The organism is Rhodoplanes sp. SY1 (genome assembly GCF_046000175.1).
Lineage (GTDB): Bacteria > Pseudomonadota > Alphaproteobacteria > Rhizobiales > Xanthobacteraceae > Rhodoplanes.
The window spans coordinates 1-55,111 of sequence record NZ_JBEOMB010000033.1 but is presented as its reverse complement, the minus strand read 5'-3'; the positions used below and the strand labels follow the sequence as shown (position 1 = coordinate 55,111).

55 protein-coding genes (1 of these 55 cut by a window edge) are annotated in these 55,111 nt (G+C 70.5%); 25 read left to right on the top strand and 30 right to left on the bottom strand.

Features of this window, described 5'->3' with window-relative positions:
- Positions 1–826 carry the 5' portion of a LysR substrate-binding domain-containing protein gene (locus ABTU92_RS10160; RefSeq protein WP_408090178.1) on the bottom strand. 32 nt of this gene lie to the left of the window's left edge, so only the first 826 of its 858 coding nucleotides appear in the window; it begins with the start codon at positions 824–826; its stop codon lies beyond the left edge, outside the window.
- A gap of 131 nt (positions 827–957) precedes the next feature.
- On the opposite strand from ABTU92_RS10160, the gene ABTU92_RS10155 reads away from it, so the two are divergent.
- Positions 958–1,938, top strand: a complete 981-nt coding sequence (locus ABTU92_RS10155; protein ID WP_408090176.1) for a sodium-dependent bicarbonate transport family permease — start codon at positions 958–960, stop codon at positions 1,936–1,938.
- A gap of 29 nt (positions 1,939–1,967) precedes the next feature.
- Complete coding sequence (locus ABTU92_RS10150) at positions 1,968–2,279, top strand: DUF190 domain-containing protein (protein ID WP_408090174.1); 312 nt, start codon at positions 1,968–1,970, stop codon at positions 2,277–2,279.
- 155 nt (positions 2,280–2,434) lie between these two features.
- On the opposite strand, the gene ABTU92_RS10145 is transcribed toward ABTU92_RS10150, so the two are convergent.
- From ABTU92_RS10145 to ABTU92_RS10135, 3 genes are all read right to left on the bottom strand, one after another.
- The gene (locus tag ABTU92_RS10145; RefSeq protein WP_408090193.1) at positions 2,435–3,151 is read right to left on the bottom strand and encodes a PhoH family protein; all 717 of its coding nucleotides are present in this window, start codon (positions 3,149–3,151) and stop codon (positions 2,435–2,437) included.
- Positions 3,152–3,867: 716 nt separating this feature from the next.
- Positions 3,868–4,713: a polyphosphate kinase 2 gene (ppk2, locus tag ABTU92_RS10140; protein ID WP_408090191.1), complete on the bottom strand. Its 846-nt coding sequence runs from the start codon at positions 4,711–4,713 to the stop codon at positions 3,868–3,870.
- Between the two features lie 253 nt (positions 4,714–4,966).
- Positions 4,967–5,908, bottom strand: a complete 942-nt coding sequence (locus ABTU92_RS10135) for a LysR family transcriptional regulator (RefSeq protein WP_408090172.1) — start codon at positions 5,906–5,908, stop codon at positions 4,967–4,969.
- Between the two features lie 406 nt (positions 5,909–6,314).
- Here ABTU92_RS10135 and ABTU92_RS10130 point away from each other — a divergent pair, with 406 nt between their 5' ends.
- The 3 genes from ABTU92_RS10130 to ABTU92_RS10120 all read left to right on the top strand — a co-directional run bounded on the left by ABTU92_RS10130 (position 6,315) and on the right by ABTU92_RS10120 (position 9,310).
- Positions 6,315–7,571, top strand: coding sequence for an MFS transporter (locus ABTU92_RS10130; RefSeq protein ID WP_408090170.1), 1,257 nt, complete (start codon positions 6,315–6,317; stop codon positions 7,569–7,571).
- 100 nt (positions 7,572–7,671) lie between these two features.
- Complete coding sequence (locus tag ABTU92_RS10125; RefSeq protein ID WP_408090168.1) at positions 7,672–8,658, top strand: MDR family oxidoreductase; 987 nt, start codon at positions 7,672–7,674, stop codon at positions 8,656–8,658.
- A gap of 112 nt (positions 8,659–8,770) precedes the next feature.
- On the top strand, positions 8,771–9,310 hold the full coding sequence (locus ABTU92_RS10120; RefSeq protein ID WP_408090166.1) for a hypothetical protein: 540 nt from the start codon (positions 8,771–8,773) through the stop codon (positions 9,308–9,310).
- A gap of 220 nt (positions 9,311–9,530) precedes the next feature.
- Here the strand turns inward: ABTU92_RS10120 and ABTU92_RS10115 are convergent, their stop codons facing one another.
- From ABTU92_RS10115 to ABTU92_RS10080, 8 genes are all read right to left on the bottom strand, one after another.
- The gene (locus ABTU92_RS10115; protein WP_408090164.1) at positions 9,531–10,037 is read right to left on the bottom strand and encodes a tyrosine phosphatase family protein; all 507 of its coding nucleotides are present in this window, start codon (positions 10,035–10,037) and stop codon (positions 9,531–9,533) included.
- A 206-nt stretch (positions 10,038–10,243) separates the two neighbouring features.
- Positions 10,244–10,885, bottom strand: coding sequence for a YfbR-like 5'-deoxynucleotidase (locus ABTU92_RS10110; protein ID WP_408090162.1), 642 nt, complete (start codon positions 10,883–10,885; stop codon positions 10,244–10,246).
- Between the two features lie 2 nt (positions 10,886–10,887).
- On the bottom strand, positions 10,888–11,556 hold the full coding sequence (locus ABTU92_RS10105; protein WP_408090160.1) for a DNA-3-methyladenine glycosylase I: 669 nt from the start codon (positions 11,554–11,556) through the stop codon (positions 10,888–10,890).
- Between the two features lie 28 nt (positions 11,557–11,584).
- Positions 11,585–12,487, bottom strand: coding sequence for a YgfZ/GcvT domain-containing protein (locus tag ABTU92_RS10100; RefSeq protein WP_408090158.1), 903 nt, complete (start codon positions 12,485–12,487; stop codon positions 11,585–11,587).
- 154 nt (positions 12,488–12,641) lie between these two features.
- Entirely contained in the window at positions 12,642–12,902 is a 261-nt protein-coding gene (locus ABTU92_RS10095) for a hypothetical protein (RefSeq protein ID WP_408090156.1), read from the bottom strand.
- Between the two features lie 265 nt (positions 12,903–13,167).
- Positions 13,168–13,554 carry a TIGR02301 family protein gene (locus ABTU92_RS10090; RefSeq protein ID WP_408090154.1) on the bottom strand — a complete coding sequence of 129 codons (387 nt, stop codon included), beginning with the start codon at positions 13,552–13,554 and terminating at the stop codon, positions 13,168–13,170.
- A gap of 66 nt (positions 13,555–13,620) precedes the next feature.
- A complete protein-coding gene (locus ABTU92_RS10085) occupies positions 13,621–14,061 on the bottom strand; it encodes an NUDIX hydrolase (RefSeq protein WP_408090152.1) in 441 nt (146 codons plus the stop codon).
- Positions 14,062–14,073: 12 nt separating this feature from the next.
- Positions 14,074–14,604, bottom strand: coding sequence for a hypothetical protein (locus ABTU92_RS10080; RefSeq protein WP_408090150.1), 531 nt, complete (start codon positions 14,602–14,604; stop codon positions 14,074–14,076).
- Positions 14,605–14,706: 102 nt separating this feature from the next.
- Between ABTU92_RS10080 and ABTU92_RS10075 the strand changes: the two genes are divergently transcribed.
- The 4 genes from ABTU92_RS10075 to ABTU92_RS10060 all read left to right on the top strand — a co-directional run bounded on the left by ABTU92_RS10075 (position 14,707) and on the right by ABTU92_RS10060 (position 18,387).
- Entirely contained in the window at positions 14,707–15,510 is an 804-nt protein-coding gene (locus ABTU92_RS10075; protein ID WP_408090148.1) for an SOS response-associated peptidase, read from the top strand.
- Positions 15,511–15,609: 99 nt separating this feature from the next.
- Positions 15,610–16,944, top strand: coding sequence for an Hsp70 family protein (locus tag ABTU92_RS10070; protein ID WP_408090146.1), 1,335 nt, complete (start codon positions 15,610–15,612; stop codon positions 16,942–16,944).
- Between the two features lie 160 nt (positions 16,945–17,104).
- Positions 17,105–17,479: a YbaN family protein gene (locus ABTU92_RS10065; protein ID WP_408090144.1), complete on the top strand. Its 375-nt coding sequence runs from the start codon at positions 17,105–17,107 to the stop codon at positions 17,477–17,479.
- 128 nt (positions 17,480–17,607) lie between these two features.
- Positions 17,608–18,387, top strand: coding sequence for a DUF4336 domain-containing protein (locus ABTU92_RS10060; protein WP_408090189.1), 780 nt, complete (start codon positions 17,608–17,610; stop codon positions 18,385–18,387).
- Between the two features lie 38 nt (positions 18,388–18,425).
- On the opposite strand, the gene ABTU92_RS10055 is transcribed toward ABTU92_RS10060, so the two are convergent.
- Complete coding sequence (locus ABTU92_RS10055) at positions 18,426–18,821, bottom strand: rhodanese-like domain-containing protein (protein WP_408090142.1); 396 nt, start codon at positions 18,819–18,821, stop codon at positions 18,426–18,428.
- Positions 18,822–19,007: 186 nt separating this feature from the next.
- On the opposite strand from ABTU92_RS10055, the gene ABTU92_RS10050 reads away from it, so the two are divergent.
- Positions 19,008–19,223, top strand: a complete 216-nt coding sequence (locus tag ABTU92_RS10050; protein WP_408090140.1) for a hypothetical protein — start codon at positions 19,008–19,010, stop codon at positions 19,221–19,223.
- Between the two features lie 173 nt (positions 19,224–19,396).
- Entirely contained in the window at positions 19,397–19,570 is a 174-nt protein-coding gene (locus ABTU92_RS10045) for a hypothetical protein (protein WP_408090138.1), read from the top strand.
- 32 nt (positions 19,571–19,602) lie between these two features.
- Here ABTU92_RS10045 and ABTU92_RS10040 read toward each other — a convergent pair whose 3' ends face one another.
- Together ABTU92_RS10040 and ABTU92_RS10035 are read right to left on the bottom strand one after the other, a co-directional pair.
- Entirely contained in the window at positions 19,603–20,721 is a 1,119-nt protein-coding gene (locus ABTU92_RS10040; RefSeq protein ID WP_408090136.1) for a pyridoxal phosphate-dependent aminotransferase, read from the bottom strand.
- Between the two features lie 79 nt (positions 20,722–20,800).
- A complete protein-coding gene (locus tag ABTU92_RS10035) occupies positions 20,801–21,718 on the bottom strand; it encodes a LysR family transcriptional regulator (protein ID WP_408090134.1) in 918 nt (305 codons plus the stop codon).
- 432 nt (positions 21,719–22,150) lie between these two features.
- Between ABTU92_RS10035 and ABTU92_RS10030 the strand changes: the two genes are divergently transcribed.
- The 5 genes from ABTU92_RS10030 to ABTU92_RS10010 all read left to right on the top strand — a co-directional run bounded on the left by ABTU92_RS10030 (position 22,151) and on the right by ABTU92_RS10010 (position 28,829).
- Positions 22,151–23,554, top strand: coding sequence for a sodium:solute symporter (locus ABTU92_RS10030; protein ID WP_408090132.1), 1,404 nt, complete (start codon positions 22,151–22,153; stop codon positions 23,552–23,554).
- Between the two features lie 402 nt (positions 23,555–23,956).
- Positions 23,957–25,105: an ABC transporter substrate-binding protein gene (locus tag ABTU92_RS10025; protein ID WP_408090187.1), complete on the top strand. Its 1,149-nt coding sequence runs from the start codon at positions 23,957–23,959 to the stop codon at positions 25,103–25,105.
- Between the two features lie 288 nt (positions 25,106–25,393).
- Entirely contained in the window at positions 25,394–27,304 is a 1,911-nt protein-coding gene (locus ABTU92_RS10020; protein WP_408090130.1) for an ABC transporter permease, read from the top strand.
- The gene (locus ABTU92_RS10015) at positions 27,301–28,104 is read left to right on the top strand and encodes an ABC transporter ATP-binding protein (RefSeq protein ID WP_408090128.1); all 804 of its coding nucleotides are present in this window, start codon (positions 27,301–27,303) and stop codon (positions 28,102–28,104) included. Before ABTU92_RS10020 ends, ABTU92_RS10015 begins: the two co-directional genes overlap by 4 nt.
- A complete protein-coding gene (locus ABTU92_RS10010) occupies positions 28,104–28,829 on the top strand; it encodes an ABC transporter ATP-binding protein (protein WP_111358932.1) in 726 nt (241 codons plus the stop codon). The genes ABTU92_RS10015 and ABTU92_RS10010 overlap by 1 nt, the downstream gene beginning before the upstream one ends.
- 304 nt (positions 28,830–29,133) lie before the next feature.
- Here ABTU92_RS10010 and ABTU92_RS10005 read toward each other — a convergent pair whose 3' ends face one another.
- Positions 29,134–29,907 carry a ferredoxin--NADP reductase gene (locus ABTU92_RS10005; RefSeq protein ID WP_408090126.1) on the bottom strand — a complete coding sequence of 258 codons (774 nt, stop codon included), beginning with the start codon at positions 29,905–29,907 and terminating at the stop codon, positions 29,134–29,136.
- A 172-nt stretch (positions 29,908–30,079) separates the two neighbouring features.
- Here ABTU92_RS10005 and ABTU92_RS10000 point away from each other — a divergent pair, with 172 nt between their 5' ends.
- Complete coding sequence (locus ABTU92_RS10000; protein ID WP_408090124.1) at positions 30,080–31,273, top strand: amidohydrolase family protein; 1,194 nt, start codon at positions 30,080–30,082, stop codon at positions 31,271–31,273.
- Positions 31,274–31,477: 204 nt separating this feature from the next.
- Here ABTU92_RS10000 and ABTU92_RS09995 read toward each other — a convergent pair whose 3' ends face one another.
- The 7 genes from ABTU92_RS09995 to ABTU92_RS09965 all read right to left on the bottom strand — a co-directional run bounded on the left by ABTU92_RS09995 (position 31,478) and on the right by ABTU92_RS09965 (position 40,249).
- A complete protein-coding gene (locus ABTU92_RS09995) occupies positions 31,478–31,921 on the bottom strand; it encodes a MarR family winged helix-turn-helix transcriptional regulator (RefSeq protein WP_408090122.1) in 444 nt (147 codons plus the stop codon).
- A 171-nt stretch (positions 31,922–32,092) separates the two neighbouring features.
- Positions 32,093–32,677 carry an amino acid synthesis family protein gene (locus ABTU92_RS09990; RefSeq protein ID WP_408090120.1) on the bottom strand — a complete coding sequence of 195 codons (585 nt, stop codon included), beginning with the start codon at positions 32,675–32,677 and terminating at the stop codon, positions 32,093–32,095.
- On the bottom strand, positions 32,674–33,258 hold the full coding sequence (locus tag ABTU92_RS09985) for an amino acid synthesis family protein (RefSeq protein ID WP_408090118.1): 585 nt from the start codon (positions 33,256–33,258) through the stop codon (positions 32,674–32,676). Before ABTU92_RS09985 ends, ABTU92_RS09990 begins: the two co-directional genes overlap by 4 nt.
- Before the next feature lie 14 nt (positions 33,259–33,272).
- Positions 33,273–34,265, bottom strand: coding sequence for a UPF0280 family protein (locus ABTU92_RS09980; protein WP_408090117.1), 993 nt, complete (start codon positions 34,263–34,265; stop codon positions 33,273–33,275).
- Positions 34,262–35,761 (bottom strand): 6-hydroxynicotinate reductase, encoded by a 1,500-nt coding sequence (locus tag ABTU92_RS09975; protein WP_408090186.1) that lies wholly within the window; start codon positions 35,759–35,761, stop codon positions 34,262–34,264. Before ABTU92_RS09975 ends, ABTU92_RS09980 begins: the two co-directional genes overlap by 4 nt.
- Before the next feature lie 322 nt (positions 35,762–36,083).
- Complete coding sequence (locus ABTU92_RS09970) at positions 36,084–39,740, bottom strand: molybdopterin cofactor-binding domain-containing protein (protein WP_408090115.1); 3,657 nt, start codon at positions 39,738–39,740, stop codon at positions 36,084–36,086.
- Complete coding sequence (locus ABTU92_RS09965) at positions 39,740–40,249, bottom strand: (2Fe-2S)-binding protein (RefSeq protein ID WP_408090113.1); 510 nt, start codon at positions 40,247–40,249, stop codon at positions 39,740–39,742. Before ABTU92_RS09965 ends, ABTU92_RS09970 begins: the two co-directional genes overlap by 1 nt.
- Positions 40,250–40,634: 385 nt before the next feature.
- Here ABTU92_RS09965 and ABTU92_RS09960 point away from each other — a divergent pair, with 385 nt between their 5' ends.
- Complete coding sequence (locus ABTU92_RS09960; protein ID WP_408090111.1) at positions 40,635–41,567, top strand: aldo/keto reductase; 933 nt, start codon at positions 40,635–40,637, stop codon at positions 41,565–41,567.
- Positions 41,567–42,247 carry a DUF6064 family protein gene (locus ABTU92_RS09955; protein WP_408090109.1) on the top strand — a complete coding sequence of 227 codons (681 nt, stop codon included), beginning with the start codon at positions 41,567–41,569 and terminating at the stop codon, positions 42,245–42,247. Before ABTU92_RS09960 ends, ABTU92_RS09955 begins: the two co-directional genes overlap by 1 nt.
- On the opposite strand, the gene phnN is transcribed toward ABTU92_RS09955, so the two are convergent.
- The 6 genes from phnN to ABTU92_RS09925 all read right to left on the bottom strand — a co-directional run bounded on the left by phnN (position 42,210) and on the right by ABTU92_RS09925 (position 48,757).
- A complete protein-coding gene (phnN, locus tag ABTU92_RS09950; protein ID WP_408090107.1) occupies positions 42,210–44,267 on the bottom strand; it encodes a phosphonate metabolism protein/1,5-bisphosphokinase (PRPP-forming) PhnN in 2,058 nt (685 codons plus the stop codon). The two genes, ABTU92_RS09955 and phnN, sit on opposite strands and share 38 nt — an antisense overlap.
- A gap of 231 nt (positions 44,268–44,498) precedes the next feature.
- Positions 44,499–45,332, bottom strand: a complete 834-nt coding sequence (gene nadC, locus ABTU92_RS09945) for a carboxylating nicotinate-nucleotide diphosphorylase (protein WP_408090105.1) — start codon at positions 45,330–45,332, stop codon at positions 44,499–44,501.
- A 100-nt stretch (positions 45,333–45,432) separates the two neighbouring features.
- Positions 45,433–46,161, bottom strand: coding sequence for an ABC transporter permease (locus tag ABTU92_RS09940; protein ID WP_408090103.1), 729 nt, complete (start codon positions 46,159–46,161; stop codon positions 45,433–45,435).
- 16 nt (positions 46,162–46,177) lie between these two features.
- Positions 46,178–46,927 (bottom strand): ABC transporter permease, encoded by a 750-nt coding sequence (locus ABTU92_RS09935; protein WP_408090101.1) that lies wholly within the window; start codon positions 46,925–46,927, stop codon positions 46,178–46,180.
- A 4-nt stretch (positions 46,928–46,931) separates the two neighbouring features.
- On the bottom strand, positions 46,932–47,765 hold the full coding sequence (locus ABTU92_RS09930) for an ABC transporter ATP-binding protein (RefSeq protein WP_408090099.1): 834 nt from the start codon (positions 47,763–47,765) through the stop codon (positions 46,932–46,934).
- Positions 47,762–48,757, bottom strand: coding sequence for an ABC transporter substrate-binding protein (locus ABTU92_RS09925; protein ID WP_408090097.1), 996 nt, complete (start codon positions 48,755–48,757; stop codon positions 47,762–47,764). Before ABTU92_RS09925 ends, ABTU92_RS09930 begins: the two co-directional genes overlap by 4 nt.
- Positions 48,758–49,123: 366 nt before the next feature.
- Here ABTU92_RS09925 and ABTU92_RS09920 point away from each other — a divergent pair, with 366 nt between their 5' ends.
- The 6 genes from ABTU92_RS09920 to ABTU92_RS09895 all read left to right on the top strand — a co-directional run bounded on the left by ABTU92_RS09920 (position 49,124) and on the right by ABTU92_RS09895 (position 54,106).
- Complete coding sequence (locus tag ABTU92_RS09920) at positions 49,124–49,702, top strand: MarR family winged helix-turn-helix transcriptional regulator (protein WP_408090095.1); 579 nt, start codon at positions 49,124–49,126, stop codon at positions 49,700–49,702.
- Between the two features lie 143 nt (positions 49,703–49,845).
- Positions 49,846–50,589: a phosphonate metabolism transcriptional regulator PhnF gene (gene phnF, locus ABTU92_RS09915; RefSeq protein WP_408090093.1), complete on the top strand. Its 744-nt coding sequence runs from the start codon at positions 49,846–49,848 to the stop codon at positions 50,587–50,589.
- A 144-nt stretch (positions 50,590–50,733) separates the two neighbouring features.
- Entirely contained in the window at positions 50,734–51,600 is an 867-nt protein-coding gene (phnD, locus tag ABTU92_RS09910) for a phosphate/phosphite/phosphonate ABC transporter substrate-binding protein (RefSeq protein WP_408090091.1), read from the top strand.
- Positions 51,601–51,828: 228 nt separating this feature from the next.
- Positions 51,829–52,650 carry a phosphonate ABC transporter, permease protein PhnE gene (gene phnE / locus ABTU92_RS09905; RefSeq protein WP_408090089.1) on the top strand — a complete coding sequence of 274 codons (822 nt, stop codon included), beginning with the start codon at positions 51,829–51,831 and terminating at the stop codon, positions 52,648–52,650.
- An 8-nt stretch (positions 52,651–52,658) separates the two neighbouring features.
- Positions 52,659–53,519, top strand: a complete 861-nt coding sequence (gene phnC / locus ABTU92_RS09900) for a phosphonate ABC transporter ATP-binding protein (RefSeq protein WP_408090087.1) — start codon at positions 52,659–52,661, stop codon at positions 53,517–53,519.
- A 101-nt stretch (positions 53,520–53,620) separates the two neighbouring features.
- On the top strand, positions 53,621–54,106 hold the full coding sequence (locus ABTU92_RS09895) for an MEKHLA domain-containing protein (protein WP_408090085.1): 486 nt from the start codon (positions 53,621–53,623) through the stop codon (positions 54,104–54,106).
- A 270-nt stretch (positions 54,107–54,376) separates the two neighbouring features.
- Here the strand turns inward: ABTU92_RS09895 and ABTU92_RS09890 are convergent, their stop codons facing one another.
- A complete protein-coding gene (locus ABTU92_RS09890; RefSeq protein ID WP_408090184.1) occupies positions 54,377–55,078 on the bottom strand; it encodes an ABC transporter ATP-binding protein in 702 nt (233 codons plus the stop codon).
- Positions 55,079–55,111: the final 33 nt, after the last annotated feature.

Below are 55,111 nucleotides of genomic sequence, written 5' to 3'. Positions count from 1 at the left end.
GCCGCTGCGCCGGCAACGACAGGCGCTCGCGCTGGAGAAGCGCGATCTCGGTGTCCTTCAGGTTGGGCAGCGGACCGCCGTCGATCACGTGCAGATCGTGCGGCACCATGTCCTTGGGCAGCACCGTGACGCCGAGGCCGGCCCGTACGGCGGCGAGCGAGCCGGCGAGCGAGCCGCACGTGTAGGCGACGCGCCACGGTCGGCGCGCCTTGTCGAGCGCCTCGGTGGCGCGCTTGCGGTAGACGCAGGGACTCGGCGAGACCACGAGCGGCAGGGGCGCGTCGCGCTCCTGCGGCGCCGGCTCGCCCGCGACCCACACCAAGGGCTCGCGCCAGACCCGGATGCCGGCGGCCTCGCCGACCCGCTCCCGCTTGATCAGCGCGAGATCGAAGCCGCCGCGCCGGAACCGATCGATCAGATGCAGCGTGAGATCGCAGGTCACCTCCAGGGCCACGGCCGGATAGGCGCGGGCGAAGCGCGACAGCACCTCGGGCAGATGGCGGGAGGCGAAGTCCTCCGGCGTGCCGAGCCGCACGACCCCGTGCAGGGCCGGCTCGGTGACGCGCGCGACCAGCTCGTCGTTGACGTCGAGCAGGCGGCGCGCATGCACGAGAAACACCTCGCCGTCCGGCGTGAGCCGCACGCTGCGCGGATTGCGCTCCAGCAGCCGGCGGCCGATCGCGTCCTCGAGCCGCTGGAGCTGCAGCGACACGGTCGACTGCTGCCGCCGCAGGCTCTCGGCGGCGCGGGTGAAATTGCCGAGCGACGCGATGGCGACGAAGGTGCGAACCAGGTCGAGATCGAGATTGAGCAGCGAGCGGGGCACGGCGACACCATCAATTTCTGCAATGATAGAACTTTCTATAATCAATTTCTGCCATGCTGCAACCGCGTCTAGGGTCGCGCCCCGCTCGCCTGCCGCATCACGCCGCGGGCCATTTTCAGGACCGACCGACCATGCTCGAGCTGGCGCTGCAGAACCTTCTCTCGCCCATGGTGCTGTTCTTCGTGCTCGGCCTCGCGGCGGCGCTGGCGCGTTCAGACCTCTCGGTGCCCGATCAGGTGGCGAAGCTGCTCGCCCTCTATCTCCTGATGTCGATCGGCTTTCGCGGCGGCGTCGAGGTGGCGCATCAGGGCATCGACGCGACCATGCTGGCGACCATCGCGGCCGGGATCGCGCTCTCCTTCGCGACACCGTTCCTAGCCTATCTGATCCTGCGCGTCGCCTCGCGGCTCGACCCGGTGAACGCGGCTTCCGTGGCCGCCCATTACGGCTCGATCTCGGCCGTCACCTTCGTCGCCGTCACCGGCATGCTGGGCCAGCTCGGCATCGCCTGGGACGGCTGGATGGTCGCGGTCGCGGCCGCCATGGAGACGCCGGCGATCGTCGCGGCGCTGCTGATCGTCCGCGGCCGGACCAAGGACACCGACGGGACTGCCGGCGAGAGCCGCGCGGCGCTGCTGCGCGAGGTGGCGTTCAACGGCTCCATCGTCATCCTGATCGGCGCCTTCGCGATCGGCGCGGCGACGGGCGAGCGCGGGGCCACGCTCCTCAAGCCGTTCCTGGTCGACGCCTTCCCGGGCGCGCTGTGCCTGTTCCTGCTCGACATGGGGCTGGTCGCCGGGCGCGGCCTCGCGCAAGGGCGGCGGCACCTTTCGCTCCCGGTCGGCGCCTTCGCCATCGTCATGCCGCTGATCGGCGGCACGGTCGCCGGCGCGCTCGCCTATGCGATCGGCCTGTCGCTCGGCAGCACCGCGGTGCTGATCACGCTCGCGGCCTCGGCCTCCTACATCGCCGTGCCGGCGGCGATGCGGCTCGCCCTGCCGCAGGCCAATCCGGCCGTGGCGCTGACGCTCTCGCTCGGCATCACGTTCCCGTTCAACCTGCTCGTGGGCATCCCGCTCTACATCGCGCTCGCCGGCCGCATCGCGGCGTGACGGCACCAACCCGCCCCGGAGGCCTCGCCATGCAGACCTTTCCGAAGAAGCGCATCGAGATCGTCGTCGAGGCGCCGCTGCTGCGGCGGATCATGACACGGCTGGAGGAGACCGGCGTCGGCGGCTGGTCGGTGGTGCCGGTTCTGTCCGGGCACGGCGGCCACGGCGACTGGACGGCCGAGGGCCAGGTCGGCTCGGCGACCCAGATGGTGATGCTGATCACGATCGTCGACGAGAGCCGGCTCGACGCGGTGCTGTCCGGCGTCTTCGCCCTGGTGTCGCACCAGATCGGCTTCGTCGCCGTGTCCGACGTCGCCGTGGTGCGGCCCGAGCGGTTCTGAGCCGCCCTCAGAACCCGTCATCCCGGGGCGCGAACCGCAGGTTCGCGAGCCCGGGATCTATACGCCCGGTGCAGGTGGCTCACGACAGACAGGGGTTATGGGTCCCGGGCTCGGCGCTCACGCGCCGCCCCGGGACGACGGAGCAATCATCGCCGTCACGTCCGCGGCTGCGCCTCCAGCGTCTCGAAGGCCTCGACCCACATGGCGCAGAGGCCGGAGCGGACGATGTCCTCGCGGCGGAACTCGATCACCGGCACGGGCAGGTCGCGCGTCCTGATCAGATCGATCGCCGTCCCGAGGCCGGATTCGGCCGGCAGGTCGCACTGGCTGACGTCGCCGTCGACCACGGTGAGGCAGTTCTCGCCGACCCGCGTGAGGAACGTCTTCATCTCGGCCGGCGTGGTGTTCTGCGCCTCGTCGAGCAGCACGAAGGCGTCCTTCCAGGAGCGACCCCGCATCACCTCGAACGGCACCATCTCGATGTCGCCGTTCTTGAGCGCGATGTCGAACGCCGCTTTGCCGATGCGCTCCTTGATGGCCTCGATCACGGGCGCGGCCCAGGGCGCGAACTTCTCGTTGAGCGAGCCGGGGAAGAAGCCGAGCGAACGGCCGCACGGCACGTTCGGCCGCGACAGCACGATGCGCGCGATTTTCCGCGTGCGGTACAGATCCGCCGCATAAGTCGCGGCGATCCAGGTCTTGCCGGTACCGGCGGGGCCGACGACGATCACCTGCGGGCTCGACCGCAGCGCCGCCAGATACGCAGCCTGCGCCGCCGTGAGCGGCTCGATCGGCGGGAGCGCCCGGGCGGCCGAGAACTTGTCGGCGGAGAACTTGTCCCCGGCGAATTTGGCGCCCGAGAAGGCGATGATCTCGGCCGTGTCGACCGACCGCTCGCCGCGACGCTTCTTCTTGCTGGACTGCTTGCCCAAGGACTGACTCCTTTCGCCGAATCGACGGGACGACGCCGGCGCCTTCGCGCCGCGTCTCGCGACAGGTTCTGGTGAGGACGGGAGGTCGAAGAAAAAAGAGTCGAAGGCGTGCGGGTCGCCGCCCGGAGCGGCGACGGCCGAGAGGGGCCGCGTGCCGGCAATGTCGGCAGACGCGGATTCGGGGGAGAGGGGATCGGCAGCGGCGATGTCGACGGAGGCGGCGCGACGACGATCCGGGCGTGTCGGCGTCGTCCTCTTGCTCATCGATCGAACCATCCACGAGCTGCCATGCGATCAAAGCTACGTGATTCGTATGACGGTTTCACGGAGCAAAATGCGGCAGGTCGTGATCACGACGCAGGCAGACGCGAGCCGCAGGCTCAGGTCCGCCACAATGCTTACGGAAGTCTGAATGCACCCAGCCGTCGTCGCCCGGCCCGCACCTTCTGACGCCAAGTCGAGCGTGGGCTTACAGCCTCTCGACCGTCGTCCTTCGCGCAGGCGGAGGACCCAGTATCCGCTGACTCGACTTCGTTCGGTCGAATGGCCGCGGCGCACTGGGTGCTCCGTCTCCGCGGAGCACGGCGAAGGAGACGCTTCGGTGCTTCGTCAGCACTCGGATCGGCGCGCATGACGATCGCGCGGCAGGACGAGCCTCAGTACACCGCCGGCACGAAGCGCTGGCTCGACTTCTTCGGTCGCTTGTAGCCGTCGTCGGCCTGGCGCGGCGGCAGCTCGACCACGGCCGGCTGCACGTGGCCGTAGGGGATCTGCTTCAGGAAATGGGCGATGCAGTTGAGCCGCGCCTGCTTCTTGTTGTCGGCGTCGACCACGTTCCACGGGCTCTTCTTGGTGTCGGTGTGGGCGAACATCTCGTCCTTGGCCTTCGAGTAGTCGACCCAGCGGGCGCGCGACTCGAGATCCATGGGCGACAGCTTCCAGCGCTTGAACGGGTTGCGGGCGCGCTCGACGAAGCGCTTCTCCTGCTCCTCGTCGCTGACCGAGAACCAGTACTTGATCAGGATCAGGCCGGAGCGGATCAGCATGTCCTCGAACGCCGGGCAGGCGTGAAGGAACTCGCGATACTCGCGCTCGCTGCAGAAGCCCATCACCCGCTCGACCCCGGCGCGGTTGTACCAGGAGCGATCGAACAGCACGATCTCGCCGGCGGCCGGCAGCTCGGCCACGTAACGCTGGAAGTACCACTGGCCGCGCTCGCGCTCGGTCGGCGTGCCGAGCGCGACGACCCGGCAGATGCGCGGGTTGAGCGGCTCCATGATGCGCTTGATCACGCCGCCCTTGCCGGCGGCGTCGCGGCCCTCGAACAGCACGGCGACGCGCAGGCCGCGGGTGCGCACCCACTCCTGCAGCTTGATCAGCTCGTACTGGAGGCGCGCCAGCTCCTCGACGTACTTGTAGTTCCTCGGCGGCTTGCGGGCGCCGTTGCGCGCCACCTTCGGCCACAGCGTCTCGATCGCCGCCTTCTCCAGGGCGTTGCGCATCACCTCGCCCTGCAGCGGCGAGGCGGCGTGGCCGTTGCGCTTCGGAGCGGCCGGGGCGCCGGGCTTTCGCGATTGTTTCGTCACCGCGCGCTTGGTCGCCTCGCGCTTGGTCGCCGCAGCCCTCGCCGGGCGAGCGGGCTTCGCTGCGGGCACAGGCTTGCGTCGGGCACCCCGCTTGCTCATCGCGTCCCTCCCCGAATCCGGCGTCGTGACGCCAGCCTAGCGGAATCCTACGACGAGACGATTTCGGGATTCAATCGTGGCTCACGGGCGCCCTCGCGGTCCGGCGCGACCGCTCCGGCTCGCGCGGCTCCTCCTCCAGAAATCCCCGCACCGTGGCGGCGATCGCCTCGATGGCGGCGTCGAACGGGCCGAGCGGGCCGGCCGTCACCATCCAGGCGGTGAGCGCCGGGGCGAAGTCGTCGACCGTCACGGCCCGCACCTGTTCGCGCCAGGGCGACTCGGCGAGCAGCCGCTCCGGGATCAGGCCGATGCCGATGCCCCGCGCGATCAGGGCGAGCTGCAGGCCGGCCCCCCAGGTCTCGGCGACGACCTCGACGGGCGCGCCGCGGTCGGCGAGGGCGCGATCGAGCTGGGCCCGGAAGCCGCAGCCGTCCGGGTTGATCACCCAGTGCTGGCCGGCGAGATCGGCGACCTTCACGCGCTCCGGCAACGGGCTGCCGGCCGGCACCACCACCAGCACCCGCTCGGTGCCGAGCGGCGTCGCGTGGCCGGGATCGAGCGGCCGCTCGGGCTTCTCGGCGACGACAGCGGCGTCGAGCTGGCCGTCGGCGATCTGCCGGCGCAGCACGGAGGACCGGTCGGCGACGAGGCGCAGCGACACGCCCGGGCACAGCGCCCGCACCGCCTCGATGGCGGGCGCCAGCACGGCCTCGGAGAGCGCGAGCGTGAGCCCGACCCGCAGCGGCCCGGCCGCGATGGTCGAGCGGCTGTCGCGGGCGAGCGCCTCGGCGGCGCGCAGCACCGCGACGCAGCGCCGATAGGCCGACTCGCCGGCCCGAGTGGCGCGGGCGGGCTTGGAGTCGCGGTCGAGCAGCGTGACGCCGAGCGTCTCCTCCAGCCGCTGCACCCGCCGCGAGATCGCCGGCTGGGTGAGGTTGAGGCACAGCGCCGCCTTGCCGACCGACCCGGTGTCGACCACGGCCACGAAGGCCCGGATGTCGTCGAGGTTCATCGCGGAATGTCCGGTCGCGCCATGAACCGGAAGCGCGGCGCGCGCGGCTCACCCCCCTCCCCGCCCCTCCCCCACAAGGGGGGAGGGAGCGCTTGAGGCGATGCGCTGCCCGTTTGAGCGATCTGAATGGCTGTAGCGCCGCAGCCCGCCGAAACGCCCGCGACGGTGCCGCAGCCGGCTCCCTCCCCCCTTGTGGGGGAGGGCTGGGGAGGGGGGTAGCCCCGGGCACCGTGCGCTCGGCTCATGCCGACCAACCGGCCGCGTAGAGAACCAACCGCGACATCATTCCGATTGATCATGTTCATCATCAAGATGTTTCATTTTCATCATGATATCGGACCTGCTATGAGGGTGCAATCGCGCCGGTGGCCACAACCGGCGCGTTGTCGTCTCCGAGGAGCCCCCGATGTCCGCACCCGCCCCTGCCGTCGCTCCGGGCCGCAAGCCGGTCGGCTGGCGCACGCCGCTGATCATCGTGATCGCCGGCTGCGGTGTCGGCCTCCTCGCCTTCGGGCCGCGCTCGGCGCTCGGCTTCTTCCTCACGCCGATGTCGCAGGAGAACGGCTGGGGGCGCGACGTGTTCGGCCTGGCGCTCGCCATCCAGAACCTGCTGTGGGGCATCGGCCAGCCCTTTGCAGGCGCACTCGCCGACCGCTTCGGCACCATCCGGGTGATGGCGATCGGCGCCCTCCTCTATGCCGGCGGCCTCGCCTTGATGGCGTATTCGAGCACGCCGCTGGCGCTCGACCTGACGGCCGGCGTGATGATCGGCTTCGGGCTCGCCGGCTCGTCGTTCAACCTCGTCATCGCCGCCTTCGGCAAGCTGTTGCCGGTCGAATGGCGCTCGCTGTCGTTCGGCGCCGGCACGGCGGCCGGCTCGTTCGGCCAGTTCCTGTTCTCGCCGCTCGCCGTCGGCCTGAACCAGGCGGTCGGCTGGCAGACGACGCTGATCATCTTCGGCGCCGCCATGCTGATGATCCTGCCGCTGTCGCTCGCGCTGGCGACGCCGCCGGCCGCGACGCAGCCCGCGGCCGCCGGCGCGGCGGAGCCGCAATCGCTGCGCCAGGCGCTCGTCGAGGCGCTCGGCCACCGCTCCTACGTGCTCCTGGTGCTCGGTTTCTTCACCTGCGGGTTCCAGCTCGCCTTCATCACCGTGCACATGCCGGCCTATCTGGTCGACCGCGGCCTGTCGGCGGCGGTCGGCGGCTGGACGCTCGCCATCATCGGCCTGTTCAACATCGTCGGCTCGCTCGCCTCGGGCTGGCTCGGCAACCGCTGGCCGAAGCGCTACCTGCTCGCGGCCAACTATTTCAGCCGGGCCGTGGCGATCGCGATCTTCATCTCGCTTCCCGCGAGCCCGGCGGCGACGCTCGTGTTCGGCGCCGTGATGGGCCTCCTGTGGCTCTCCACCGTGCCGCCGACCTCGGGGCTGGTTCTCCTGATGTTCGGCACCCGCTGGTTCGCGATGCTGTCCGGCTTCGTGTTCTTCAGCCACCAGGTCGGCGGCTTCCTCGGCGTCCTGATCGGCGGCATCGCGTTCGAGCGCACCGGCTCCTACGACCTCGTGTGGTGGCTGGCGATCCTGTTCGGCGTGCTCTCCGCGGTCATCAACCTGCCGATCGTCGAGAAGCCGGTCGCCCGCCTCGCCGCCGCGCGGGCATGACCGGATCGCCCGGCCGGCCCTTGTCCGGCCCGGTGTCGCCCGCTTACTGTCCCCGAGCCGCGGCCGCCGGCCGGCCGCGCTGAAAAACCGGGGGCGTCAGGTGTCGAGCTTCAAGGCGATCGTCATCCGCAAGGGCGAGGCGGGGCAGACCGTCGGCCTGTCCGATTTCGACGACAGCGAGCTGATGGAGGGCGACGTCACCCTCCGGGTCGAGTGGTCGACCGTCAACTACAAGGACGGGCTGGCCGTCACCGGCAAGGCGCCGGTGGTGCGGCGCTTCCCGATGATCGCCGGCATCGACGCGGTCGGCACGGTGGAGACCTCCGAGCACCCCGACTGGACGCCGGGCGACCGCGTGGTCGTGAACGGCTGGGGCTGCGGCGAGACGCATCTCGGCTTCTATGGCGAGAAGGCGCGCGTGAAGGGCGACTGGCTGGTGCCGCTGCCGGCCGGCATCGAACCGCGCGACGCCATGGCGATCGGCACGGCCGGCTACACGGCGATGCTCGCCGTGCTGGCACTGGAGCGCCACGGCCTGACCCCGGACCGCGGTCCCGTGGTCGTCACCGGCGCGGCCGGCGGCGTCGGCTCTGTCGCGGTGGCGATCCTGGCGAAGCTCGGCTGGCAGGTGATCGCCTCCACGGGCCGGCCCGAGGAGGCCGACTACCTGAAGGAGCTCGGCGCCGCCGAGATCGTCGCCCGCCAGGACCTCTCCGGGCCGGCGAAGCCGCTCGCCAAGGAGCGCTGGGCCGCGGGCGTCGATTCGGTCGGCTCGACCACGCTCGCCAACGTGCTGTCGATGACCCGTTACCATGGTGCCGTCGCGGCATGCGGACTGGCCGGCGGCATGGACCTGCCGACCAGCGTCGCCCCGTTCATCCTGCGCGGGGTGTCGCTCCTGGGGGTCGATTCTGTGATGTGTCCGCAACACCTGCGGCGAGAAGCGTGGCGGCGCCTGGACACCGATCTCGATCGGCGCAAATTGGCCCAAATGACCGAAGAAATCGGTCTGGAGGGCGTTCTCGACGCCGGCCGGCGCATCGTCGAAGGTCGGGTGCGGGGCCGAATCGTGGTCAAGATCGGGTAAACGCGTTCAGACTTTATCGACGAACTGGCGCCATCATCGCGACCGGGCATTAACCCTAAGCCCGCGTAACGACGTTGTTCCAGGTCACTGCCGTACGGGGTCCGACATGCGCTTGCGCCACCTTCTCGTCCTGCCGGCCGCGTTTCTCGTAGCCGGCCAGACCCCGGTCGCGGCCGGCACGCTCAAGCCCGACGAAGCCCGCCGCTTCGTCGCCGGCAAGCTGTTCGCCTACACGTGCTTCGAGGGCACCCGCGGCATGGGCCGCATCCATCCGGACGGCTCGGTGGTCGGCACCCTGCAGATCAGGGGCCGCGAGCCGCGCTTCGTCGCGCTGCCGGCCGGCACCATCAAGGTCTCGTCGTCGTCGATCTGCGCCTCGGTGAAGGGGCTGATGTTCCAGCCCTGCTTCGAGGTCGACCAGACCAGTGCCCAGAGCTTCCGCGGCTCGATCTCGGGTCTCGGCTTCGCCTATTGCGACTTCGTCCGGCAGAACCCGCGCACCCGCCTCACCGGCTCGGGCGGCACGGTCCCGGAGACGACCGGCGCGGTGCGCCCGCTGCGGCCGCGCCCGCTCAACTTGCGCCCGACCACGATCAGCGGCACGACGAACCCGCCGCCCGTCCAGTCGGCCGTGATGAAGGCGGCGAACTGATTTTTCCCGACGTCCCGACGGGGTTGCGACGACATCGTCCAGGACCCGCCGCTCGTGTCCCGGGCGCGGCGCAACGCGCCGCGAACCGGGACCCAGGGCGATCAGGCGAGGCGGATGCCATACCGCCCCTGGACCCCGGCTCTGCGGCGCATCGGGCCTGTGGCCCGACGCGCCTTGTCCGGGGCACCCCGAACGATACGGCCGCTCATCGCACACTCACTCACGCCAGCGTCAGGCAGAAGGGCTGCGCCGAGAGGCACGGCGCGTGCGGCGCGATCGCGTCGACGGCGGCGATCATTCGGCCGTCGCGGCCGAGCAGCCGGTCGGCGAGCGAGACGATCAGCTTGTTCGGGCACGCCGTCGCCGACGCGGTGCGCAGCGCCTGCGCGATGGCGCGCTCGTCGCGGTCGGGATGGATCGTGCAGGCCGCCGTGAAGGCCGCCGCGGTCGACCGGCTGATGCCGGCGTAGCAGTGGACGACCAGCGGCGTCTCCTGATCCCAGGCCCGCACGAAGCCGATCAGCTTCTCGACGTGATGCTCCTGCGGATGGATGCAGCCGTCGAGCGGCAGGCAGATGTCGTGGATCTCGAGATGCAGGTGGTGCTCGACCCGGATGCCGGCCGGGCGCGTCACCGGCGTGCCGATGTCGATCAGGGTGACGACATGGCGGGCGCCGGTCGCCTCCACGGTCGCGGCGAGCCGGTCGAGCGAGCAGACATGGATCATGGGTCTCGGACCTCGTTCTTCGGCGGTGGTCTACCGCCGGGATGTGGCGGCTTCGTGCAAGGCGTCGTCCCCGGTTCGAGCCCCTGAGCCGTCATGGCCGGGCTCGTCCCGGCCATCCACGACCGTACGGACGCGCGGCATCGAAGACGTGGATGCCCGGCACGAGGCCGGGCATGACGAGGCGGAGCGCGACGACCCTACCGACCCTACCCGACCTCGATCTTCGAGAACCGCTCGAGGAACCGGCGCTCCGCCACGCCGGCCGGCCACGGGTGCAGAAAATCCTGCTCGATCCGGACCGGCAGGTCCGGCGGCGTGCCGAAGAACTTTTTGGCCTCCGCCACCGCGAAGCCGGCGAGGCGGGTGGCCTCCAGGAACGCCGCGCCGCGATCGGCGTCCTTGACGATCCTCACGGTCTCGTCGGGCAGCGTCGGCGGCAGGCCGAAGCGCAGATGGATGGCGGCGAGCAGCCGGTGCTCGACGGTCTTGTAGGCGCCGCCCATCACGGCCTTGAACGGCGAGATCATGTCGCCGATCACGTATTCGGGGGCGTCGTGCAGCAGGAGCGCGAGGCCGAGCCGGCGATCGACCGCGCCGCAGCGCCGGCGCGCGATCTCCTCCACCAGGAGCGTGTGCTGGGCGACCGAGAAGATGTGGTCGCCCGCGGTCTGGCCGTTCCAGCGCGCGACCCGGGCGAGCCCGTGGGCGATGTCCTCGATCTCGACGTCGAGCGGCGAGGGATCGAGCAGGTCGAGCCGCCGGCCCGACAGCATGCGCTGCCAGGCGCGGGGCGCCTCGGCGTCCGTCGGCGGAACCGGCTTCGGGGCGGGCTTGGTCTTGGCCGGCATGATCAGATCTTTGTCCGCGCCGCCGGCGCGGCCTTCACGGCTTTGGTCTTCACGGCCTTGGTTTTCGGCGAGCGCGGCGCGCCGCCGGCGAGCGCGGCGTGACGGTGGCAGGTCACGAGATGGTCGTTGACCATGCCGACCGCCTGCATGAAGGCGTAGACGATGGTCGGCCCGCAGAACTTGAAGCCCCGTGCGGAGAGTTCCTTCGACATCGCGCGAGAAATCGGCGTCTCGGCCGGCACCTCGGCGCTGGTGCGGAAGCGGTTGACGATCGGGGCGCCGTCGACGAAGCCCCACAGCAGCGTCGCGAAGCCCGGCCCCTTCTCCATCGCCTCGATGTAGGCGCGCGCCGAGAGCGTCGCGCCTTCGATCTTGGCGCGGTTGCGCACGATGCCGGCGTCCTGCATCAGCGCCGCCTGCTTGGCCGCATCGTAGCGGGCGATCTTCTCCGGATCGAAGCCGTCGAAGGCGGCGCGAAAATTCTCGCGCTTGCGCAGGATCGTGATCCAGGAGAGCCCGGCCTGGAAGCCGTCCAGCACCAGCTTCTCGAAGAGGGCGCGATCGTCCCATTCGGGCACGCCCCATTCGGTGTCGTGATAGGCGAGATAGAGCGGATCCTGGCCCGGCCAAGTGCAGCGCTTGCGCCCATCGGCATGCACGATCGCGCTCACGACACACGCCCTGTCACGACGTGGCTCGTCACGACGGCACCGTCTCGCCCGGCCACGCGAAGCTCGCCCAGGCGGGCTTCACCGGGGCGAGCGCGATGCCGCCGGCGACGATCGGCGTGCCGGCGGCAAGCGCATCGCCGACGCGGTCGAGCCGCAGCAGCGCGAGCCCGCGGCCCTCGACGCCCGAGCCCATGGTGCCGACTGCGATGTCGCCGGCCGTCACGGGCGCGCCGGGCGGCGGCGCGAAGCCCTCGACCGTGACCGGGACCACGCGGGTGCGCGCGGTGCCGCGATGCTGCATGCGCGACACCACCTCCTGGCCGACATAGCAGCCCTTCTTGAAGTCGACGCCGGCGAGCTGGTCCATGTCGGTCTCGTGCGGGAAGGCGTCGCCATAGGCGAAGTCGACGCCGCCGCGCGGCACCCCCAGCGCGATTCGATGCGCCTCGTAAGCCGCCGCATCGACCATCGTCGCGCCGAGCCGGACGGCCGTCGCCGCCGCCATACCGACCGGCACGATGGCGCGCAGGCCCAGCTCCGGCAGCCGCGGGTCGCGCAGCACGAGGCCGTCGACGGCCGCCGTGTCGCGCGAATCGATGCCGTCGCCCCACAGCGCCACGACGGCGAGCGCGGCCGAACGGTCCTCGACCGTCACCTTGGCGCGCAGCTTGTACATCTTGAGCTTGGCGAGCAGCCCGTCGACCAGCGCGGCCGGCGCATCGAGCAGGAACCCGCCGCCGTCGGCGGCCGCGATCTCGGCGACGATGAAGTCGGCGACGATCTTGCCTTGCGGGGTGAGCAGCGCGGCAAAACGCGACTGCGCCGGCGACATGGTCGCGACGTTCGCGGTCACCAGGCCGTTGAGGAAATGGCGGGCGTCGTCGCCGGAGACGAGGATGATCCCGCGATCGGAAAGGGGCGCAGCCTGCATGATTCGGTTCGGACCAGGGTCGATCCGAAAGGTAGGGCGGCAGGCGCGGCGGCTCAAGGCCGGAATCCAGGCAGATGGCCGGCCGTGTCTCCCGGCCGGCACGGCGCCTCCTGGCGTGGCGCCTTTCGGCGTGGCGCCTTACTGGCGCGGCGCCTTACTGGCGCGACAGCACGATGGAAAACTCGCCCGACGCGATGCGCTTCGGCAGCCCCTCGGCGAAACGGGCCGTCGCGTCCTCCCCATAGGTCGCGACCAGCTCGGTCAGGGCGCAGAACAGCGAGGCCTGCGCCAGGCAGTCGCCGTCGATGCCGTCCGCCCAGGCTTCCGCCCAGGCCTCCTTGATATGGCCGAGCGCCGCCCGCTTCTGCTCCTGATCCGAATAGTGATCAGAAGCCTCTTCTATGCCCATCGACATTCTCGACCACCCGGTCCCCGGCCCCAGCCGTCAACGTTTCTTAAGGATGTCTTACCAGATGGCCGGCGCCCGGCCAGCTGATCCTTTACGAAAGGTTAACGGGTAGGGGAGCCGCTGCCGCAGCGGGTCGCGCGACATTCGGTGGCGCCTTCGCCGCACTCGAACGGCTGCGGTGGAAAACGTTCTCACCGAACCAGTGAGGGAGAGCGGGCGCCGATTCGGATCGCCCGACGTCGCACGCCGGGCGGCGGTCGGCGATGCCGCGTCAGTTGGCGTAGCGGGCCGTCACCTCGCGGGCGATCTTGGTGCCCTCCTGGAGGTACTTTCGAATCGCCGTGTCGGCGGCCGGCGTGCAGGTGCGGTAGCTCTGTTGGTAGAGCCGGTAGCCGCGGTTGAAGCTGGCGATCATCTGGGCCCGGCGGGCGCCGGTCGGCGCCTCGGCGTCGACGAGCTGCTGCATCTCGTTGCGCCATTTCTGGCCCTCGGCGGCGCCGCAGACCTCCCGCAGGTAATGGAGGGCGCCGAGGATTTCCGACAGGCGCCGCAGGTCGCCATCGAACGGAATCGTCTGCTGGGCCACGGCCGGCGCGGCCGGCAGGAGCGACAGGGCGACGAGGAGAACCTGGACGAAACGGAAGTAAGTGCGGCTCATCGGGGTGTTCGCGGGGCTCGACGCCCCTATCTGCGACGCAATCGCGTCGACGGCAAGGCGCGTCCCCTACCCGGCCCGGAGAATCGCTTGCGCCGCCGCGACGATCTCGGCGAGGCCCTCGGTCGTTTGCAGGCCCGCGACCGCGGCCGGATCGTGCCAGGCGAAGGCGGCGAGCTCGGCGTCGAGCACCGGCTCGCCGGCGATCCAGCGGGCCGCGAAGGACAGAACGACGAAGTGCCGCTCGGTCCGCCCCTCGGCGTCGTGGACGATCACCTCGCGGTGACCGGCCAGGGCGACCGGCGCGATCTCCAGCGCGGTCTCCTCGCGCAACTCACGCACCACCGCCGTGTGAAGCGTCTCGCCGGCCTCGACGACGCCGCCCGGCAGCGTCCAGGGGCCCGCCGAGGGCGGCTGGGCGCGCCGCACCAGCAGCACCTGCCCGGCGCGGAACACCGCGGCGCTGACGGCCAGGAACGGGCGGGTGGGGTAGCGCCGGTCGTCGGTCACGGGCGCTCCCGCTCAGGCGCCGCGCTGGAACACGGCGTCGACCATGTCCTGGCGCGCCGTCTCGTCCGACATGGCGGCCGGCATGATGTGCTCGCCGTTGATCACCGAGCCGGCGCGGGCGACCAGCGGCTTGAGCCAGCCGGACGATTCCGTGCCGAGCCGGGCCACCGCGACGGGCGACAGGTTCTGGCGCAGCGCGTCCAGCGTCGCCGCCAGGATCGCGTCCATGTGGTCGATCATGCCTTCGAGCTCGCGCCGCGAGTTCGGCTCGGCGATCTCGTAGGCGACGCGGGCGAGGTCCTTGTCCTTGAAGTGCGACCGCTCGAAATAGGCGTCGTAGCCGCGCGGCTCCCAACCGAGGATGTCCGAGGCGAACTCCGGACACGACTCGAGCATCTCGAGCAGCATGATGACTTCGTTGTAGTGATTGAGATAATCGGTCGCGAGGCGGGTGAGCGGATTGATGTTCGCCTTCGCCAGCACCGCGGGGTTCTGGGCCTGCGCGCGCAGCTCGTCCAGGGATAGCTTGGGTTGTGCACTCATGGACCGGAAGGCGTGCGCTCTTTTTTGAAAACTGTCGGGGTGCCGGGTTAAAGGCGCATTAAAGGTTGCACGTCGGGGCGCAATCGGAGAGGCAATCCGCGCATGTGTGGTCGCTACGCCATCACCTCCTCGCCCGAAGCGGTTAGGGCCCTCTTCCGTTACGGTGATGTGCCGAACTTCCCGCCCCGCTACAACGTCGCCCCCACCCAGCCGGTGCCGGTGGTGCGGCTCGACGAAGGCGCCCGCCGCTTCGCCCTGCTGCGCTGGGGCCTGATCCCCTCCTGGGTGAAGGATCCGCGAACCTTCTCGCTGCTGATCAACGCCCGGGGCGAATCGGTCGGCGACAAGCCGGCCTTCCGCAACGCCATGAAGCGGCGGCGCTGCCTGCTGCCGGCCGACGGCTTCTTCGAATGGCAGGCCGGCCGCGGGCCGAAGCAGCCGTTCTACATCGCCCGCCGCGGCGGCGGCCCGATCGCCTTCGCGGGCCTGTGGGAGGCCTGGATGGGCCCGAACGGCGAGGAGCTGGAGACGGTGTGCATCGTCACCACCACGGCGAACCGCACGCTCGCCCCCATCCACGACCGCATGCCGGTGATCGTCGCGCCGGAGGCGTTCGACCTGTGGCTCGATCCGGCCGTCGACGCACAGACCGCCGCCGCCCTGATCGCGCCGGCCCCGGACGGCCTGCTCGAAGCCTGGCCGGTGTCGACGGCGGTCAACCGCACGGCGAACGATTCGCCCGACCTGATCGCGCCGCTCGCCGCGGCGCCCGCCGCACCGACTGTCGCGGCCGCCGAGGCCCCGGCCCGGACCGCGCCGAAGCCGGCGGGACGGCGCGCGGCCGCCGGCGCGCCGCGCCGCACCGCCAAGCCGGCGCCCGACAGCGGCCAGGGCTCGCTCTTCTGAGACGCCCGGCCGGCGAGCCGCCCGGCGGCGCCACGGGTTGATGCCGGGCCGCACATCGACTATCCAACCCGGCCCTTCAGCGCCCGGGTCTCCTGTCTCATGTCGCCATCGCACTCGCGCCCTCGGGCGTCGCGTCCTTCCGCGCCGCGTTCTTCCGCGCCACTTCCGGCGGCGCCGAACGGTCGGGCCTGCGGGCTCGACTTCGGCACCTCGAACTCGACCCTGGGTCTCGCGACCAGCGGCGCGCCGTCGCTGCTGACCCTGGACCACGGCAGCACCACGGTGCCGAGCGCCGTGTTCTTCGGGCTCGACCACGCCCACCACACGCTGATCGGCCGCGACGCCATCGCGGCCGATGTGGACGGCGTGCAGGGCCGCTTCATGCGGTCGCTGAAGTCGATCCTCGGCACCGCGCTGATCGACGAGAAGACCCAGCTGGCGCGCCGCCGCGTCGCCTTCCGCGACATCGTGCGCACCTATGTCGAGACGCTGAAGCAGCGCGCCGAGGCGCAGGCCGGCGCCCCGCTCGACCGCGTCGTGCACGGCCGCCCGGTCCACTTCGTCGACGGCGACGACGCCGCCGACCGCCAGGCCGAGGCGACGCTCGCCGACATCGCGCGGGCGGCGGGCTTTTCCGAGGTGTCGTTCCAGTACGAGCCGGTGGCGGCGGCGTTCGACTACGAGCGCGCGGTCGCCGACGAGACCTTGGCGCTGGTCGCCGACATCGGCGGCGGCACCTCGGACTTTTCCGTCGTGCGCCTCGGGCCGCAGCGGCGCGGCCGCGACGACCGCAAGGGCGACATTCTGGCGAGCGGCGGCACAAGGCTCGGCGGCACCGACTACGACCGCGCTTTGTCGCTCGCCGCCGTGATGCCGGCGCTCGGCTTCCGCACCCTGATGACGCGCGGCGACGTCGAGGTGCCGTCCGGCCCCTATTTCGACCTGTCCACCTGGGCGACCGTCAACCGACTCTACGACAAGGCGGTGCTGCCCGAGCTCAAGCTCGTGCGCCGCGAGGCGCGGGCGCCGAAGCTCCTCGCCCGGCTGATCCATCTGATCGAGATGCGGCGCGGCCATTCGGTGCTGATCGAGGTCGAGCGCGCCAAGATCGCGCTCAGCGACGCGGAGACGACGACGATCCCGCTCGACTGGGTGGAGCCGGGTCTCGCCGCGCCGGCGACCCGGACGCAGTTCGACGCGGCGACCGTGCCGCTCGCCGAGCGCCTGCGCACCACCGCGGCTGCGACCCTCGCGGCCGCCGGCCTGACGCCGGAGAAGATCGACGCGGTGTTCTTCACCGGCGGCGGCAGCCTGGTGCCGAGCGTGCGCGGTGCGGTGCGGTCGGTGCTGCCCGACGCCGCCGTGGTCGACGGCGACCGCTTCGGAGCCGTCGGCCTCGGCCTCACCATCGAGGCCCAGCGCCGCTACGGGTGACCTTGACGTACGCGCACCGTGCCGGATGAACGAGAAACGGTCCGGCGTGTTGGTCGCGCGCCCACGCGTGTTCATTTCAAGACTGCCGGCGAACAAAGACCGGCCGCATCGGCGTCCTAGGATCGGCCTTGATCACATGGACCTTCGCGCCGGGAGCCCCATGACGCGCGCGCTCTATTTCGGCCTCGGCTGCCTGATGCTGGCGCTCGGCGCGATCGGCGCCGTGCTGCCCCTGATGCCGACCACCATCTTCCTGATCGCGGCCGCCTGGTGCTTCGCCCGCTCGTCGCCGCGCCTCGAAGCTTGGCTGTTCGAGCACCCGCGCTTCGGCCCGTCGCTACGGGCCTGGCGCGACCAGCGGGCGATCTCGCGCGCCTCGAAGCTCCTCGCCTGCACCGGCATGGCGGCGGGCTTCGTGATCTTCTGGACGACGGCATCGCCCGGCCCGCTCCTCGCGACCGTCGTCGCCGCGTCCCTCCTCGGCTGCGCCGCCTATGTGGCGACCCGCGCCGAGCCGAAGGCGCCGGGAGGCTGAACCGAGCGCAGCCCTGCGGACCCGGAACCCCGTCGCGCGGGACCGGTTGAACCCGGATTGCCGGCGGCCCGGACGAAGGCTGCCGCACCGCCCGAGAATCCTCCGGAGGCCCCGTGACGACGGACGAGCTGCAGCGCGACGATGTCGACGAGGACCTACGGCGCCAGGACGAGCATCATCGCGCCGTCTATCCGCCGCTCGACACGCTCAAGCCCGTCGCGCCGGACGTCTGGATCGTCGACAGCGGCCCCCTGCACGCCTTCGGGCTCGCCCTGCCGGTGCGGATGACCGTGATCCGCCTGTCCGACGGCAGCATGTGGCTGCATTCGCCGACCCGCCACGTCCTCGGGCTGCGCCACGACATCGAGCGGATCGGCCCGATCCGGCATCTCGTGGCGCCCAATGTCGCGCACTGGTCGTTCGTGAAGGGGTGGAGCGCCGCCTGCCCTCTCGCGGCCATCTGGGCGGCGCCGGGGCTGCGCGACCGAAGCCCGGTGAAGGCGTCGGGCCTGCGGATCGATCACGATCTCGGCCCCGCGTCACCCCCGGCCTGGGCGGGCGAGATCGAGCAGCGCATCGTGCCGGCCGGGTTCGGGGTCAGCGAGGTGGCGTTCTTCCACGCGCCGAGCCGCACCCTGGTGCTCACCGATCTCGTCGAGAACCTCGAGCCCGACAAGATCGGCCCGATCGCCCGGCCGCTGCTGCGGGCCGCCGGGGCCATGGCGCCGGACGGCATGGCGCCGGCGCATCTGCGCTTCGTCGTCAACCGCAGGCGCAACGAGGCCCGCGCGGTCGCGGCCGAGATCGTCGGCTGGGACCCGGCCCGGGTGATCTTCGCGCACGGACGCTGGTTCGAGCACGACGGGGCGGCACGGCTGCGCCGGTCGCTGCGCTGGCTGCTCGACTGAGCGCGACGCCGGTCGGCGGCGCCGCACCCGGCCCTCCCTCACATGCCGGCGTCGAGCGGCTTGTCGACGGCGCCACCGGCCGCGACCCAGTCCTTGAAGGCGCCGAGATTGAACACCTCGGCGTAGCCGAAGTCCTTGAGGACCTTGCCGGCGAGCGCCGAGCGGCCGCCCGAGGCGCAGTAGAGGATCACCGGCTTCGCCTTGTCGAACGCCTTGTCGTGATAGGGCGACTCGGGGTCCGCCCGGAACTCCAGCATGCCGCGCGAGACGTGCATGGCGCCCGGCACCTTGCCGCTCGCCGCGAGCTCGGGCGCATCGCGCACGTCGACGACCAGGACGGCGCCCTCCGCCATCATCGCCTTGGCCTCGTCGGGCGTGATCTTCGGCACCACGGCATTCGCCGCCGCCAGCATCTCCTTGACGCTTCCGGCCATTCTCGAACCTCGTTCCTCGGGGTGGCGACATATTCGCTTCGGTCTAACTCTCTCCGGCCGGATCCGCAATGCGGCGACGGGCCGGCAACCCGCCGCACCCGGCCGCCGAGGGGGACACCGAAGTCACGTCGGTGAGTCGAAATAGAGTCTTTTCCGTACAGGATTGCTCGGGTTAACGTTTCGGTCATGGCCACCGAGAAAGCCGAGACCGACCGCATCCCGATCACCCTGTCGCTGGCGACCATCGGCTACCTGGAGCGCCTGGTCCGGCAGGGAACCCACGGCACCAGCGTGCCGGGGGTCGCCCGTACGCTGATCGAGGAAGGCATCCGCAACGCCATCAAGGACGGCCTGCTGGCGATCCGCGACAACTCCCGCAGCAACAACAACCATCACGACTGAGCGTCCGAGACCCGACGCGGCGCCCCTGTGTCGGAATACCAGCCGAGCGCGCGCAGCATGGAACGCGGCGCGTCGGCCCGGCTTGTTGCCCTGCTCGGGGCGTGACGCGGAGTCGCGGACCGCACCGTGCAGGACGTGTTCGGCGCCAGCCCGACACCATGCGGGAGCGGACCATGACCGATCGGCCGAAGACGAGTGTGGAGGCGACGTCGCCGCGGCTCGGCGCTGCCGAGCGGACCCTCATCAGGGCAGCGGCGATCGACCTGATGCTGCACCTCGCCCGCACCCTGCCGCCGCAGGAGCGCCGACCCCGCAAGCGAAGCGAACCGAGATCCGGGCAGGCCTGACCGGTCGCTCGGCTCTCTCGCGGAGGCGCGCCTCAGCCCGCCGCCGCGGCGAGCGCCGCGGGCAGTTCCTCGGCGAGAATGCCCAGCTCGTCCGGTCGGCCGCAGCCGATCCTGATGCAGCGGTCGAGCGGGGCGACGCCGGGCATGCGCACGAACACGTCGCGCGCCACCAGCGCCTGCAGGACGCGGCGGGCATAGGCTCCATCGCGGCCACAGTCGACGGCGACGAAGTTGGTCGCCGCGGGCAGCGTCACGAGCCCGTTCGCCTGCGCGATCGTGGCGATCCGGGCCCGCGCCGTCACCACCTCGTCGCGCACGCGAACAACGTGGTCCGGATCCCGGATCGCGGCGAGCGCCCCGGCCTGGCTGATCCGGCTGATGCCGAAATGATTGCGGACCTTGTCGAAGCTGCGGATCAGCGGCGTGGCGCCGATGGCGTAGCCGACCCGGATGCCGGCGAGCCCGTGCGCCTTCGAGAAGGTGCGCAGCCGCAGCACGCGCGGGTCGGACGGATCGAGGTCGGGCGAGACGCCGTCCGGCGCGAACTCCGCATAGGCCTCGTCGAGCAGCAGCAGCGTGCCGTCCGGCACCGCCTCGACCATGCGGGCGATGTCCGCGGCCGGCCACCAGGTGCCCATCGGGTTGTCGGGATTGGCGATGTAGACGAGCGAGGCGCCCTCGCGCCGCACCGCATCGACGAGCGCCTGCGGATCCTCGCGGTCGTCGCGATACGGCACCGTGACCAGGCGGCCGCCGAACCCGGCGACATGGAAGTTGAAGGTCGGATAGGCGCCGAGCGACGAGACCACCGGCTGGCCGGGGGCGATCAGCATGCGCACGACGAGACCGAGGATGCCGTCGATCCCCTCGCCGACGAAGACGTGCGCGGGTGCGACGCCGTGCGCGGCGGCGATCGCCTGCTTCAGGTCGTGGTTCTCGGGGTCGCAGTATTTCCACGCCTCGGCCGCGGCGGCCTGCATGGCTGCGACCGCGGACGGTGACGGCCCGAAGGCGTTCTCGTTCGCGCCGATGCGGGCGCGGAAGACCCTTCCGCGGGCGCGCTCCTGGGTCTCCGGGCCGACGAACGGCACGGTGGCGGGCAGGCTGTCGACGAGGGCGGTGAAGCGGGCGGCGGTGAACGGCGCGGGCATGGCTTCGGCTGTGGCGAGCGGCGGGGGCGTGTTTGTGTGCCGCCGCCGGGGCGACGTGGCAATCACTTTGTACGGCGCGTCATTCCAGGCTCACCGGCAGCACGGTCTCGCCGCGCGCCTTGAGCACGCGCACGAAGCTGCGCACCACCGCGGCGTTGCCGCTGCGGCGCGAGGCGGCGGCGAGCTCGGCGAACACCTCGCAATCGGCGAGCGGACGGTAGACCACGTCGGGCAGCCGCAGCCGCTGCAGCGACGACGGCACGGCCGCGACCGCGAGGCCGACGCCGACCAGGTTCAGCACCGAGATGAAGTCGCGCACGTGATGCGCGATGCGGGGCGAGAAGCCGCCGGCCTTGCCGATCGCCAGCGTATGCCCGACGAAGCCGCCGCGCTCGTCCGCCTGCGGCACCGCGAAGGCCTCGCCGGCGAGCCGCGCCGCCGGGATCGCGCCCGGCAAGACGGCGAGCGGATGATCGGCGCGCAGCGCGACGAGGACCGGCTCGCGCAGCTGCGGCAACACCGCGAGGCTCGCCGGATAGTCGGGCCGCGGCCGCAGGAAGCCGACGTCGATGCGGCCTTCGGCGAGCGCCTCGAGCTGGCGCCAGCTCTCCATCTCGGTGAGCGAGACGGTGACGCCCGGCCGCTCGCGCCGGAAGTCGAACACGGCGGACGGCAGGAGGCCCGACCAGGTGGCGGAGGCGACGTAGCCGATCTCCAGACGGCCGCGCTCGCCGCGCCCCGCCTGGCGGACGACCAGCTCGGCCCGCTCGAACTGCGCGAGGGCGGCGCGCGCCTCGTCGAGGAACAGCGCGCCAGCCGGCGTGAGGCGGATCGGCGCCCGCTTGTGGCGCTCGATCAGCCGCACGCCAAGCTCCGCCTCGAGCCCGGCGACCTGCCGGCTGACCACCGACTGGGCGAGCCGCAGCCGCTCGGCGGCGCGGCCGAAATGCAGGTTCTCGGCGACCTCGACGAAGCAGCGGACGGATTTGAGGTCCATGAATGCACCGCACTACTCGTGATCCCAACTGCCCCGACCGTCGACCCGTCATCCCGAGGTGCTCGCGCAGCGAGCCTCGAAGGATGCGGCCCGGGCCGTCGCCCACCCGATCTCGGGCCTGCCCGAGATCGGCATGTAACGTCGGCAAGTCGGCAAGCCGACTTGCCATGGCTCGGGCTTCGCCCGAGCACCTCAGGGTGACGGTGAGAGTCAGCGCTGGAGGACATCGGATCGACGCCATCGGTCCGGGGCCGCGCGCAAGCGTCGAGCGTCGCGCGACGCCGTCGCGTCCCTCCTTTTAATCCGTTTCTGCGATTATAAAAGTGCAACTTAGCATTGGACCCGCCGCCGCGTCCGGGCGCATGGTGCATCGCACCATCGTACCGACGTCGCGCGACTGTGCGCGCCGCAACCCCCGCACGTGTCGCCAAAATGCTCTCCCTCTCCGTCGCCCAGCTCGCCGCCCTCGTCGGCACCCTCGCGCTCGTCGTCGTGCTCGGCGCCTGGTCGTCGCGCAACGTGCGCTCCGCCCAGGCCTACAGCCTGAACGGCCGCTCGGCCGGCGCGATGCTGATCGCCGGCAGCATCTCGGGGACGGCGATCGGCGGCGCGTCGACGGTCGGCACCGCCCAGATGGCGGCGGCGGTCGGGCTGTCGGGCTGGTGGTTCACGCTCGGCACAGGCATCGCGCTCCTGGTGCTCGCCGTGTTCTACGCCCGACCGCTGCGCCGGAGCGGGCTCGAGACCATCCCGCAATATCTGACGATCCCCTACGGCCGCTCGGCCGGGCCGCTGACGAGCCTCGTCTCGTCGCTCGGCATCCTGTTCAGCGCGGTGGCGAGCGCGCTCGCCGGCATCCATCTGATGGTCGCGATGTTCGGCCTGTCGGCCTGGATGTCGGCCCTGATGCTGGTGCTGCTCGTCGCCGCCTACGGGATGTTCGGCGGCCTGAAGGGGGCCGGCGTCGCCGGCATCGTCAAGATGGGCGTGCTGTGGCTGTCGCTGATGATCGCCGGCGGCTACGCCACCGTGTCGCTGTGGCAGATGCCCGATTTCGACGCGGTGTTCCCGGCCGTTCCGTGGTTCAGCCTGTGGGGCCGCGGCACCGGCGAGACGCTGTACAACCTGATGTCGCTGATCATCGGCGTGGTCTGCACGCAGACCTACGTGCAGGCCATCTACGCGGCCTCCGACACGCGAATTGCCGCGGTCGGCGCGGCGACGGCGGCGCTGATCACCATCCCGATCGGCCTGCCTTCGATCGCGATCGGCATGCTGATGCACGCGAGGCATCCGGAACTCGCCCCGGTCCTCGCGCTGCCCGTCTATCTGATCCGCTACGTGCCGGGCTGGATCGGCGGCATCGGGCTCGCCGGGATCCTGATCTCGGTGGTCGGCTCGATCGCCGGCCTCGCGCTCGGCATCGGCACCATGATGGCCAACGACATCGGCCGCGGCCTGCTCGGCGTGCGCGACGACGCGATGCTGCTCGCCATCAACCGTGCCTGCGTGCTGGGCGTCACCGTGCTGTCGATGCTGATCGCGCTGTCGGCGCTCGACTCCTATGTGCTCGACTGGAACTACATGTCGATGGCGCTGCGCGGCGCCGCCGTGTTCCTGCCGCTGTCGCTCGCCGTGTTCTGTCCCGGCCGGCTGCCGGCCCGATGGGCCATCGCCTCGATCGTCGGCAGCACGGCCGCGGCCGTGCTGGTCCGCCTCGTGCTGCCGCTGCCGATCAACCCGCTGATGACGGGCCTCGCGGTGAGCGCCGGCGTGGTCGGGCTCGGCGTCCTGCGCGCCGCCGCGACCAACCGTCGCGACACCCCCTCGGCCTGATCACACGTCGTCCGGCCGACCTTTCGCACTGCGGCGAAACTGAAGGAAAAGAAGGCAACGATCCGCCGGTGCGCGCATCGAAAAAGCGCGACGCTGCGGTGCGGTCTCGCCTTTTTGCCGGTCGACACGTCCAAACAATATGCAAGAATGCCTCGGCGCTGCCTGCGTTTCGACCTTGCGCGGGAACGAGGAGTTGATACCGTTAGTGTGCTAACGAATTCGCGGTCCCCGCGGACGACGAGCCAGGCCGACGGCGCACTCTCCCCCGACGCATCCGCGTCGGCGCCGACGACCCGTCGCCCGGGCCGTCGGAGCCGGTCGAGTCGAGCGAAGAGAGGGATCATCGCCGTGTCGAAAACCGTATCGTGCCGTCACGTCCTGGCCGCCGCCTTCGCGCTGGCGATGCCCGGACAGCTCCTCGCCGCCGACATCAAGATCGGCGAGATCAACAGCTATTCCGGCCTGCCCGCCTTCACCGAGCCCTACCGCAAGGGCTGGCAGCTCGCCGTCGAGGAGATCAACGCCAAGGGCGGCATCAACGGCAACAAGCTCGTCGTGATCTCCAAGGACGACGCCGGCAAGCCGGCCGACGCCGTGACGGCGGCCAACGAGCTGGTCTCCAAGGAAGGCGTGGTGATGCTCACCGGCGCCTTCTTCTCGCATATCGGTCTCGCCATCGCCGACTTCGCGGCGCAGAAGAAGATCTACTATCTCGCCGGCGAGCCGCTCACCGACGCGATCGTCTGGTCGAAGGGCAATCCCTACACGTTCCGCCTGCGGCCCTCGAACTACATGCAGGCCGCCATGCTGGCCGAGGAGGCCGCCAAGCTGCCCGCCAAGAAGTGGGCCACGGTGGCGCCGAATTACGAGTACGGCCAGTCGGCCGTCGCGGTGTTCAAGAAGCTCCTGTCGGAGAAGCGCCCCGACATCGAGTGGGTCGGCGAGCAGTGGCCGCCGCAGGGCAAGATCGACGCCGGCGCCGTCGTCGAGGCGCTCGCCGCGACCAAGCCGGAGGCGATCCTCAACGTGACGTTCGGTCCCGACCTCGTGAAGTTCGTCCGCGAGGGCAACACCCGCGGCCTGTTCCAGGGCAAGACCGTGGTGTCGTTCCTGACCGGCGAGCCCGAATACATCGACCCGCTGAAGACCGAGACGCCGGAAGGCTGGCTCGTCACCGGCTATCCGTGGTATGGCGTCGAGACGCCGGAGCACCAGGCGTTCCTCAAGGCCTATCAGGCGAAGTACAACGACTATCCGCGCCTCGGCTCGGTCGTCGGCTACGCCCTGATGTACTCGGCCGCCGAGGTGCTGAAGAAGGCGAACTCCACCGACACCGACAAGCTGATCGCCGCCACCAAGGGCCTCGAGGTCGGCACCCCGTTCGGCAAGGTCAAGTTCCGCGACATCGACCACCAGTCGACGCTCGGCGCCTTCGTCGGCAAGACCGCCGTCAAGGACGGCAAGGGCATCATGGTCGACTACAGCTATCGCGACGGCGCCAAGTATCTGCCGAGCGACGACGAGGTGAAGAAGCTGCGCCCGCAGAACTGAGCGGACCGTCCCTCGCGGACGGCCCTGTCGGGAGCGCGCCGACCCGCGCTCCCGACGGCGAGATGGACGCCGGCGCCCGTTCCCGCGGCCGCGTCCCCCTCGCCAGGAGCTCGTGCCTTGCGCGTGCCATGCGCGCGAGCCCCGACCTCTCCCCGCCGCCGGGGAGAACGATGCGTCCCACCCCCGTGCCGTGACTTTCGACGTCGAAACGACGGCCCCGCCGTCACCGCCGCGCTTGCGTCGCGGAGCCTCGCCGACCTGTTCGGCCCAACCCGATCGTGACCGCCGATGCAGCTCGTCTTCGTCCAGTTCATGACCGGCCTCGCGAGCGCGGCCTCGCTCTTCCTGGTCGCCTCCGGCCTGTCGATCATCTTCGGCGTCACCCGCATCGTGAACTTCGCTCACGGCGCGTTCTACATGCTGGGCGCCTACGTCGCCTATACGCTGACCGAGCGATTCACCGGCGCCTACGGGTTCTGGCTGTCGCTGCTGGCCGCCGCCGCGGTCGTCGCGGTGCTCGGCGCGCTGCTCGAGATGACGCTGCTGCGCCGGATCTATCGCGCGCCCGAATTGTTCCAGCTCCTCGCCACCTTCGGCGTGACGCTGATGGTCGAGGACTTGGTGCTGGTGATCTGGGGGCCGGAGGATCTGGTCGGCCCCCGCGCGCCGGGGCTCGCCGGCGCCGTCGAGATGTTCGGCAAGCGCATCCCCTCCTACGACCTGTTTCTGATCGTGCTCGGCCCGCTGGTGCTGGCCGGCCTGTGGGTGCTGTTCCACCGCACCCGCTGGGGCGTGCTGGTGCGCGCCGCGACCCACGACCGCGCCATGGTGGCGGCGCTCGGCATCAATCAGAAATGGCTGTTCACCGGCGTGTTCGCGCTCGGCGTCTTCCTCGCCGCGCTGGGCGGCGCCCTGCAGATCCCGCGCGACGCGGTCAACCACTCGATGGACCTGCGCATCATCGTCGAGGCCTTCGTCGTGGTGGTGATCGGCGGGCTCGGCTCGACCACGGGCGCCTTCGTCGCGGCCATCATCGTGTCGCAGCTCAACGCCTTCGGCATCCTGGTCTTCCCGAAGATCTCGCTGGTCCTCGTGTTCATCGTGATGGCGATCGTGCTCGTGGTCCGGCCGTGGGGCCTGTTCGGCAAGATGCCGCCGCCGGCCCAGGCCGCGACCGGCGCCACGGTGCGGCCGTGGCGGCCGCTCGGCCGCACCGAGCTGATGATCGCCGCGGCCTGCGTGCTGGTCGTCGCGCTGCAGCCGCTGTGGCTCTCCGACTACGCCCTCACCGTCGGCAGCGAGCTTTTGATCTTCACGCTGTTCGCGGCGAGCCTGCATCTCTTGATGACGGTCGGCGGCCTCGCCTCCTTCGGCCACGCCGCGTATTTCGGGCTCGGCTCCTACGGTGCCGCCTTCGCCGTGCAGGCCGCCGGCGCTCCCATGCTGCTCGCGATCTGCGCCGGCCCGGTGCTCGCCGCGATCGGCGCCGCGATCGTCGGCTGGTTCGCCGTGTCGCTCACCGGCGTCTACTTCGCCATGCTGACGCTCGCCTTCTCGCAGATCGTCTGGTCGATCGCCTTCCAGTGGGTGTCGGTGACGGGCGGCGACAACGGCATCCTCGGCATCTGGCCGGCGCCCTTCGCGTCGACGCCCGGGGCGTTCTACTGGGTCACGCTCGCCTTCGTGGTGCCGGCGCTCGCCTTCCTGCAGATGGTGATCTTCTCGCCGTTCGGCTACGCGCTGCGCGCGACCCGCGACTCCGAGCTGCGCGCCGAGGCGATCGGCATCGACCGCAAGCGCATCCAGTGGGTCGCCTTCGTGATGGCGGGCGCCGCGGCCGGCCTCGGCGGCGCGCTGTTCGCCTTCCTGAAAGGCAGCGTCTTCCCCGACGTGATGGGCATCCCGACCTCGGTCGACGGCCTCGTGATGGTGCTGCTCGGCGGCATCGAGACGGTGCTGGGCCCGATCGTCGGCGCGCTGGTGTTCAAGGCCCTGTCGATCTGGCTGATGAGCCAGACCGACTATTCGAAGCTGGTGCTCGGCGCCGCCATCGTGTTCATCGTGCTCGCCTTCCCGAAGGGCATCGTCGGCACGCTCGGCGACTGGCGGGCGCGCTTCGAGGCCGGGCGCGCGGCGCGCCGCGCCGCCACGTCGGCGCCCGCACCGTCAGACGCCGTCATCAAGGAGGCGCAGCCGTGACCCGCCTGCTCGAGGTCGAGAGCCTCTCGAAATCCTATGCCGGCGTGCAGGCCGTGCGCGACGTCTCCTTCGAGCTCGATCGCGGCGAGATCCTCGCCCTGATCGGCCCGAACGGCGCCGGCAAGAGCACCTGCTTCAACATGCTCAACGGCCAGATCCGCCCCGATGCCGGCACCATCCGGATCGACGGCGAGCCGACCGTCGGCAAGCCGCCGCGCGCCGTGTGGCGCATGGGCGTCGGCCGCACCTTCCAAATCACCGCGACCTTCGCGTCGATGACGGTACGCGAGAACGTGCAGGTCGCGCTGCTCTCCCACGCGCACGCGCTGCGCCGCTTCTGGGGCAGCGCCGCCAAGGACGCCGACGAGGCGGACCGCCTGCTCGGGCTGGTCGGCATGGGCGCCTATGCGGAACGGGCCGCCGCCGAGCTCGCCTACGGCGACCTCAAGCGGCTCGAGCTCGCGATCGCGCTCGCCAACCGGCCGAGGCTCCTGCTGATGGACGAGCCGACCGCCGGCATGGCGCCGAAGGAGCGCATCGAGCTGATGCGGCTCACCGCCGAAATCGCCCGGCGCGAGGGCATCGGCGTCCTGTTCACCGAGCACGACATGGACGTGGTGTTCGAGCACGCCGACCGTCTGATGGTGCTGTCGCGCGGCATGCTGATCGCCGAGGGACCGCCCGCCGAGGTCCGGCGCGACCCGCAGGTGCAGGCCATCTATCTCGGCGAGGGCCTCGTCTACGACGCCCGCCACCAGGATGGTGCGGCCGGCGCCGCCGCGGCGAAGGGGACGCACTGATGACCGAACGTCCGCACACGTCGCAGCTCGACGTCGTCAAGCTCAACGCCTTCTACGGCCAGGCTCACATCCTGTTCGACGTCGAGTTCTCGGTGCATACCGGCGAGGTCGTCGCCCTGCTCGGCCGCAACGGCGCCGGCAAGTCGACCACGTTCCTGTCGATCATGGGCATGGTGGCCCGGCGCACCGGCACGGTGTGGTTCGACGCCGAGGAGGTGACGGACCTGCCGACCTACGAGATCGCGCGGCGCGGGCTCGGCTTCGTGCCGGAGAACCGTCGCATCTTCTCGGATCTCACCGTCGAGGAGAACCTGATGGTCGGGCGCCAGAAGCCGCGCGAGGGCGCGCCGACCTGGGAGCCCGAGAAGCTCTACACGCTGTTCCCCAACCTCGCCGAGATGCGCAAGCGTCCCGGCGGGCGGATGAGCGGCGGCGAGCAGCAGATGCTCACCATCGCCCGCACCCTGATGGGCAATCCGTCGCTGGTGCTGCTCGACGAGCCCTCCGAAGGCCTCGCCCCGAAGATCGTCGAGCAGATGGCAGCCGCCATCCTGGCGATGAAGAAGGAAGGCCTGTCGATCCTGCTCTCCGAGCAGAACCTGCATTTCGCGCGGCTGATCTCCGATCGCGCCGTGATCATCGAAAAGGGCCGCGTGCAGTTCACCGGCACGCTGGCCGAGCTCGAGGCGCGCCCCGATGTGCGCGATGCCTATCTGGCCGTGTGAGGACGGCGACGGCGGAGCGGTCGCAGCATCGCTGAGTGTTCAGCGGATCCGCCGATCCGCCTTTGGCCGGGGCCACCCCCCTCCCCACCCCTCCCCCACAAGGGGGGAGGGAGCAGGCTGCGGCAAATCGCGCGTCTGCACAATACTCGGGTACGATCGTTCGAAAGCAGAAAACCGCGCGGCTCCAGCGTTCCCTCCCCCCTTGTGGGGGAGGGACAGGGAGGGGGGTGAGCCCCGGCGGACAGCGCGTGTCGTTCCAGGAACGCAACGCGGCAGCTCACGCGGCCGCGCTGCTCGGAAAACCTCACTTCTCCGCGAACGCCTTCTCGATCACGTAGTCGCCGGGCTCCCCGGTGTTGCCCTCGACGAAGCCCATGCCCTCCAGGATCGGCGTCATGTCGGCGAGCAGCGCCGGGCTGCCGCACATCATCACCCGGTCGCGCACCGGATCGAGCGCCGGCAAGCCGATGTCGGCGAAGAGCTTTCCGGACGTGATCAGATGGGTGATGCGGCCACGATTGCGAAACTCCTCGCGCGTGACCGTGGGATAGTAGATGAGCTGCTGGGAGATCATCTCGCCCAGGAACTCGTCCTCCGGCAGCTCCTCCTCGATCTTCTGCCGGTAGGCGAGCTCCGCGACGGTGCGCACGCCGTGGATCAGCACCACCTTCGCGAACCGCTCGAACGTCTCGGGATCCCGGATCGTCGACATGAAGGGCGCGAGGCCGGTGCCGGTGGCGAGCAGATAGAGCGTCGCGCCCGGCTTCAGATTGTCGATCACCAGCGTGCCGGTCGCCTTGCGGCCGATGACGATGCGATCGCCCGGCCGGATCTGCTGCAGCCTCGAGGTGAGCGGGCCGTTCGGCACCTTGATCGAGAAGAAGTCGAGCACGTCGGCATAGTGCGGCGAGGCGATCGAGTAGGCGCGCAGGAGCGGCCGCCCCTCGCCCGGAAGCCCCAGCATCACGAACTGGCCGCTCTTGAAGCGGCAGCCGGGATCGCGCGTCGTCGAGAAGCTGAAGAGCCTGTCGGTCCAGTGGTGAACGTCGAGGACCTGCTCTTCGAAGAAGTTGCTCATGGGTCGAACCTTCGAGGAATTCCAGGAAGCCGGGAGTTCCGGTCGCCGTCTTGGCGGCCGACATTCGTTAGTGTACTAACAATATGACGGAGCCGCGGCGGCCTTGTCAACGGCCCGAAACGGCCGGATACCGGGCGAAGCGTGGTCCGTCCAGCAACGAGGAGAAGAAACCATGGCTCACGACGCGCCGGCGGGACCGAGCGGTCCCACCAAGCTGGTCATCCGCAACATCGGCCTTCTCTTGTCGGGTGCGCTGGAGAATCCGATCCTCGACGCCGATACGGTCGTGGCCGTGGACGGGCGCATCTCGGCGATCGGCAAGCTGAAGGACGTCGACGTCGAGGGTGCGACCACCGTGGTCGACGCCAACGGCACCGTGCTGGCGCCGGGCCTGATCGACAGTCACGTGCACCCGGTCGCGGGTGATTGGACGCCGCGCCAGAATCAGCTCGGCTGGATCGATTCCACACTGCACGGCGGCGTCACCACCATGATCTCGGCCGGCGAGGTGCACACGCCGGGCCGGCCGCGCGACATCGTCGGCCTCAAGGCGATGGCGATCACGGCGCAGCGCTGCTTCGATGCGTTCCGGGTCGCAGGCGTGAAGCTGCACGCCGGCGCGCCGGTGCTGGAGCACGGCATGACCGAGGAGGACTTCAAGGAGCTCGCCGCCGCCGGCGTGAGGCTCCTCGGCGAGGTCGGCCTCGGCGGCGTCAAGGACGGCAAGAACGCCCGCGAGATGGTCGCGTGGGCCCGCAAGTACGGCATCCAGTCGACCATCCACACCGGTGGTCCGTCGATCCCGGGTTCCGGCCTGATCGGCGCCGACATGGTGCTGGAGGCCGACACCGACGTGGTCGGCCACATCAACGGCGGCCACACGGCGCTACCCGACCGCGAGATCCGCTGCATCTGCGAGGGCTGCCGCCGCGGCCTCGAGATCGTCCACAACGGCAACGAGCGCGCCGCGCTCTACACGCTGCGCACCGCCCGCGAGCTGGGGCAGCTCGAGCGCGTCATCCTCGGCACCGACGGGCCGGCCGGATCGGGCGTGCAGCCGCTCGGCATCATCCGCATGGTGTCGATGCTGTCCGCGCTCGGCGAGGTGCCGGCCGAGATCGCCTTCTGCTTCGCCACCGGCAACACGGCCCGCATGCGCGCCCTCGACGTCGGCCTGATCGAGACCGGCCGCGCCGCCGACTTCGTGCTGATGGACAAGGCCCAGCACTCGGCCGGCAAGGACTTCCTCGAGTCGATCCAGCTCGGCGATCTGCCCGGCATCGGCATGACCGTCATCGACGGCATCGTGCGCACCGGCCGCAGCCGCAACACTCCGCCCGCGACGAAGGTGCCCGCGGTGGTGTGAGGAGGGGAGAACGGACGCGCATCGTTCCCTCTCCCCGCGTGCGGGGAGAGGGTGGCTCGCCGCGACAGCGGCGAGTCGGGTGAGGGGGCGCTTCCTCGACGCTCAGACTCGCGGCAACGCCTCCTCACCCGACATCCGCGCCGAATGCGCGAATGTCGACCTCTCCCCGCGTGCGGGGAGAGGTGAGACGGCGTGCCATGACCTTCACCGCAGCTTGGCGAGCAGGCTCATGAAGGTCTTGCGCTCGGCGGCGGTGAGCGGCGCGAGCGTCTCGTCCGAGATGGCGTGCGCCTCCTCGACGTGAGCGTCGACCAGGGCGCGGCCCTTCGGCGTGAGGTCGACGAGGCGGCGGCGGGCGTCGTCGGGGTCGAGCGCGATGTGGGTGAGGCCGCGCGCCGTGAGACGGTCGACCACGCCCTTGACGGTCGCGACATCCATGGCGGTGGCACGGCCGAGCTGATTCTGCGAGGTGGCGCCGATCTCGCGCAGCTTCGACAGCACGGCCCATTGCATCGACGTGAGATCACAACCGATCTTCTCGGCGAAGATCGCCGTATGGCGCTGGCTCACCTGGCGCAGCATGAAGCCGACCTGCTCGTCCAGGCAGTAGCTCCCCGCGCGAGACTTCGTCGCCACGACCTTCGTCATGCCCTGCCCTCGTGCTCACCTAGGCGCGTCAGCTTCCGACCGCCTCGTCCTGAGGAGCCGCCGAAGGCGGCGTCTCGAAGGACGGCAGCCGAGGTGCCGGCCCGATGGTTCGACACGCGCTCGCGGGGCGCAAGCGCGCCCCGAGCGCTCCTCACCATGAGGCCGATAAAATCAGCGCAGGCCGTCCTCGCCCTTGATCTCGGTCGTCTTCAGGCCGCCGACGCGCGGCAGCGGCCGGCCGCCCGTGGTGATCGCCACCGCGACCATGATCTCGTTGGCGCGCGGCGCATCGTTGATCGACACCTGCATGCCGTCGAAATGGCTGCGCACGAAGGCGGCGTCCTTGTGGCCGAGCGGGATGTCGAGCTCCTGGCCGGGGCCGCCGCGCTTCTTCGACGACGGGATCAGGGCCGCGCCCTTGCCGAGCGTCTTGCGCACCGGCGCGCCCATTTTCGGATGCAGCAGCGCGGCGGCGTGCTCGAGCTCGCCGTCGACGCCGACCAGCGCCGCCTTGCCGTAGCTCTCGCATTTCTCGCCCGGCACGCCGAGCGCCGCCACGGCCCTCTCGGACAAGAGCTTGCCCAGCTCCTCGCCGAAGTCGATCAGAGCTCCGAGATCCTCGACATAAATCCCCGCATACGGGTTGTCGATCACGGCGATCGCGGCGGCGCGCCGCACCGGCCGCTCGACCGCGTGGCCCATCTCGGTGAGAGTCTCGTCGACGACGGTCACCAGCTTGCGGATTTTAAGGTTCATCGCAATCCATCCCACTTCTCGATCTGATGCGCCAGCAGGCCGCCGATCCGGGCGTGCACGCGCCCGCCCATGGTCATCACCAGCACCAGCGCGATCTCGTCGGCGCGCGGCGCGTCCGGAATGCCGACCTCCATGGCATCGTAGTGCGTGCGCACATAGGATGCATTGACATGGGTGATCGGCACGTCGAGCCGGGTGCCCGGCCCGCCGACCTTCTTGGTCGACGGCACGATCGCCTTCGTGCTGCCCAGCACGTCGCGCATCGCGTAGCCGCCGGGCACGTGCCACAGGGCGCCGTGCTCCAGCTCGCCGGCCTCGCCCACGATGGCGCCCTTGCCGTAGCCCTCGATCGCTCCGGCCTCGCCGCCGAGCGAATCGAGGAGCGCCTGCGCGAGCGACACGCCGAGCGGCTCGAGGTCCTTCATGAAGAAGGCGATGTCCTCGACATAGCGTCCGGCGAACGGATTCGCGATCACGGCGATCGCGGCGCCGCGCTTGATCGTGCGACCCGTGACCGGACCGCCTTCGTGGAAGATCTCCTCCACGGTGACGAGACGCTTTCTCACCAGAACTTCGGCCATGAACGATTGCCCTGTCAAATGTTGCACGATTGATCGGAGATCGCCGACCGCAGAAACGGGCCCACGGGGCGGGTCGTGCCCTGAAGGTGGAGCGCGGCGGCGACGATCAGATTCTCGGCGCGCAGCTGTTCCGCGATCGCGACGCCCGCGTCGAGCGCCGCGTCGATCTCCGGTTGCGCCAGCGGCGGCACGGCACGGGTGACCAGACGATCGCCGAGGTCACTGTCCGGCTGGATGTCGCGCGCCGGCAGGCGGACGATGCCGGGATGCGCGATGTTCACCGCATTGGCCACGACGGTCGCGGCCGCGTCGGCGCTCGCGGCATCGCGTGCCAGGATCGTGACGGCATCGGCGATGCCGAGCGAGAAGCTGCGGCCACCCGCGCCCGACGTCGCGATGCCGCGCACCGGATCGTCCGCCGTGATCTCGGCCGTGCCGAAGATCGTCGGCTGATCGGGCCGGTCGACCAGGCCAGTCGTGAAGCGGGTGCCGGGCGTCAGATGGAGCGCGATGTCGCCGCCGTTGTTGACATACGCCCGCGCGAGCCCGGCACCCGCAACCGAAACCATCGCATCGAGAATCTCGTCCGCCACGCTGCCGGCCACGGCCGCCATCGGCGTAATGAAGATTTTGTCCGAGTACGGCCGCACGGCGGCAGTCATGCGGCGCGCGACGGGGCTGATCAGACCGCCTTCTGACTCGTCGCAAGAGCCCCCCACCCCCGGTGCGCAGCGCGCCGGGGGGCGAGGGAAAGACTCACGGCGGTCGTGATTTCGTTTCGACACCGGCCGTCGCAGCGCCGGCAGCTCCTCGCACAACGCGTCGAGCAGGCCGGTCAGACGTTGCAGGGCCGCGCGATACGCGACCTCGACGACCTCGCGCGGTCCGAACGCCTCGATGATCAGGTCGATCGGCCCATCCTGCAGATGCAGGCGACGGCCGTCCGGCAGCAGGCGGGCGCCGGGGCGCCGCGCGTTGCCCGCCGAGACGGCCGGACCGGCCGTCATGATCGTACCCGGCCCCAGCTCGGCCCCTCGGCCGCATAGGGCCAGACATTTCCTTCGACCGGTGACACCAAGTTACTGTCGTGATCGCCGAGCGTGCCGAGACGGCGCACGTGATCCATGTGGCCGCCGAGCGCCGCGTAGTCGTCGAGCTTCAGCGTGAACTCGATCGGCGCGACGAGCGCCGGCGTCGGCACGTAGCCGAAGGCGTTGGCCGGCAGCCGCGTGACGTCGACCATGAAGGTGATGCCGCCGCCCGGCCAGACATAGACGGGCGCGCCGCCGCAGGTGACGCGGGTCAACGTGTCCTTCACCGAACGGGTGAGACGCACCGGATTCTCGGTGACGCCGGCGCGCAGCGAGCCGCCGGCGCCGGCGATGAACAGCACCGTGCAGAGTGCCGGCTCGCAGTTCTCCTTGATGCGCTCCGTGGAGGCGCGCAGCACCTCCGGCATCTCGGTCTCGACCGGTTTCAGGTTGTCGTCGAGCACGAAATAGGCGGCGTGCTCGCCCGTGGTCGAGACCATGAACAGCGTCATGCCGGGCTTCGCCACGGCCTTGTCGAACGGATCGAGGATCGACAGCGGATCCGTGATGCTGGTGCCGCCCCAGCCGGTGCCCGGATCGGCGACCTGGAAGTACCGCCCCGGCGTCGAGCGACGCCCGCGCATCTTTATGCCGGTCGGCTCGATGCCCAGGACCTTGCCCGAAGCGTGCTCCGACAGGACGCCGGTGATGTGATCGTCGACGACGACCACGTCGTCGACCTTGCCGAACCACTGCTTGGCGAAGATGCCGATCGTCGCCGAGCCGCAGCCGACCCGCATGCGCTCTTCCGGCACGCTGTTGATGATCGGCGCCTTGCCGGCTTCCACGATGATGGTCGAGCCATCGTCGATGGTCAGCTCCACGGGCTTGCCGTTGGAGAGATCGAGCAGCGCCTCGCAGGTGACGCGGCCCTCCTTCTTGGAGCCGCCGGTGAGATGATGCACGCCGCCGAGCGACAGCATCTGCGAGCCGTACTCACCGGTGGTGACGTGGCCGACGGCCTCGCCCTGTGCCCGCACGGTCGCCTGCTCGGGGCCGAGGAAGCGATCGGTGTCGACCTTCACCTTCACGCCGCAGTAGCTGAAGATCCCCTCCGTCACCACCGTGACCATGTCGACGCCGTCGACCTGGGACGAGACGATGAACGGCGCCGGCTTGTAGTCCGGATAAGTCGTGCCGGCCCCGATGGCGGTGACGAACAGCTCCTCCTCCGGCACGAGCTCGCCGGCCCACTCGCTCTTGCGCTGGTTGAACGGCACGACGCGGCCGCCGGTGTCGAGCGTGCGCTCCAGGATCACGTGCGGATCGACCCGGATCAGCTCGCCGTCGCGGTTGGCGTAGCGATCGCAGGCGCCCGACAGGCCGGGGCGGATCCAGCAGGCGACCGGACAGGCGTCACAGCGCACCTTGCGGTCGGCCGACGTCTCGGCGGACGGCTGAGGATCCTTCATCATGGCCTCGTCTCGTTCGGGGTCCGGCCGATCGGAGCGTGCGACGGCCGCCTTGAATGCGCGTGGGGGCGAGCGCGCGATGCGGCCGGACGTCGGGCGGGCATTTCATTAGTACACAAATGATCTTGCATCGCACGATCCTTGTCAAGGTCGCGGCCGGCACGAAGCTCTTTCTTGGTCGTCCCGGGGCGGCCCGCAGGGCCGAGCCCGGGACCCATAACCCCTGTCTCTCGTGGTCCACCAGCACCGGGGATATGGATTCCGGGCTCGTGGACCTGCGGTCCACGCCCCGGAATGACGGGATCCCGCGTCGCCATCCGCATCACCGCGCTCCCGCCTGGGCGCGCAACCGCGCCACCGTCGCCTCGACGTCCGTCCAGGCCGGGCGCTCCGGCGCGAACCGGCCGCGGACGTAACGCACGATCTCGGCGATCTGCCAGTCGGACATGTGGTCGGCGAAGGACGGCATGGCACCGAGCTCGCCGAGACCCTTCGGGTGGATGCCTTCGAGCATCACCCGCACCACGGTGTCCGGCGTGTCGGACTGCAGCGCCGTCACCAGTGCCAGCGACGGCTTGGTGCCGTAAAGCGCCGAGCCCTTGCCGGGCTCGTGGCAGACGGCGCACGCGCCCTCGAACATGCGTCCTCCCGGCACCGAGACGGGCGCCCTCGCCCGTGCCGCCGTGGCGGCCTCGCGAGCCGCCGCCAAGGCATCACGTTCGGCCGCGCTCCGCGGCGCGTCGCCGAGCGAGGCAAGATAATGCGCCATCGCGCGGATGTCGTCGTCGGGCAGGACCTTCAGCTCGGCGACGATCGGCGCCATCGGCCCGGCCGCGGCGCCGTGGTGGCGCGACCAGCCGGTGCGGAGATAATCGAAATACGCCGTCTCGTCCCACGGCACCGGCGCCCGGTTTTCGCGATTCAAGGCGGGAGCTTCCCAGCCCTCCGCGACACCACCGGCAAAGCGGCGGGCTCCGGTCTCCTCGGCCCCGAGAAGATTCCGTGGCGTGTGGCAGGCCGAGCAGTGGCCGAGCCCTTCGACCAGATAGAAGCCGCGGTTCCACACCTCGGACTTCGTCGGATCGGGCGTGAACGGCGCCGCCTTGTGGAACATCGTGTTCCAGAACGCCATCAGCCAGCGCTGATCGAACGGGAACGAGAACTCCGGCGCCGGGGTCGCGTTGCGCACCGCCGGCACCGACATCAGATAGGCATAGAGCGCCTGCAGGTCGGCGTCGGTGGTCTTCGCATACGACGTGTACGGGAAGGCCGGGTAGAGATGGCGGCCGTCGCGGTGCAGGCCCTCGCGCATCGCCCGCTCGAAGGCCGGATAGGACCAGGCGCCGATGCCGGTTTCGACGTCCGGCGTGATGTTGGTGGTGGTGATCACGCCGAACGGCGTGTCGAGCCGCAGGCCGCCGGCGAGCGGCGCACCGCCCTCCGCCGTGTGGCAGACGAAGCAGGCGCCGAGATGCGCGAGCACGCGGCCACGCTCGATGGTCGCCGGCGAGAACACCGACGGGTCGGGCCGCGGAATGGGCGCGATGGCGCCGCGCCACGGCAGCGTCGTCACCCCGATCGAGCCGATGGCGCCCACCGCCGCGGCGACCAGTGGCCAGACGATCGTCCGCAGCCGTGACGGCCTCTCGCGCGCCGCCACGGGTGGCAGGGCCGGTGCTGCGGCCGCCGGCGCCGGCGGGGCGACGCCGGCGGCGCGCAGGCCCGCGAGCACGCGCTCGGGCGTGAGCGGCAGCTCGCGGAAACGGACGCCGGTCGCGTCGTAGACGGCGTTGACGATGGCGGCGGCGCTCGGCACCGAGGCCGACTCGCCGACGCCGAGCGGCTCCTCGTTCGACCGCTCCACCATCATCACGTCGATCGGCGGCAGCTCGGGGAACGTCAGGAGCGGATAGGATCCCCACTCGCGGCTCGCCACCGCGACGTCCGAGAACGTCACCTCCTCCTTCAGCACCCGGCTGGTCGACTGGATGACGTTGCCCTGGATCTGATGGCGGACGCCGTCCGGATTGATCATCAGGCCGGAGTCCTGCCCGACCGTGACCTTGCTGACCGCGACCTCGCCGGTCGTGGTGTCGACCGAGACGTCGGCCACCCAGGCGGCCCAGGCGGCGCCGTAGCCGGGGAACTTCGAATGCACGTAGAGCGCATAGGCGAAGCCGCGACCGCGCCGGATGCCGCTCTCGTCCTCGCGCAGCCGGGCGCCGACGTGCGGCTCCCACTTCGCCCGCGCCGCGAGCTGCTCGACCAGATCGCGGGCGCGCTCGTCCTTCAGATAACGAAGCCGGTATTCGATCGGATCGACGCCGGCCTTCTCGGCGAGCTCGTCGATGTAGCACTCGTGCGCGAAGGTGTTGGGCAGCGCCGAGACGCCGCGCAGCCAGGAGGCGCGCACGATCGGTGCCATGTCGTGACAGACGACGCGCTTGTTGGCGAAGTCGTAGGGGCCGATCGCCGTGCGGTCGCCCATCTGCGCCACCATCGGGGTCGGCGCGACCTTCCCGGTCAACAGCAGCGGCAGCGTGTGGCAGACGTTGGAGGGATAGCGGGTCTGGAAGTCGTAGGCCGCGACCGAGCCGTCGGCGTTCAGGCCGCCGTCGACCGTCATGATCTGGCCGGCGCCCTTGGGCTCCCAGGCGTGCTCCTGATCACGGGTGAGCTGCACCCGTACCGGCTTGCCGACGGCGCGGGCGAGCAGCGCCGCGTCGGCCGTCACGTCGTCGGCACAGTTGCGGCCGTAGCAGCCGGCCGCCTCCATGCGGATCACCTCGACGGCGCTCTCCGGCAGATCGAGCAGGCTGGCGAGATCACGCCGCAGCGGCACCGGGTTCTGCGTGCCGGACCACACGCGCAGCCGCCCGTCTAAAACCTCGGCGACCGCGCAGGACGGGCCGATCGAGGCGTGCATGTGATACGGCCACACATAGGTGCGCTGCAGCCGCTCGGCCGCGCCGGCGATCGCGGCGTCGACGTCGCCCTGGTCGAGCAGCAGCCGCGGCGTCGACGGGTTCGCCGTGATGGTCGTGGCGAGATCGCCCATGTCGGGCAGCTTCGGCGTTGGTTTCCACGCGACCCGGAGCGCCCGCATCGCGGCTTCCGCGTTCTCCTCGCGCTCGGCGACGATGCCGACGAAATCCGCGATCACCACCACGGCGACGATGCCGGGGATGTGGGCGATCGAGCCCTCGTCCACACTGATCAGGCTGGTGCCGACGAAGTCGCCGGCATCGACGCCGGCATAGGGCGGCCGCACCACACGGCCGTGCAGCATGCCGGGCACGCGCATGTCGTGGACGAAGACGAGCCCGCCGGTCGCCTTCGCCGGAATGTCGACGCGGGGCTGCGAGCGGCCGACGATGCGGTGCTCGGCGACCGGCTTTATCGGCACGTCGTCGGCCAGCGCCAGCACGATGCGGTCGTCGCCGATCAGCTCGCCATAGGTGACGAAGCGGTTGTCGCCGGCTGCGGTCGCGGCGTCTGCCTCGCCCGGCGTCTGGTCGTCGCCGGCCACGGCGGCGCGGCGCCGCACCACGCCGTCCTCGACCACCAGCTCGGCCGCCGGCACGCCGAGCTTGTCCGCAGCGCGCGCGACGAGCGCATGACGGGCCTGGGCGGCGGCGCGGCGCAACGGCGGCGCCGTGATCTGGATCGTCTCGCTGGCGATGGTGGGACCCTGGTCCGGCGTCAGCGCGGTGTCGCCCAGCACCATCGAAACGCGCGCGAAGCCGACGTCGAGCTCCTCCGCCACGATTTGAGCCAGCGCCGTGCGGATGCCGGTGCCGAGATCGACATGCCCGTTGAACGCCGTGACGGCGCCGGTGGCCTCGACGATCACGAACGGCTCGAGAGTCTCGGGATCGACGGTCGCCGGGTCGGCGACTCCGACGGGCGGCTTGACCACGGCAAGGCTGCCGCAGCGCATCAGGTAGTCGGTTCGGGTGAGGCCCTGTCGCTGCAACATCAGCGCCTGCTCCGATCCGCATCTCGCCGTTGCGCACCGACGTGCTCGACGGCGCGCCGCACTGCGACGAGGATCTCCACGTGGGTGCCGCAGCGGCAGAGATTGTAACGAAGCGCCTCGCGGATCTGTTCGTCGGTCGGCTCCGGATTAGCGTCCACGAGCGCCGCCGTCGTCATGATCATGCCGTTGAGGCAGTAGCCGCACTGTGCGCCGGCCATCTCGACGAAGGCCTGCTGGACCGGATGCATCGCGTCCGGTCCGCCGAGCCCTTCCAGGGTCGTGATGGACCGGCCCGCGACATCGCCGATGTGCAGCACGCAGGCGCGCGCCGCGACGCCGTCGACCAGCACGGTGCAGCTCCCGCATTCGCCGAGGCCGCAGCCGAACTTCGGCCCGTTGAGGCCGAGATCGTTGCGCAGAACCGAAAGCAGCGGCGTCGTCCCGGGCAGCGACAAGGCATGCACGGTTCCGTTGACGTTCAGGGTGATCAGCGGGTCGCGACGCGTCATCATGTCTCGGGGCGGATGTCTCGGGTCAGGGCGTCTCGGTCGGATGTCTCGGTCGTCTCTGCTCGGGCAGGCTCTCTCGGGGTCGGTGACCGGCGCGGCGAGTCGGCGCCGCGGCCGAGCCGGCGCGGCGTCGCTCTTCATTCGTATACTAACGAAAAAGATCGTCCCCCGCGACAGTTTGTTGGTGCTGCAATGCGGTCCCTCACGAGACGTGACGAGGCCGCGAGACTGCTCTCCCGCGCGGCAGCGAGACGCGGTTTGCAGTGCAAATTGGCAGCCGACGCCCAGGGAAGAGGCACTTCCCTCGCCCGGCCCATGCGACGACGACGAGCGAGATCCCGGATGTGGTCCGGGGCGTTATCCTTCGAGGCGAGCGGAGGCGGACATGCGGACACGGCGATCGATCTTGGGCGGGCTCGCCGGCGCAGCCGCACTCGCCGTGCCACTGCGGGCACAGCCGGCCCCGCCGCCGTCCCCGCGCTCCGCACCGGAGCCGGCCGCCCGGACGATCCCGTCGACCGGCGAAGCCATACCGGCGGTCGGGCTCGGCACCTGGATCACGTTCAATGTCGGCAACGACGCCGTGCTGCGCGACGAGTGCACCGCGGTCGTCGCCGCATTCTTCGCCGCCGGCGGCCGGTTGATCGATTCGTCGCCGATGTACGGGTCGTCGCAGCCGACCATCGGCCACGCCCTCGCCAAGCTCGATCATCCCGCGGCGCTCTTCTCGGCCGAGAAGGTCTGGACCTCCTCGGCGCGAAACGGCCGGCCGCAGATCGACCAGTCGCTGCGCCTCTGGGGCGTGCCGCGCTTCGATCTCGTGCAGGTGCACAATCTGCTCGCCTGGGAGGCGCACCTCGACACGCTGCTCGACATGAAGGCGCAGAAGCAGCTCCGCTACGTCGGCATCACCACGTCGGAGGGCCGCCGTCACGCCGAGATCGAGGCCGTGATGTCGGGGCGCCCGATCGACTTCGTGCAGGTCACCTACAACCCGGTCGACCGCGAGGTGGAGCGCCGCATCCTGCCGCTCGCCCGCGAGCGCGGCATCGCCGTCATCGTCAACCGCCCGTTCCGGGAGGGCGAGCTGACGCGCCGACTGGCGCAGCACCCGCTGCCCGCCTGGCCCGCCGAGATCGGGGCGGCGAGCTGGGCGCAGCTCGTCCTGAAGTTCATCGTCTCGCACCCCGCCGTGACCTGCGCGATTCCCGCGACGACCAGGGTCGACCATGTCCGCGAGAACCTCGCCGCGGCCGCCGGGCCGCTGCCCGAGGAGCCTTTGCGGCGGCGGATCGCCGAACAGCTCGGGCGGTTGTGATGTCCGAGTGGTGGACCTACGGCGTTTCCGATTTCCTGATGTTCTCGCCCCGCGTCTACGACCGTCTGTTGGCGGCGACCAACGCGGCGCTGTGGCCGGCCCATGTCGGTACGATCCTGCTCGGCCTCGCCGCCGCCGGCCTGGCCGTGTCGCCACTCCGCGCCGGCGCCCGCGCCGCCCTCCTCGTGCTCGGCCCGCTCTGGATCGTCGTCGCCTGGGTGTTCCTGTGGCAGCGCTACGCGACCATCAACTGGGGCATGCTGTATGCCGCCCCGGCCTTCGCGTGTCAGGGGCTGGCGATGGTCGTCGCCGGCGTGCTGCCGGTCGTCGAGGGACGGCGGCCGCCCGAGCCCGCGGCGATCGCCGCGGCCGTCCTCGCCGCGGCGATCGTGCTCGGCTGGCCGCTGCTCGGGCTGGCGGCCGGACGCCCGCTCGGCACCGGCGAGACCTTCGGCCTGTTCCCGGATCCGACGGCGCTCGTCACCCTCGCGATCCTGGCGTCGCTGCGTGGCGGGCTGCGAGTCGTGCTGATGATCGTGCCGCTCGCATGGGTGCTGGTGGCGACTGCGACGCTCTACACGCTGGGGGCCTGGACCTGGATCGCCGTGATCGCCGCGGCGGCGAGCGCCGTCGCGCTCGCGCTCATCGGGCCGAGACGGCCGTCGTCTCGCCGATCGTGAACCCGGAGAACTCCGTCGCGAGCCGCGCGGCCGCCTCCAGGTCGGAGGCCGCGCTCGCATGGATCACGAACAGCGGATCGCCGCGACCGACCGCGTCACCGACACGGGCGCGCAGATCGATGCCGGCGCTCTTGTCGAGCGGCGCGCCGGCCACCCGAGCGATGCCTGCCACGGCGAAGCCGTCGATGTCGCTCACGACACCGGCCCGCGACGCGACCACGGTATGGGTGATCCGACCGGGCCGCACCGGCTCGCGCGCCCCCTGCGCCACGATGATCCGGTCCAACGCCTCACGGGCGGCGCCGGAGGCGAGCAGGTCCTCGGCGCGCCGGCGCGCCGCGTCGCGGTCGCCCAGGGCCGGATCCCAGGCGAGGATGCGGCTGGCGAAGTGCAGCACCTTGTCGCGCAGATCCGCCGGCGCCTCGGGATTGCTCTCCAGCACCCGGATCACGTCGCGCGCTTCGAGCGCCGGCCCGATGCCGCGGCCGATCGGCGCCGTACCATCGGTCGGCACCGCCTCGACCGCGAGGCCGAGGCCCGCGCCGACGCGCTCGAACAGCCGCGCCAACGTGGTCGCCTCGACCAGGCTCTTGATTCTCGCGCGCGGACCATAGGGCAGATCCACGACCACGTGGGTCGCCCCGGCGGCGAGCTTCTTCGACAGGATCGAGGCCACCGACCAGCGCGTCGACTCGAGGCCGAGCGGCCGCGTGATCGCGTTCATCACGTCGTCGAGGGTCGAGTGGTTGAGGCGCCCGTTCCAGGCGACGCAGCCGCGCGCCGTCTCCACCACGCGACGCACGTCGTCGGCGTCGAGATCGACGCGCGCCAGCGTCTCCATCGCATCCGCCGTGCCGGCCGCCGACGTGATGGCGCGCGACGAGGTCTTCGGGATCGCGAGGCCGTGCGCGGCGACGATCGGCACCAGCACCATGGTGACGCGCGAGCCCGGGATGCCGCCCATCGAATGCTTGTCGGCGACGATCGGCTCGCCCCATGCGATGCGCGAGGCGAAGCGCGCCCGCACCTTGGCGAGCGCCAGAACTTCGTCGTCGTCGAGCCCGCGATCGGCGGCGACCAGGAAACCCGCGACCTCGCTGTCAGGATAGCGCCCCTCGACGATGTCGCCGACGACGCGCGCATACTCGGCTTCGTCGAGCGTTCCGCCGCGGATCTTCTTGCGCAATGCCGTGCGACTGGCGGGAGTCGGCGTGCGGGTGAGGACGACGGGCGTACCCTCGGGCAGACCGAGCCTGTCGAACACCTCGCGGGTCAGGCCGACGCTGTCGGCCGGTAGCGTGCCGGGCTCGGCGATCGCCACCTCGGCGCGCACACTGCGGCCACGCGCGGCGAGGTCGATGCGGCCGGGACCGAGATAATCGTCGGCGCGCACCGTCGCGCAGTCGCGCGGCAGCACGGCGAGCGCCCGCTGCCCGGCCGCGATCGGCAGCCGGCCGAGCCGCAGCCGCACCGTCTGGGCCTCGAGGGCCGCCACGAAGCGCTCGATGCCGACCGCGGGGGTCCCGTCGTTGGCGACCCGCACCACGGTCGCGGCCTCCGGAAATGGCGGCGTCGTGCGGTCGAGCCGCGCTCTGATCACGTCGGCGCTCTCGCGCCCGCGCGCGGCGAGACGCTGCGCGAGAATGTCGGGCGGCGTCGTGATCTCGACGACGACGAGATCCGGCAGGCGGGCGAGCAGCTCCGCCACCACGGCGCGCGAGCCGTTGGCGACGACGTGGACGCCGCGGGCGAGATCGTCGAGACAGCTTGCCGGCACGCCGTAGCGGAGCCCGTGCGCCTCCCAGTCGATCAGGAAGGCGCCCTCGCTCTTCATCGTCGCGAAGGTCGCGTCGTCGACGGCCTCGTGCGCCTCGCCGCCGGCATCGGCCGGGCGCGTGATCACACGCCGGGCGAAGACGAAACGGCCGGTGTCGGCGAGCGCCGCGCGGGCGCCGTCGAGCAGCGTGTCCTTGCCCGAGCCGCTCGGCCCGACGACGAAGAAGAGAAGGCCGGAAGTCATGATCTTTGGCTCTGCGCACGTGGATCGATGGAGGAGACCGTCTCACCTCTCCCCGCTGTGCGGGGAGAAGTCGACGTCCGCGCGTCCAGCGCGGAGGTCGGGTGAGGGGTCGTTCCCGTATCCACGAAAGGCCCCCTCACCCCCACCCTCTCGCCGCGCGCGGGAAGAGGGAGCGCCGACGCTGTACCTCTATGACGACGGCATCGAGATCGCGCATCGTCCGAACCTCCCTCACGCCTCGTCGAGGCCGATGTCGACGGCCGGAGCGGCCTGGGTGATCTTGCTGGTGGAAATGTAGTCGACGCCGGTCTCGGCGATGGCCTTGATGGTGTCGAGCCGGATGCCGCCCGAGGCTTCCAGCGGCACGCGACCGGCCACCATCGCCACCGCCTCGGTCATGTCCTCGCACGACATGTTGTCGAGCATGATCACGTCGGCACCGGCGGCGAGCGCCTCGGAGACCTGCTCCAGGCGATCGCACTCGACCTCGATCTTGGTCAGCGTCGGAAGCTTCGTCTTGGCGCGCGCGACGGCCGGGGCGATGCCACCGCACACCGCGATGTGGTTGTCCTTGATCATCACGCCGTTGTCGAGGCCGAGCCGGTGGTTGAGGCCGCCGCCGCAGGTCACCGCGTGCTTCTCGATCATGCGCAGGCCCGGCGTGGTCTTGCGGGTGTCGATCAGGCGCGCCTTGGTGTGCGAGATCATCGCGACGTAGCGGGCCGTTTCGGTGGCGATCGCCGACATGTGCTGGACGATGTTGAGCGCCGTGCGCTCGCCGGTGAGGATGCCGCGCGCTGGCCCCTTCACGGTCATCAGAATCGCGCCCTTGCCGACCACGTCGCCGTCCTTCACCGTCACGTCGATCGCGAGCCGCGGCTCGTAGCGACGGAACACGGCGGCGGCGATCTCGATGCCGGCGACCGTCATCGGCTGGCGGGCGTTCATGGCGAAGTGCCCCTCCTCGTCCGGCTCGATCATCGTCTGGGCCGTGAGATCGCAGTAGCCGATGTCCTCGGTCAGCCAGAGATCGATCAGGCGCGCGACGGCAAAGCTGTCGTACATGGTCGTACCTTTCGAACGAGTCGATGTCAGCGGTGTGAACGCACCGCCCGGACGCGGCGCGGAGCGCGCCGAGGAGCGGTCCGGCGGACGATATCGTGATCTAGTGGCGCCATGCCCGATCGAGCATCAGCAGCATCGCATTGACGACGAGCGCGACGACGGCGAGCAGCAGCGCGACGGCGAGCACGGTCGGCATGTCGCCGCGCTCCATCGCATGCATGACCATGTAGCCGAGCCCGTTGCGCGAGGCGAACATCTCGCCGATCAGCACGCCGAGCAGGCAGAGCGAGACGCCGAGCCGCGCCCCCGTGATCACCTCGGGCAGGATCGCCGGCAGCACCACGGTGAGCGAGGTCTGCCAGGGCGTCAGCCCCATCACGGCGGCGCTGCGGCGATAGACCGGCTTCATCTGGAGGATCGCGTTCATGGTGAACAGCGTCAGCGGGATCATGCCGTGCATGATGCCGAAGGCGATGCGGGCCGAGATGCCGAGCCCGAAGATCAGCAGCACGACCGGATAGAGCGTCACCTTGGGCAGCGAGTAGAGATTGACCAGGATCGGCTCCGAGACGACGCCGGCGGTGCGGTTCATGCCGAGCAGGATGCCGAGCGCGATCCCGCCGATCGTCGAGAGCACCACGGCGACCGCGAAGGCGCGCGCCGTCTCGGCCGCCTGATCCCAGAACTCCACCTCGCCGAGCAAGCCGACGAGCCGCACCAGCGTCGTCACCGGGGACGGCAGGCCCGTGTTGGCGACGGCGAGATGCAGCGCCTCCCAGGCGAGCAGCAGGACGCCGAGCACGGCGGCGGGGCCGAGCACGTTCTTCATGTCGACGCCCCCGCCGTCATCGCCGCAACCGCGCCTGCAGGCGCCGGTCGACCGCATCGAGCGCCGTGTTGACGACCGTGACGAGCAGCACGATCAGCAGCATCAGGCCGTACATCTCGCGATTGTTGAAGTTGTTGTAGGCGTAGGCGATGGCGTAGCCCATGCCGGCGCCGGACAGGATGAACTCGGATGCAATGACGCCGATAAAGGCGTAGGCGACCGAGAGCTTCACGCCGGTGAACAGATACGGCATCGCCGCCGGCAGACTGATCTTGAAGGCGCGCTCGATCGGCCCCAGGCGCATGATCAGCGCCGTCTTGCCGAGCACCCGGGGGATGCGATCGAGGCCGGTCAAGGTCGCCGAGATCATCGCGACGACGGCGAGCAGCACGGCGATGGCGATGATCGCCGACGGTCCGACGCCGAACAGGATGATGAAGACCGGGTAGAACATGAAGGTCGGCACCGCATAGTAGCTGGCGAGCAGCGGCTCGACGGCGCTGCGCACCAGCGGCAGCGCGTGGATCACGGCGCCGACCAGGAAACCGAGCACGACGGCGAGCACCGCCGCGGCCGCGACGCTGCGCAGGCTGATCAGGATGTCCTTCCAGTGCGTGCCGGAGACCAGAATGTCCCACAGGCTCGTCGCCATGGCGGACGGCGGGATCATCACGGACGCCGGAATCCAGTCGATCCGACAGGCGAGCTCCAGCGCACCGACGGCGGCTGCGACGACGAGAAGCCTGATCCAGCCTTCGCGGGTCATCGCCTCAACCATCGCGCAGATGCTTGAGGGACTCGGTGCGCAGCTTCTCCCACAGATGACCGGTGAGATCGCCGAAGCGCGGATGCGAGACGATGCGGCTGTCGCGGTCGACCTCCCAGCCGGTCTCGAGAATGTCGATGAACACGCCGGGGCGCGCCGACATGACGCCGACGCGGTCGGACAGCATCGCCGCCTCGTCGAGCGCATGCGTGATCAGGAGCACGGTCGCCGAGGTCTCGCGCCACAGCCGCAGGAGCTCGTCGCCCATCAGCAGGCGGGTCTGCTGGTCGAGCGCACCGAACGGCTCGTCGAGCAGGATCAGGCGCGGCTGCATGACGAGCGTGCGGGCGATGCAGACGCGCTGGCGCATGCCGCCGGAGAGCTGCGCCGGATAGGCGCCGGCGAACTGCTTGAGGCCCATGAAGCCGACCGCGTAGTCGACGCGCCGGGCGATCTCGGCCGCGTCGACGCCGGCCCGACGGAGCCCGAACGCGACGTTGTCCGTCACGCTGAGCCAGGGGAACGACGCATCCTCCTGGAACACGACGCCGACGCCGGCCGGCACGCCGTCGATCGGCCGTCCTTCGAACTCGGCCGTGCCTTCCGTCGGCTTCGACAGGCCGGCCAGCACGTCGAGCAAAGTCGACTTGCCGCAGCCCGACGGCCCGACGACGGAGAAGAACTCGCCGCGGCGCAGATCGAGATCGATGGGCCCGAGCGCGTGGACGCACTTCGCCGTGCCGGGCTTGCCGAACACCCGCGTGACACCGGTCAGGCGGGCGTGATGATCGTCGGCGTCCGACACGGGGGCGATCTCGACGAGTGCCGCGAGGGTCATTTTTTGCCCTGGATGGACGCGGGCAGGAACGCCGGGTCGAGCAGCTTGGACCAGTCCACCGGCCCGGTGACCTCGCCGATCAGGCGCAACCCGTCGATGGTGCGATCGAGCTCGGCCTGGTTGAACTCGCCGACGCTCCACATGCGCGGACCCAGCATGTTGTCGACCGCGATCTTGGCGATGGCCGGCTCCAGCTTGAACGCCTTGCCGACGATCTCGGCCGCCTTGGCCGGATCGGCGTAGAGCGCTTCGACGCCGGCGGCGCGGCCGGCGATGATCGCCTTGAGCTTCTCCGGGTTCTTCTTGGCGAAGGCGCGGGTCGTGATGCCGACCGAGGTGGTCATCGGCGGCAGCAACTTGCCGTAGTTGACCACGGTGCGATACTTCGCGGCCCGGATGATCGACAGTGGCTCGATCAGCGCGGCGGCGGCGACGGCACCCTGCTCCAGCATGGTGAGGCCGTTGACGTAGCCGCCGGAGGCGACGCGCTCGACCTTGGAGGCGTCGACGCCCTCCTGCTTGAGGGCCATCAGGAGCAGCATCTCCGAGACGCCCTTGGGCGACGTGATGGCGACCTTCTTGCCTTCCAGATCCTTGAGCGACTTGATCGGCGAATCCGGCATCGTCACCAAGGACGCCTCGGCGGTCGAGCGCGTGCCGGTGTTCACGATGATCACGTCGAGCCCCTGGCGCTGCGCCGCGAGCGCGGCCGCGATCGCCACGTCGCCGTATGGCGTCTCGCTGGCGAGCAGGTTGCGCACCGTGGTGCCACCGCCGCCCGAGCCGATGATCGAGGTGATGTCGATGCCGGCCTTCTTGAACAGCCCCTCCGACATGGCGACCGCGTAGGGCGCGCCGTACATGCTGGTGCCCCACTGCGTCACCGAGATCTCGTCGGCGAGCGCCGGAGCGGCCGGGACGACCGCGCCGAGCGCCGCGCCGGACAGTCCGGCACAGATCACGAAGGCCCGAAGAGTTTGCTTGAACGACATCGCCGGTCTCTCACGGTGGGGGTTTCAGGCCGCGGAACCTCTCGGTCCGCTCACTCCGTCGTCTGGTACAGAAGGCGTTTGCACAGAAGGCGTCTGGACCAGCAGGCTTCTCGAACAGCGGGCGTCTGGAACTGCAGGTCCGACAAGATGCGTTTGGAACAGTGTACTCACTATACGGGGCGATGCGCCGCGACAACCGGAATGTCGACCTGCGCTCTTTCATAATTTGTGCATCGCATGATGCCGCGTCGAGCAATGCGGCGCGAATTCGTTCAATTGGGAAGCGCCCGCGCGACTTGTGTCGGGTGAAGAGTGTACACTACTGTCGGTATCGAGCGGACCCCGCGGAAGAGGCTACGGCGACACATGACATACAAGGATCGAAAGGCTCGATCGGACGTCGCCGGTGCCGCGACCGCGTTGCGATCCGCGGCACGCGGGCGCGGCCGTGCCGCACGGCCCGACGCGGCGGCGGCGCGCTCCGCGCCTCCCCTCGCGGCCACCGCGGCGTCCCGCCCCTACGACTTCCGCGAGCAGATCGGGCATCTGCTGCGGCGCGCCTACCAACGCCACGTCGCCATCTTCCAGCAGAACGCCGCGGACGCTCAGCTCACCGCCGTGCAGTTCGTCACCTTGTGCACCCTGCGAGAGCGCGGACCGAGCTCGCAGAGCGAGCTGGTACGCGCGACCGCGGTCGACCAGGGCACTATCCGGGGCATCATCGAGCGGCTGACCGCGCGCCGCCTGGTGGCGATCACGACCGACGGCGACGATCGCCGCAAGGTGATCGTCCATCTCACGGCCCGCGGTTCGGCGATGATCGATCGCATGGTGCCGAGCGCGCATCACATCACCGAGCTGACGATGGGAGACCTCGCGCCGGTCGAGCGCGTCGCGCTCGTCCATCTCCTGCGCAAGATGACGGGCGACACGGCCGGCCCCTGACCGGGCGACCCGTGCGTGGTCGCCCGTCATCCGCGGCCGTCGCGGCGGCCGATCGATCCGTCCATGGAGGCCGCTCCCACGCGGCCGCCCCGTTTCCTCCCGCGCGGTTCCATGCCACAAGGCGCGCGCAGCAGGAGGATGGCATGTCGGCAGCGCCGCGCCGCCGCGTTCGCCGGGGCGAGCCGATCCCGGTGTGGCGGCAGATCGAGATCGACCTGACATTCGAGATTCGCACCGGCTTCTTCGGCCCGGGAGACCGGCTACCGTCCGAATCGGAGCTGGCGAAGGCCTACGGTGTGCACCGGCACACCGTGCGGGTCGCGCTCGCCCGGCTCGCAGACGAGGGGCTCGTCGTCGCCCGTCAGGGCAAGGGCGTGTTCGTAGCGCGGCGGCCGGTCGAGTACGCGGTGACGCGCGAATCGAAGTGGAGCGAGTTCGAGCAGCGCCTCGCCGCGCGACCCGACGGCAAGCTGCTGCGGTCCTCGCGGCGCACCGCGAACGCCGAGCTCGCCGCCCTGCTCGCGATCGCGCCGGGGAGCGAGCTCCTGGTGCTCGAGTCGCTGCGGCGCGCCGGTCCGGGTGTGTCGGCCTACTGCTACCACGTGTTCGAGCACGCCCGCTTCGCCGGCGTCGACGAGGCGTTCCGTCGCTTGCGCAGCTACACGCCGGCGCTCGCCGAGCTCGGCCATCCGGAGTTCTTCCGGACCAGGACCTGGATCGACGGCCGGCTGCCGCGTGCCGACGAGGCGCGGGCGCTGGCCGTCGGCTCCGATACGCCCGTCATGGTGATGAGCTACATCGACGCCGGGCGCGACGGCGCGCCGATCCTGTTCGGGTCCGCCGTGGTGCCGGCCGGGCGGCTGCGGTTCCGGGTCGACAGCCCTTGAGCCGCGCTGGGAGCGCTCCGGTGTCACATCCCCGTCAGCTTGTCCAAATAACCTAGACAAGTTGCCCGGCCGTCGATGCGCCACGGGGTCCGCGGGCCCGGTGCCGTCCGCCTCCGGGCCCGCCGATCCGGAGAGACCGAGCCCATGTTGAACCGCCGCCGCTTTCTCGCCACCACGGCCGCCGTCGGAGCCACGCTGGCCGCCCCGGCCGTGCGCGCGCAGTCGCGCCAGACCATCAAGATCGGCCTCGCGCCCCAGCAGGCAACCCAGGCCGAGACCCGCAAGGTGTGGGAGCCGATCTACAAGATCGTCGCCGACCGCATGGGGGTCGGGCTCGAGCTGACCGTCGCCAACGACTGGGCCGGCATCTCGGTGGCGCTGGCGAGCGAGCAGATCGACGCCACCCAGATGGGGCCGTGGGGCTACGTGCTGGCGCGCGCCAAAGGCGAAGCGCGCATCGCCTGCACCATGCTGGTGAACGGCGAGCCGACCTATCGGGCCGTCATCGTCGCCCGCCCCGGGCTGAAGATCGAGAAGTGGCCCGACGACGCGCGCGGCCTCTCGATGCAGATGCTCGACGTCGGCTCCACCACCGGCTGGATGGTGCCGACCCACTGGTTCCGCCAGCGCGGGCTCGAGCCCAAGACCTTCTTCGGCCGCTACGCCGAGGGCGCCTCGGCGGCCGCCGCCCAGGTCGCCGCCGCCAACGGCCAGGTCGACCTCGCCACCGGCTGGGACATCCACCGCAACACGATGATCCGCAACGGCACGATCAAGGCCGACTCCAACACCGTGGTGTGGCAGTCCGATCCGCTGCCGAACGAGGTCGTCGCGGTGCGCCGCAGCTTCCCCGAGGAGATGCGGGTCGCGTTGCGCGACGCGCTGGTCGGCCTCACGGACGAGCAGAAGAAGCTGCTGCCGTGGCCCTACACGGGCTTCGTGCCCGGCACGCACGCGCCCTACGAGGTGCTGGAGAAGATGGGCCGCGAGCTCGGCGTGCTGAAGGCGTAGAGCCCCGTCCGCCGCGCTCCCCTTTCCGCTCATGCCCGCGCAGGCGGGCATCCAGGAGCGTCGTGCCGTGCCGCTCCCGGGTCCCCGCGTTCGCGGGGACGAGCGGACATCGGGACCGATCCATCCGGTCCGGTCCGACGTGACTTGAATCGGGTCCGCGGGAAACGGACGAGCTTCGAGCCCGGCATGCCGCGCCGGAGCCGACATGATCATTTCAGGAGTCTCGGCTTGACCGACCATCCCGTCCGCGGCGCCGACGGCCGTTATCTGGAACCGCGGATCGATCCGTTCTCCCGCACCGTCGTGGTGCGGGCACTGGTGCTGCTGGGGCTCGCCGTCGCCTTCGCCTTCTGCCTGAAGCTCGCCGAGGTGAACCCGGCCGCGCTCGCCCGCGGCTTTCCGCGTCTCCTCGAATGGGCGTCGAAGGGCTGGCCGCCCTATCTCGACGATCTCGACGTGTTCGCCTGGCGGGCCGTCGAGACCGTGGCGATCGCGACGGTCGGCACGGCCGCCGCGACCCTGATCGCCTTCCCGCTCGCCGTGTTCGTCGCCCGTAACGTCACGCCCTCGCCGCTCTTGTCGTTTCCGGTGCGCTGGGTCGTCAACACATTCCGGGCGATCGACACGGTGGTGTTCGCGCTACTGTTCGTCACCGCGGTCGGGCTCGGGCCGTTCGCCGGCGTGCTCGGGATGATCGTCCACTCGGTCGGCGTGATCACCAAGCTGTATGCCGAGGCGATCGAGACGATCCCGAACGCACCGCTCGAGGCGGCCGCCATGTCGGGCGCCAACCGCACCAAGATCGTCAGCTACGCGATGCTGCCCTCGGTGCTGCCGAGCCTCGCCTCGGTGTCTCTCTACGTGTGGGAGGCGAACGTGCGCACCTCGACGATCCTCGGCATCGTCGGGGCCGGCGGCATCGGCATCGAGATCAAGGCGGCGATCGACCTGCTCGACTTCCAGAAGCTGCTCACCCTGTCGGTCATCGTGCTGATCATGGTGACGGTGATCGACCAGCTCTCGGCCTGGCTGCGCCGCCGGCTGGTGTGAGGACGCCCATGACCGCCCATCCGCATCTGCCGCTCGCCGCCCTCGCGCTCGACGCTCCCGCGTCGCTGGCCGCGGCAGCGGCTCGGCCCGACCCGCTCACGCGGGACGAGGCCGCCGCCTTCGCGCTGCGACACGTGACGAAGCGCTATCGTGAGACGACGGCGCTCGACGATGTGTCCTTCGCGGTGCGGCCGGGCGAGCTCGTCGCGCTGGTCGGTCCGTCGGGCGCCGGCAAGTCGACGGTCTTCCGCGCGCTGACCCGGCTCGTCACGGCGGATGCGGGCCAGGTCGAGGTGCTGGGCACGCGGATCGATGCACTGCACGGCCGCGCATTGCGCGACGTGCGCCGAAGGATCGGCCTCATCTTCCAGCAGTTCAACCTGATCGGACGGCTGTCGGCGCTCGACAACGTGCTGGCCGGACGGCTCGGCCATGTCGCGACGTGGCGCGTCGCGACCCGGTTGTTTCGGCAGGCGGACCGCCAGATCGCGCTCGCCGCGCTCGATCGCGTCGGCCTGCTCGACAAGGCCTATCAGCGCGCCGACTCCCTGTCGGGCGGGCAGCAGCAGCGCGTCGCCATCGCCCGCGTGCTCGCCCAACAGTCGCGCGTCGTGCTGGCCGACGAGCCGGTGTCGAGCCTCGATCCCAGCGCGGCCGCCAATGTCATCGGCGTCCTGCGCGACATCGCCCGCGAGCATCGCATCGGCGTTCTGTGCGCGCTCCATCAGGTCGACTTCGCGCGCGACTATGCCGACCGCATCGTCGCCCTGCGGGGCGGGCGGCTGGTGCTCGACGCACCGGCCCGCGACTTCGACGACGCGGCGTTCTCGCGCGTCTACGGGGCGCAGCCCGCGCCGGACCTCGCATGACCGGGGCGAGCGCGGGCGCGTGAGGCTCGTCCGGTCTGGGACAGCCGCGCCGAATCCGCTATGGACGGCGCGGTCCGGCCCACTTGTCCGCGAGCGTCCCGATGTCCGACAGCAGCACCGACCCGCGCACCGACTTGCGCACCGACTTGCGCACCGACCCGGATTTCTTCGTTCTGCTGACGGACAGCTTCGCGCGCCTCGTCGGCCGGCCACTCGTGCCCGCGGGCGCCGACGCCGCGTGGCTCTATTCACAAGCGCCGTTCGTCTGCGTCGCCCACGACACGCAGCCGGATCCGCGCTTCGTCTACGCCAACGAGGCCGCGCAGGCGCGCTTCGGCTACGGTTGGGACGAGTTCATCGGCCTGCCGTCGCGGCTGTCGGCGCAGGCGCCGGAGCGCGCCGAGCGCCAGCAGTTTCTGGACACCGTGGCGGCGCAAGGCTACGTCGCCGGCTATCGCGGCCTGCGGGTGAAGAAGTCCGGCGCGACGTTCTGGATCGAGGACGGCCTCGTTTGGCAGCTCCGCGACGAGACCGGCGCGCTGCACGGCACCGCGGCGGTGTTTTCGACCTGGACGGATGAGGGATAGTCGGCCGCCGACAGTTACGGCTTCTCACGACCACGGAGCGTGCGGCCTACCCCCCCTCCCCAGCCCTCCCCCGCAAGGGGGGAGGGAGCAGGCCACGGCAGATCGTAACGCTCTCGACTCACACCAAGACTGCAAAACACCGAGCCTCCAACAAACCCGCATTCGCGGCTCCATCGTTCCCTCCCCCCTTGTGGGGGAGGGACAGGGAGGGGGGTCTTCACGGCAGGATGCTTCGGTCGGCAATCGCCCGGATCGCGCACGGACGCCGCTTCACACCCCGAGATACGCCGCACGCACCTTCGGATCCTGCAGCAGCGCCGCGCCGGCGCCCTCGTGGACGATGTGGCCGACCTCGAGCACGTAGCCGCGATCCGCGATGGCGAGCGCCGCGGAGGCGTTCTGCTCGACCAGCAGCACCGTGATGCCGCGCGCCTTCAGATCGACGACCGCGGCGAGGATCTGGTCGACCAGCAGCGGCGCGAGGCCGAGCGAGGGCTCGTCGAGCAGCAGCAGCTTGGGCTGCGCCATCAGGGCGCGGCCGATCGCCAGCATCTGTTGCTGTCCGCCCGACAGGCTCGCGGCCGGCGAGCGCCGCCGCTCGGCCAGCACCGGGAACATCGCATACACGGCATCGAGCCGCGTGCCCACGGTCTCGTCGTTCCGGCGGAAGGCGCCGAGCCGCAGATTGTCCTCGACGGTGAGCGGCCCGAACACCTGCCGACCCTCGGGCGACTGGGCGATGCCGCGCACCACGCGGGCGTGCGAAGGGAGCCGGCCGATGTCCTCGCCCTCGAACACGATGCGGCCCGCGGTCGCCGGCTGCACGCCCGAGAGCGTGCGCAGCAGCGTCGTCTTGCCGGCCCCGTTGGAGCCGACCAACGCGACGATCTCGCCCGCCGCGACGTCGAGCGAGACGCCGTGCAGCACCTCGATGCGGCCATAGGCCGAGGAGAGCCCGTCAACCGTGAGCACGATCCGCCTCCCTGGCGCCGTGCTCGCCCAGAT

Bases quoted from the DNA above. Each gene is read 5' to 3' on its own strand.
- ABTU92_RS10000 (WP_408090124.1), top strand. From the start codon at position 30,080: ATGGCTCACGACGCGCCGGCGGGACCGAGCGGTCCCACCAAGCTGGTC.
- ABTU92_RS10080 (WP_408090150.1), bottom strand. From the start codon at position 14,604: ATGAGTGCACAACCCAAGCTATCCCTGGACGAGCTGCGCGCGCAGGCC.
- ABTU92_RS09995 (WP_408090122.1), bottom strand. From the start codon at position 31,921: ATGACGAAGGTCGTGGCGACGAAGTCTCGCGCGGGGAGCTACTGCCTG.
- ABTU92_RS10065 (WP_408090144.1), top strand. From the start codon at position 17,105: ATGACGCGCGCGCTCTATTTCGGCCTCGGCTGCCTGATGCTGGCGCTC.
- ABTU92_RS09895 (WP_408090085.1), top strand. From the start codon at position 53,621: ATGTCCGACAGCAGCACCGACCCGCGCACCGACTTGCGCACCGACTTG.
- phnN (WP_408090107.1), bottom strand. From the start codon at position 44,267: ATGACTTCCGGCCTTCTCTTCTTCGTCGTCGGGCCGAGCGGCTCGGGC.
- ABTU92_RS10115 (WP_408090164.1), bottom strand. From the start codon at position 10,037: ATGATCCATGTCTGCTCGCTCGACCGGCTCGCCGCGACCGTGGAGGCG.
- ABTU92_RS09935 (WP_408090101.1), bottom strand. From the start codon at position 46,927: ATGACCCGCGAAGGCTGGATCAGGCTTCTCGTCGTCGCAGCCGCCGTC.
- nadC (WP_408090105.1), bottom strand. From the start codon at position 45,332: ATGTACGACAGCTTTGCCGTCGCGCGCCTGATCGATCTCTGGCTGACC.
- ABTU92_RS09920 (WP_408090095.1), top strand. From the start codon at position 49,124: ATGACATACAAGGATCGAAAGGCTCGATCGGACGTCGCCGGTGCCGCG.
- ABTU92_RS10090 (WP_408090154.1), bottom strand. From the start codon at position 13,554: ATGAGCCGCACTTACTTCCGTTTCGTCCAGGTTCTCCTCGTCGCCCTG.
- ABTU92_RS10010 (WP_111358932.1), top strand. From the start codon at position 28,104: ATGACCGAACGTCCGCACACGTCGCAGCTCGACGTCGTCAAGCTCAAC.
- ABTU92_RS10035 (WP_408090134.1), bottom strand. From the start codon at position 21,718: ATGGACCTCAAATCCGTCCGCTGCTTCGTCGAGGTCGCCGAGAACCTG.
- ABTU92_RS09985 (WP_408090118.1), bottom strand. From the start codon at position 33,258: ATGGCCGAAGTTCTGGTGAGAAAGCGTCTCGTCACCGTGGAGGAGATC.
- ABTU92_RS10045 (WP_408090138.1), top strand. From the start codon at position 19,397: ATGACCGATCGGCCGAAGACGAGTGTGGAGGCGACGTCGCCGCGGCTC.
- ABTU92_RS10050 (WP_408090140.1), top strand. From the start codon at position 19,008: ATGGCCACCGAGAAAGCCGAGACCGACCGCATCCCGATCACCCTGTCG.
- ABTU92_RS10100 (WP_408090158.1), bottom strand. From the start codon at position 12,487: ATGCAGGCTGCGCCCCTTTCCGATCGCGGGATCATCCTCGTCTCCGGC.
- ABTU92_RS10025 (WP_408090187.1), top strand. From the start codon at position 23,957: ATGCCCGGACAGCTCCTCGCCGCCGACATCAAGATCGGCGAGATCAAC.
- phnF (WP_408090093.1), top strand. From the start codon at position 49,846: ATGTCGGCAGCGCCGCGCCGCCGCGTTCGCCGGGGCGAGCCGATCCCG.
- ABTU92_RS10040 (WP_408090136.1), bottom strand. From the start codon at position 20,721: ATGCCCGCGCCGTTCACCGCCGCCCGCTTCACCGCCCTCGTCGACAGC.
- ABTU92_RS10150 (WP_408090174.1), top strand. From the start codon at position 1,968: ATGCAGACCTTTCCGAAGAAGCGCATCGAGATCGTCGTCGAGGCGCCG.
- ABTU92_RS09955 (WP_408090109.1), top strand. From the start codon at position 41,567: ATGTCCGAGTGGTGGACCTACGGCGTTTCCGATTTCCTGATGTTCTCG.
- ABTU92_RS10095 (WP_408090156.1), bottom strand. From the start codon at position 12,902: ATGTCGATGGGCATAGAAGAGGCTTCTGATCACTATTCGGATCAGGAG.
- ABTU92_RS10075 (WP_408090148.1), top strand. From the start codon at position 14,707: ATGTGTGGTCGCTACGCCATCACCTCCTCGCCCGAAGCGGTTAGGGCC.
- ABTU92_RS10070 (WP_408090146.1), top strand. From the start codon at position 15,610: ATGTCGCCATCGCACTCGCGCCCTCGGGCGTCGCGTCCTTCCGCGCCG.
- ABTU92_RS09965 (WP_408090113.1), bottom strand. From the start codon at position 40,249: ATGACGCGTCGCGACCCGCTGATCACCCTGAACGTCAACGGAACCGTG.
- ABTU92_RS09930 (WP_408090099.1), bottom strand. From the start codon at position 47,765: ATGACCCTCGCGGCACTCGTCGAGATCGCCCCCGTGTCGGACGCCGAC.
- ABTU92_RS09980 (WP_408090117.1), bottom strand. From the start codon at position 34,265: ATGACGGCCGGTCCGGCCGTCTCGGCGGGCAACGCGCGGCGCCCCGGC.
- ABTU92_RS10005 (WP_408090126.1), bottom strand. From the start codon at position 29,907: ATGAGCAACTTCTTCGAAGAGCAGGTCCTCGACGTTCACCACTGGACC.
- ABTU92_RS09925 (WP_408090097.1), bottom strand. From the start codon at position 48,757: ATGTCGTTCAAGCAAACTCTTCGGGCCTTCGTGATCTGTGCCGGACTG.
- ABTU92_RS09960 (WP_408090111.1), top strand. From the start codon at position 40,635: ATGCGGACACGGCGATCGATCTTGGGCGGGCTCGCCGGCGCAGCCGCA.
- ABTU92_RS10135 (WP_408090172.1), bottom strand. From the start codon at position 5,908: ATGAACCTCGACGACATCCGGGCCTTCGTGGCCGTGGTCGACACCGGG.
- phnD (WP_408090091.1), top strand. From the start codon at position 50,734: ATGTTGAACCGCCGCCGCTTTCTCGCCACCACGGCCGCCGTCGGAGCC.
- ABTU92_RS10155 (WP_408090176.1), top strand. From the start codon at position 958: ATGCTCGAGCTGGCGCTGCAGAACCTTCTCTCGCCCATGGTGCTGTTC.
- ABTU92_RS09990 (WP_408090120.1), bottom strand. From the start codon at position 32,677: ATGAACCTTAAAATCCGCAAGCTGGTGACCGTCGTCGACGAGACTCTC.
- ABTU92_RS09975 (WP_408090186.1), bottom strand. From the start codon at position 35,761: ATGAAGGATCCTCAGCCGTCCGCCGAGACGTCGGCCGACCGCAAGGTG.
- ABTU92_RS10020 (WP_408090130.1), top strand. From the start codon at position 25,394: ATGCAGCTCGTCTTCGTCCAGTTCATGACCGGCCTCGCGAGCGCGGCC.
- ppk2 (WP_408090191.1), bottom strand. From the start codon at position 4,713: ATGCGCAACGCCCTGGAGAAGGCGGCGATCGAGACGCTGTGGCCGAAG.
- ABTU92_RS10110 (WP_408090162.1), bottom strand. From the start codon at position 10,885: ATGCCGGCCAAGACCAAGCCCGCCCCGAAGCCGGTTCCGCCGACGGAC.
- ABTU92_RS10130 (WP_408090170.1), top strand. From the start codon at position 6,315: ATGTCCGCACCCGCCCCTGCCGTCGCTCCGGGCCGCAAGCCGGTCGGC.
- ABTU92_RS10030 (WP_408090132.1), top strand. From the start codon at position 22,151: ATGCTCTCCCTCTCCGTCGCCCAGCTCGCCGCCCTCGTCGGCACCCTC.
- phnC (WP_408090087.1), top strand. From the start codon at position 52,659: ATGACCGCCCATCCGCATCTGCCGCTCGCCGCCCTCGCGCTCGACGCT.
- ABTU92_RS09940 (WP_408090103.1), bottom strand. From the start codon at position 46,161: ATGAAGAACGTGCTCGGCCCCGCCGCCGTGCTCGGCGTCCTGCTGCTC.
- ABTU92_RS09970 (WP_408090115.1), bottom strand. From the start codon at position 39,740: ATGTTGCAGCGACAGGGCCTCACCCGAACCGACTACCTGATGCGCTGC.
- ABTU92_RS10055 (WP_408090142.1), bottom strand. From the start codon at position 18,821: ATGGCCGGAAGCGTCAAGGAGATGCTGGCGGCGGCGAATGCCGTGGTG.